The sequence below is a fragment of the Mycobacterium parascrofulaceum ATCC BAA-614 genome (assembly GCF_000164135.1).
Taxonomy (GTDB): domain Bacteria; phylum Actinomycetota; class Actinomycetes; order Mycobacteriales; family Mycobacteriaceae; genus Mycobacterium; species Mycobacterium parascrofulaceum.
In genome coordinates this window covers 671,152-717,630 of sequence record NZ_GG770554.1, presented here as the reverse complement: position 1 = coordinate 717,630, position 46,479 = coordinate 671,152, and the positions used below count along the sequence as shown (strand labels likewise).

General features: G+C 69.4%; 31 protein-coding genes and 1 pseudogene. 9 read left to right on the top strand and 23 right to left on the bottom strand.

Annotation, left to right across the window (positions count from 1 at the left end; all coding sequences use genetic code 11):
- Window positions 1-430, top strand: a 430-nt coding sequence (locus HMPREF0591_RS33100; protein ID WP_482804795.1) for a PPW family C-terminal domain-containing PPE protein, incomplete at its 5' end; no start/stop codon positions are given.
- Window positions 431-553: 123 nt separating this feature from the next.
- The gene (gene fadD21 / locus HMPREF0591_RS13420) at window positions 554-2,293 is read left to right on the top strand and encodes a fatty-acid--AMP ligase FAAL21/FadD21 (RefSeq protein WP_007169113.1); all 1,740 of its coding nucleotides are present in this window, start codon (window positions 554-556) and stop codon (window positions 2,291-2,293) included.
- Between the two features lie 42 nt (window positions 2,294-2,335).
- Here fadD21 and HMPREF0591_RS13415 read toward each other — a convergent pair whose 3' ends face one another.
- The 8 genes from HMPREF0591_RS13415 to HMPREF0591_RS13380 all read right to left on the bottom strand — a co-directional run bounded on the left by HMPREF0591_RS13415 (window position 2,336) and on the right by HMPREF0591_RS13380 (window position 12,196).
- Window positions 2,336-3,673, bottom strand: coding sequence for a cation:proton antiporter (locus HMPREF0591_RS13415; RefSeq protein ID WP_007169112.1), 1,338 nt, complete (start codon window positions 3,671-3,673; stop codon window positions 2,336-2,338).
- The gene (locus HMPREF0591_RS13410; RefSeq protein ID WP_040622489.1) at window positions 3,673-4,614 is read right to left on the bottom strand and encodes a hypothetical protein; all 942 of its coding nucleotides are present in this window, start codon (window positions 4,612-4,614) and stop codon (window positions 3,673-3,675) included. Before HMPREF0591_RS13410 ends, HMPREF0591_RS13415 begins: the two co-directional genes overlap by 1 nt.
- Before the next feature lie 121 nt (window positions 4,615-4,735).
- On the bottom strand, window positions 4,736-5,671 hold the full coding sequence (locus tag HMPREF0591_RS13405; protein ID WP_007169110.1) for a sulfotransferase domain-containing protein: 936 nt from the start codon (window positions 5,669-5,671) through the stop codon (window positions 4,736-4,738).
- A gap of 737 nt (window positions 5,672-6,408) precedes the next feature.
- On the bottom strand, window positions 6,409-6,726 hold the full coding sequence (locus HMPREF0591_RS13400; RefSeq protein ID WP_007169109.1) for a DUF6955 family protein: 318 nt from the start codon (window positions 6,724-6,726) through the stop codon (window positions 6,409-6,411).
- Entirely contained in the window at window positions 6,723-7,982 is a 1,260-nt protein-coding gene (gene sat, locus HMPREF0591_RS13395) for a sulfate adenylyltransferase (RefSeq protein ID WP_007169108.1), read from the bottom strand. The genes HMPREF0591_RS13400 and sat overlap by 4 nt, the downstream gene beginning before the upstream one ends.
- Before the next feature lie 78 nt (window positions 7,983-8,060).
- Window positions 8,061-8,753 (bottom strand): adenylyl-sulfate kinase, encoded by a 693-nt coding sequence (gene cysC / locus HMPREF0591_RS13390; RefSeq protein ID WP_007169107.1) that lies wholly within the window; start codon window positions 8,751-8,753, stop codon window positions 8,061-8,063.
- Between the two features lie 108 nt (window positions 8,754-8,861).
- The gene (locus HMPREF0591_RS13385; RefSeq protein WP_007169106.1) at window positions 8,862-10,289 is read right to left on the bottom strand and encodes an MFS transporter; all 1,428 of its coding nucleotides are present in this window, start codon (window positions 10,287-10,289) and stop codon (window positions 8,862-8,864) included.
- Between the two features lie 422 nt (window positions 10,290-10,711).
- Window positions 10,712-12,196, bottom strand: coding sequence for an MFS transporter (locus tag HMPREF0591_RS13380; protein WP_040622488.1), 1,485 nt, complete (start codon window positions 12,194-12,196; stop codon window positions 10,712-10,714).
- A 1,066-nt stretch (window positions 12,197-13,262) separates the two neighbouring features.
- Here HMPREF0591_RS13380 and HMPREF0591_RS13375 point away from each other — a divergent pair.
- The gene (locus HMPREF0591_RS13375; protein WP_007169101.1) at window positions 13,263-14,471 is read left to right on the top strand and encodes a PPE family protein; all 1,209 of its coding nucleotides are present in this window, start codon (window positions 13,263-13,265) and stop codon (window positions 14,469-14,471) included.
- Between the two features lie 95 nt (window positions 14,472-14,566).
- Window positions 14,567-15,739 carry a PPE family protein gene (locus HMPREF0591_RS13370; RefSeq protein WP_007169100.1) on the top strand — a complete coding sequence of 391 codons (1,173 nt, stop codon included), beginning with the start codon at window positions 14,567-14,569 and terminating at the stop codon, window positions 15,737-15,739.
- 18 nt (window positions 15,740-15,757) lie between these two features.
- Here the strand turns inward: HMPREF0591_RS13370 and pks2 are convergent, their stop codons facing one another.
- The 4 genes from pks2 to fdxA form a co-directional block, all read right to left on the bottom strand.
- Window positions 15,758-22,087 (bottom strand): sulfolipid-1 biosynthesis phthioceranic/hydroxyphthioceranic acid synthase, encoded by a 6,330-nt coding sequence (pks2, locus tag HMPREF0591_RS13365; RefSeq protein WP_040622487.1) that lies wholly within the window; start codon window positions 22,085-22,087, stop codon window positions 15,758-15,760.
- 225 nt (window positions 22,088-22,312) lie between these two features.
- Window positions 22,313-24,676, bottom strand: a complete 2,364-nt coding sequence (locus tag HMPREF0591_RS13360) for an APC family permease (protein WP_040622796.1) — start codon at window positions 24,674-24,676, stop codon at window positions 22,313-22,315.
- An 88-nt stretch (window positions 24,677-24,764) separates the two neighbouring features.
- Window positions 24,765-25,850, bottom strand: a complete 1,086-nt coding sequence (dapC, locus tag HMPREF0591_RS13355) for a succinyldiaminopimelate transaminase (RefSeq protein ID WP_050790057.1) — start codon at window positions 25,848-25,850, stop codon at window positions 24,765-24,767.
- A gap of 53 nt (window positions 25,851-25,903) precedes the next feature.
- Window positions 25,904-26,230 (bottom strand): ferredoxin, encoded by a 327-nt coding sequence (gene fdxA / locus HMPREF0591_RS13350; protein ID WP_040622791.1) that lies wholly within the window; start codon window positions 26,228-26,230, stop codon window positions 25,904-25,906.
- A 374-nt stretch (window positions 26,231-26,604) separates the two neighbouring features.
- On the opposite strand from fdxA, the gene HMPREF0591_RS13345 reads away from it, so the two are divergent.
- Window positions 26,605-26,937, top strand: a complete 333-nt coding sequence (locus tag HMPREF0591_RS13345) for a hemophore-related protein (protein WP_007169095.1) — start codon at window positions 26,605-26,607, stop codon at window positions 26,935-26,937.
- 136 nt (window positions 26,938-27,073) lie between these two features.
- Here HMPREF0591_RS13345 and HMPREF0591_RS13340 read toward each other — a convergent pair whose 3' ends face one another.
- The 3 genes from HMPREF0591_RS13340 to mshB all read right to left on the bottom strand — a co-directional run bounded on the left by HMPREF0591_RS13340 (window position 27,074) and on the right by mshB (window position 31,288).
- Window positions 27,074-29,713: a bifunctional FO biosynthesis protein CofGH gene (locus HMPREF0591_RS13340; RefSeq protein ID WP_007169094.1), complete on the bottom strand. Its 2,640-nt coding sequence runs from the start codon at window positions 29,711-29,713 to the stop codon at window positions 27,074-27,076.
- A gap of 105 nt (window positions 29,714-29,818) precedes the next feature.
- On the bottom strand, window positions 29,819-30,280 hold the full coding sequence (locus HMPREF0591_RS13335) for a hypothetical protein (RefSeq protein ID WP_007169093.1): 462 nt from the start codon (window positions 30,278-30,280) through the stop codon (window positions 29,819-29,821).
- 93 nt (window positions 30,281-30,373) lie between these two features.
- Window positions 30,374-31,288, bottom strand: coding sequence for an N-acetyl-1-D-myo-inositol-2-amino-2-deoxy-alpha-D-glucopyranoside deacetylase (mshB, locus tag HMPREF0591_RS13330; protein ID WP_007169092.1), 915 nt, complete (start codon window positions 31,286-31,288; stop codon window positions 30,374-30,376).
- A gap of 79 nt (window positions 31,289-31,367) precedes the next feature.
- Here mshB and HMPREF0591_RS13325 point away from each other — a divergent pair, with 79 nt between their 5' ends.
- The gene (locus HMPREF0591_RS13325; protein ID WP_040622482.1) at window positions 31,368-31,985 is read left to right on the top strand and encodes a TetR/AcrR family transcriptional regulator; all 618 of its coding nucleotides are present in this window, start codon (window positions 31,368-31,370) and stop codon (window positions 31,983-31,985) included.
- 10 nt (window positions 31,986-31,995) lie between these two features.
- Here HMPREF0591_RS13325 and HMPREF0591_RS13320 read toward each other — a convergent pair whose 3' ends face one another.
- The 7 genes from HMPREF0591_RS13320 to HMPREF0591_RS13290 all read right to left on the bottom strand — a co-directional run bounded on the left by HMPREF0591_RS13320 (window position 31,996) and on the right by HMPREF0591_RS13290 (window position 43,434).
- Complete coding sequence (locus HMPREF0591_RS13320; protein WP_167310151.1) at window positions 31,996-33,885, bottom strand: ABC transporter family substrate-binding protein; 1,890 nt, start codon at window positions 33,883-33,885, stop codon at window positions 31,996-31,998.
- Between the two features lie 45 nt (window positions 33,886-33,930).
- Window positions 33,931-35,820 carry a translational GTPase TypA gene (typA, locus tag HMPREF0591_RS13315; protein ID WP_007169089.1) on the bottom strand — a complete coding sequence of 630 codons (1,890 nt, stop codon included), beginning with the start codon at window positions 35,818-35,820 and terminating at the stop codon, window positions 33,931-33,933.
- Window positions 35,821-35,880: 60 nt separating this feature from the next.
- On the bottom strand, window positions 35,881-36,612 hold the full coding sequence (narI, locus tag HMPREF0591_RS13310) for a respiratory nitrate reductase subunit gamma (protein ID WP_040622480.1): 732 nt from the start codon (window positions 36,610-36,612) through the stop codon (window positions 35,881-35,883).
- Window positions 36,605-37,270 (bottom strand): nitrate reductase molybdenum cofactor assembly chaperone, encoded by a 666-nt coding sequence (narJ, locus tag HMPREF0591_RS13305; RefSeq protein ID WP_007169087.1) that lies wholly within the window; start codon window positions 37,268-37,270, stop codon window positions 36,605-36,607. The genes narI and narJ overlap by 8 nt, the downstream gene beginning before the upstream one ends.
- Complete coding sequence (gene narH / locus HMPREF0591_RS13300) at window positions 37,267-38,889, bottom strand: nitrate reductase subunit beta (protein ID WP_007169086.1); 1,623 nt, start codon at window positions 38,887-38,889, stop codon at window positions 37,267-37,269. Before narH ends, narJ begins: the two co-directional genes overlap by 4 nt.
- 25 nt (window positions 38,890-38,914) lie before the next feature.
- Window positions 38,915-42,622 carry a nitrate reductase subunit alpha gene (locus HMPREF0591_RS13295; protein ID WP_007169085.1) on the bottom strand — a complete coding sequence of 1,236 codons (3,708 nt, stop codon included), beginning with the start codon at window positions 42,620-42,622 and terminating at the stop codon, window positions 38,915-38,917.
- Window positions 42,623-43,029: 407 nt separating this feature from the next.
- The gene (locus tag HMPREF0591_RS13290) at window positions 43,030-43,434 is read right to left on the bottom strand and encodes a (deoxy)nucleoside triphosphate pyrophosphohydrolase (RefSeq protein WP_007169084.1); all 405 of its coding nucleotides are present in this window, start codon (window positions 43,432-43,434) and stop codon (window positions 43,030-43,032) included.
- Between the two features lie 24 nt (window positions 43,435-43,458).
- On the opposite strand from HMPREF0591_RS13290, the gene HMPREF0591_RS13285 reads away from it, so the two are divergent.
- Window positions 43,459-43,743, top strand: coding sequence for a 4a-hydroxytetrahydrobiopterin dehydratase (locus tag HMPREF0591_RS13285; protein WP_007169083.1), 285 nt, complete (start codon window positions 43,459-43,461; stop codon window positions 43,741-43,743).
- Here the strand turns inward: HMPREF0591_RS13285 and HMPREF0591_RS13280 are convergent.
- Window positions 43,740-45,092: a mannosyltransferase gene (locus HMPREF0591_RS13280; RefSeq protein ID WP_425270189.1), complete on the bottom strand. Its 1,353-nt coding sequence runs from the start codon at window positions 45,090-45,092 to the stop codon at window positions 43,740-43,742. The genes HMPREF0591_RS13285 and HMPREF0591_RS13280 overlap by 4 nt on opposite strands.
- A gap of 181 nt (window positions 45,093-45,273) precedes the next feature.
- On the opposite strand from HMPREF0591_RS13280, the gene HMPREF0591_RS13275 reads away from it, so the two are divergent.
- On the top strand, window positions 45,274-45,951 hold the full coding sequence (locus HMPREF0591_RS13275; protein ID WP_007169081.1) for a hypothetical protein: 678 nt from the start codon (window positions 45,274-45,276) through the stop codon (window positions 45,949-45,951).
- 49 nt (window positions 45,952-46,000) lie between these two features.
- Window positions 46,001-46,479 (top strand): annotated as a pseudogene (locus HMPREF0591_RS13270) (Rv1157c family protein); the annotation flags it as partial.

The following is a 46,479-nucleotide window of genomic DNA, read 5'->3' as shown; positions in this document are numbered from 1 at the left end:
GGCGCCCGCACCGGCCCCGACCAGCGGCCCGCCGCCCACGCCGTCGGGACCGCCGGTGGCGACGATGCAGGGTCTCGCCTACCTCGTCGGCGGCGTGCCGGCCGATGTTCGCCGGGCGGCGAGCACCGGCGCGCGTGCGACAAGGGCGCCGGAACTCGAGCACGCCGACGCTCCCGTGGTGGCGCAGCCTGCGGAAGAGCGTGCGCAGGGGCGGCGTCAGCGGTCGAAGACCGAGCGACTCGGCCGCCGCTACGAGTACCTGGACGCCGAGCCGACAGCCTCGGCCCGCGGTGCGGAAGCCCTGGGGTTCGCCGGGACGGCACCGGCGAAGTCCGCCACCACACCGGCGGGGTTGACCGCACTCGCCGACGACGCATTCGGCGGCACGCGGGCGCCGATGCTGCCAAGCACGTGGGACGCCGAGCCCTGATTCACGCTGCCCGACAGCCACATTCGTGCGGCCGCGCCCGATCACCCCGGTATCGGCCATCGGCGCCAGCCGAATGCGGGCGGCCACGATGCGGAACCGCGGCCAGGCGGTAACCTAACGGCCATGCAGAACGCGTCCGTGGTGTCGCTGCTGCGGGAACGCGCCGGCCTGCAGCCCGACGATGTCGCGTTCCGGTACACCGACTACGAGCACGATTGGGCGGGCGTCACCGAGACGCTGACGTGGGCCCAGCTCTACCGGCGCACCCTGAACGTCGCGCACGAGGTCAAGCGGCACGGCGCGGTCGGGGACCGGGCCGTCATCCTGGCCCCCCAGGGCCTGCCCTACATCGAGGCGTTCCTGGGGGCAATGCAGGCGGGGCTGATCGCCGTGCCGCTGTCGGTGCCGGCGGCGGGCTCGCACGACGAACGGGTCGGCGCCGTGTTGGCCGACACCGCACCGACCGTCGTCCTCACCACGTCCGCCGCCGCCGCAACCGTCACCGACTACCTCGAGCAACCGGCACCGGCGTCCAACCCGGCCGTCATCGAAGTGGACGCGCTGGACCTGGACGGCGCCGGCGCGCCGAGCATCCGGATCAGCGGCGCCCCCGACACGGCCTACCTGCAGTACACCTCCGGATCGACGCGGCTTCCCGCCGGAGTCATGATCTCGCACCGCAACCTGCAGGTGAACTTCCAGCAGCTGATGGCCGACTATTTCGCCGAGACCAACGGCGTGCCGCCGCGCGACACGTCCGTCGTCTCGTGGCTGCCCTTCTACCACGACATGGGGTTCGTCCTCGGCGTCATCGCGCCGATCCTGGGCGGCTACCGCGGCGACCTGACGAGCCCGGTCGCCTTCCTGCAGCGGCCGGCGCGCTGGATCCACGCGATGGCGAACGGCAGCCCGGTGATGTCGGCGGCGCCGAACTTCGCCTTCGAACTGGCCGTCCGCAAGACATCGGATGCCGACCTGCAAGACGTCGATCTGGGCCAGGTGCTGGGCGTCATCAGCGGCGCCGAGCGCATCCATCCGGCGACGCTGGACCGGTTCTGTAAACGGTTCGCACCGTACAACTTCCGTGAGCACATGATGCGCCCTTCCTACGGCCTGGCCGAGGCAACCGTCTACGTCGCCAGCCGCACCGCGAGCCGCGCCCCGGAGGTCGTTCACTTCGAACCCGAGAAGCTGTCCGAGGGCGCCGCGCAACGGTGTCCGGCGCAGGGCGGCTCGCCGCTCCTCAGTTACGGCACGCCGAGGTCGCCGGCGGTGCGAATCGTGGATCCGGACACCGGCAGGGAATGCCCGGCGGGCACGGTCGGGGAAATCTGGGTCCACGGCGACAACGTGGCGGGCGGCTACTGGCAGAAGCCAGAGGAGACCGAGCGCACCTTCGGCGGCGTCCTCGCCGAGCCGTCACCGGGCACGCCCGAGCGAGGATGGCTGCGCACCGGGGATCTCGGGTTCGTCTCCGAGGGCGAGATGTTCATCGTGGGGCGGATGAAGGATCTGCTCATCGTGTACGGGCGCAACCACTATCCCGAGGACATCGAATCGACCGTCCAGGGGATCACCGGGGGCCGGGTCGCGGCGATCTCCGTCCCGGTGGACGAGACCGAGAAACTGGTCACCATCATCGAATTGAAGAAGCGGGGCGATTCCGACGAGGAGGTGCTTCGCCTGCTCGACGTGGTCAAAAACGATGTCACCGCGGCGATTTCGAGCTCGCACGGCCTGAACGTCGCCGATCTCGTGCTGGTGCCGCCGGGGTCGATCCCCACCACGACGAGCGGCAAGATCCGGCGGGCCGCCTGTGTCGAGCATTACCGCCGGCAGCAGTTCACCCGGCTGGACGCCTGAGCGGCCAAGCCGCGACCCGCGCCGGGGCGCCCCTACGCCCCGTCACGACGCCGTACCGATCGCGTCCTCGGACGCGGCCGCGACAGGTTCTGCCGCTGGCGCCCCCTCCCCCGCGACGGGCGAATCCTCCTCGACGACATCGGATTTGAGCAATGGCCAGCCCCTGCGCAGCACGTAGTCGAGCCAGGCGCCCGCCAGCTGGGACGTGAGCACGGCCGCGACCACCAGGGTGGTGTAGAACTTCGAGCTGATGATGCCGGCATCGAAAGCGACGCTGGCCAGCACGATTCCGGGGCCGCCCCGGGCGTTGGTGGTGATCCCGAGGTTGATCAACTCGAGGCCCCGGAATCCCGCGAACCTCCCCGCGAGTGCCACCGACAACATTTTCACGACGCAGGTGCCGGCGATGAAGATGACGATCATCGGCAGGGAGACGCCCCGGATGAGGTCCAGCTTGAGGCCGACGATCGCGAAGTAGACCGGGATGAAGAACGCGAAGGAAACCTTGCTGATCGCGTCGATCGAGTCGGCGAAGATCGCGCGTTCGTTGTCCACGAGCGCGAAGCCCGCGAGGAAAGCCGCGAAGACGAGGTTGACATCGAGCGCCCCGGCGACCGCGCAGTAAGCCAGCAGGATCGCGATGGCATAACCGGTCGGCGAGTGTTGCGCGAGGACGTTCCAGCGCGCCTTGTTGAAGGCCTTGATCACGCGCGGCACCACCGTCAGGCCGAGCGCGAAATAGGCCACCGTGATCAGCAGGTGCAGGCCCATCTGCCACGGATGCAGGTGCGATTTCGCGGCGATCGACGTCGCGATCGCCAGCGCCAACCACAACACGATGTCCTCGAGCACCGCGACCCCGAGGATCAGCCGCGCGAAACGCGTGTCGAGGATCTTGAGGTCGGCGAAGATCTTGGAAACCACCGGCACGGACGTGACGGCGACGCCGACCGCCAGGATGATGATGAGCGATACCCGGTTGCCGTGCGGTCCGGCCAGGCTCGGACGGATCAGCTGGGGCCCGAAGGCCAGCCCCAGCAGGAACGGGATGCCGGTGCCCACGATCACCAGCCAACTCACCGTCCGACGTTCACCCTTGCCGAACAGTTGCTGCACCTCCGCTCCGGACACGAACATCAGCAGCAGTAAGCCGAGCCAGTAGACGAAGCTCAGGATGTGGGTGTTGTGCCTGGCGGTGCCGACGACGTGCTCGACGAAGTGCAGCCGGCCGAGCAGCGCGGGTCCGAGCACGATACCGGCGAGGATTTCCCCGACGACTTTCGGCTGACCGAGCTTCAGAAACAGATACCCCAGCAGCTGGGCGAGCCCGACGAGCGCGAACAGCACGCAGATAACCGCCGTCAGTTGAGAATTCGGCACTACGCCCTCCTGATGCTATTGGGAACACTCCGGCCGGCGCGGCCGTGGCCGGTGCCCCAGCGTTGATGGAACTGATAAGCGAGCGTCAATGCTCCGGACCCGATAGCCACGGAAATCGGGAAGTTGATAGTGGGCGAACCGATGACCAGGGGCAGCAGCCCGACCGCCAGTGCGGGCGGCATGCGCAGCCGCAGGAGACGCAGGGCGGCGATGCCCAACGCCATTGCGCAGGCGGCCGCGATGGCGCCGCGGCCGAACAGGCTGACCGCGCCCCATCCCGCGACCGCATTGAGGACGCACACCCCGGGCAGCGCCAACGGCTTGCCCGCCCACGGACACGTCGACGGATGGGCGAACATCTCGTAGGCGATGACGATCAGCGGCGGGAAGAGGATCAGCCGCAGGCCCGCCGTGGTGGCGCACAACGCCATCACCGTCAAGAACGCGAAAAACGGCATTACCCAGGCCGTTCCGGCAGGCGGCGACTCGAGAACGTCGTCAACGCTCGGCGTCGAGATGCCGGGCTCCGGGTACTTACGCCGGCAATGCCGTTGCCACGGCAGCAGAATCGCCACGAGGACGATCAGGCTCAGCGCGATGGAAGCCGGATAGAGCCAGGTCTTGATTCCCAGGAAGAGCGGTAGCGCCCCGGCCGCGATCCCCGGGCCGACAGTGGATTTGAGCAGTGCCAGTAGAAGCACGCAGGATGTGACGATCAGCAGGATCGCCGCGACGCCGAACGGGAGCATCCGCGTGACCAGGACACCGATGACCGCCCCCGCCACCGGCGTGACCAGGAGCCGCCCGGGCTGGCCGGCCCACTTCCCCCACGGCCTCGTCAAGACGTCGTAGGACAGCGCGGCCAACCCGGGAAACAACAGGTAGTGGCAGCCGTGCAGGTCCGCCGCCAGCACGATGTATGCCAGAGCGACTGCCGCCATGAGGAGGCGATCCCGAAGTGCCAGGCCTCGATCAGCCATAGACCCTGTGTCCTGTCGTGGCGCCGCGGGACTCCGCGTCACCACGAAGTCCCGCGCCACCGTGACGTCGTTTCCGGTGAACTCAGCCGGCCGGGAGGGTTTCGCCCTTTTCCAGCCAATGGGCGCACTCGGGGCCGAGCTTCTCGAGGGCGACCCGGTCGAAGCGCTCGACCTGCTCCGGGGTCAGCTCCTGGCGGTGGTCGCGCTTGAGCCCCTTGTGGAAAAAGGCCTTGGCGCTCGACATGTGCGATCCGCCGAAGGGCGCCATCTTCTCCGCCCGCTCGCTCATGTAGTCGAAGGAGCAGTGCTCCACGATGAGGTCCATTCGCAGCGACGCCGGGTCGATGGAGAAGAACCGGGCGAGCCGGGCGATCTGGCCCCGGAGATCCCTCTTCAGCTCCCCGTAGTGCAGCAGCAGCACGTTCGGCTCATTGCGCAGCGCCCACCACGTCTTCATGATGTCGAGCAGGTCGCAGCACTGGTACCCGTTGGTGTCCAGCCACAGGTCGAAGAACTCCTGCATGTCCTCGGGGATCACCAACGGCTTTGGGTCCCCGGACCACTCGGCGTGGATCTTGTTGATCGTCTCCATGGTCGCCGGATTGAAGTTGTACAGATAGTTGTGGAAGCTGATGCCCAGGTCTTTGCCGTTGCGCCCGACGAACACGTAGCGGGCCTCCGGGGCGATCGGCAGCGCATCGGCGGGCAGATGCGATTTCATGACGCGCCGCATTCCGGCTTCCCGCTGCTCCTTGAGCACCTTGAGCATCCCGGCGTGGTCGCCCCAGCTGGAATCCAGCCACGGCGAGGTGTCCGAGAGCCCGCCATCGGGTTCCTCACCGTTGTGCAGAATCTGCTGGACGATCCGCTGGGTCCAGGTGGTGCCGGCTTTGAACGGGTCCGCGACGACGATGTCGCTTTCGACGAAGCCGCCCTGGGCCAGGAAGTCTTCCCAGACCCTGGAATCCGAGAGGTAGTCCCGCAGGACTCTGGTAGGAGCGAGAAGTTGGTTTTCCACCGTCGATGTGCCTTCCGTAAGAACAGTTGCGAGAAACGTGATTCACACGCTCTGGCGAGCAACGCGACCCGGCTGATCGGTTCGGTAAAGGACACCTCCGCAAAACCCCGGGTCTTCATCACCCGAGAGTTCGGCAGGCGGCGTTGCTATCCAGTTGGTCGAACGGGCCACGAGCGGTCCCACCGAAGCGGGGCGAACTGACCTCGAGTCTCCTAGTCACGACCGCGTAGCGAGCCCGCTTGTCGTCCGCGCCTATTTAAACTCGTGATGATTCAAATTATGTGGTGAGCAGCTGGCAACTTCCTGTGCTGCGGTTGGACGCTTCCTGTCCTTTTGGCAGCAAACAGATCCACGCCGCGGGAGCGCGCCGTCGCCGCCCAGTTACGGGCGCGACGTCGTCCCGGCGCGTAAAAGAACGACCCGGCCGACACGCCATCCGTCGGGCCCTGGGCCGGGCGAACCGGCGATCCCGCTCCGCGTCGTTGAATGTGCCAAAAATGTGAAAACTAAACGCCCTTTCGGCCCTACCCGGGCCGACCACGGGGCGGCGCACCCCGGCCCCGCAGGGCGCCATGCGGCGGCTATGCGGACACTGGGCGGGCTGCCGGCGCGCCGCCGCGACCGAGCGCGCCAGCAAAAGGTCCATACCGTCACCGAAAGGCACCGACCGGTGACTGGGCTATCCCAATCACCGGTCGGTGCTCGCTAGCTTCTGGTACTCTTCCGCGGCCGCGACGTCAGGCTTGCGCCTCCTCGAGGAAGCGGCCCATCACGTCGGGCCCGGTGGAATGCATGTCGATCGACAGTTCGAGCAGCCTGTCCTTCGCCTTCTTCGGCAGCAACTCGATCGACTTGGTCGTGGCGGAGTCGTACTTGGCCCCGGGGAAGCGCTGCAGCACGACATCCTTCTGCTCTTCGGTCGTGTAGATCTCCAGCAGCCTCATGCCGGCGAAGGCTTCCTTTGCCGCGTCGGCCATGCCGGCCTGTTGCAACGCCTCGAGCCTCTCCTCGTTGATCCAGACGTTGACCTTGATCATCTTCTCCGTGGTGCTCATGACTCCTCCAATGCGTTCAGCGTGAAGACCGGGCGTCGGGTCTTGAGGTATTCCTCGGTCACGAAGGGTGAGCCCTCCCCGTACTTGGCGGCGGATTCCATCACGACCTCGAACACTTCGTGCCGCATCACCTTCTGCGTCGGCTTGACCTCGTCGGTCAGGATGCTTCTGATCAGGCTGCCGCTGAAGCTCTGCGACTGCGAGTCGTGGCCGCACAGGGCCGAGTTGGTGACCTCCTGACACTCCGGGCAGTACCAGTTCTCCCTGAGGAACACCGGTTTGATGCCGAGCTCGGTCCTGTGCTGCTTGAGCAGATTCTGGGCGTCGTAGGGATGGTAGAAGTCACCCACGCCCGCGTGGTCGCGCCCGAACATGTGATGGGTGCAGCCGAGGTTCGTCCGCAGGATCGCGTGGAAGATCGCCTCCCGGGGACCCGCATACCGCATGTCCCACAGCGTGAAGGACACCATGTGGACGTTGTCGCGGAAGTATCCGTTGGTCCGAAGCGCGTTCTGCGCCAACAGGATCGCCTCGTCGATGTAGTCGCCGACCCGCTTCTGGCCGATGATGGCGTTCACCAGCACGCCGGTGTTGAGATTGTCGACGGGCATGTCCTCGTTTGCGGCCAGCCAGGCCTGCTTCATCAGCGCTTCGTGGCCGGTGTGGGGCACGTTCCTGGTTTGGTGGGCGACCGCGTGCTTCCAGTCCCGCTCGGCCAGCGCCTCCATGTGCTGTTTGGGAGTGAGCCAGAAGCTCTTGAACGGCTCGTTGAAGATCGGCTCGTTGATCAGCGTGATGTCGCCGCCGATGAACCGGTTCTGGTAGGCCAGCGTCTTCTTCACGCCGGGGTGCCGCGGATCCGAAGTGCCGTAGGTCTTCTCGGCCATCCGCGCGAGGTCATACTCGTAGATCTCGGAGATCTCGAAGATGGCCATGGGCGCGTCGAGGTATTCGAGGACGACGCGGTCGCCCTCCCTGATGTTCAGCCTCGCGATTTCGTCGGCGGACATATCGAAGACGATCGGGATGCTCCACAGCGTTCCGTCCGGGAGCTGCATGTTGTCCAGCGTCCCGTCGACCTCCTGCCGCCCCATGAACCCCGTCAGGGGGGTGAAGAAGCCGTAGGAGAGGCTGATCACCTCGTGCGCGGTGGCTTTCGAGATGGGAACCCGCGGCATGCCCTTGATCTGGCCCGCGGCATTATCGGTGGATATCCGTTCCACAATGGGATTTCCGTTGTGGCCCTTGTAGTTCATGATGACCTCTTTTTCTTGTCCGTGTGATCGGCGGTTCGTGGTTGGGCGCGCCGGGCTGACACCGGCCAGCGCGGCTTGTCAGACTTCGACCATTCCTTCCCGGGGATTTTGGCTGCGGTCGAGCGCGGGAATCACTCCCGCCCGCTCGAGGTGGAGAACCACCTCGTCGGCCAGGGTCTCCGCCGGCTTCTCGCCGCCTTCGAGCCGCAACTCCGGCCGTGCCGGCGCCTCGTAGGGGTCATCGATCCCGGTGAAACCCTTGATCTCGCCGGCCCGGGCCTTCTTGTAGAGCCCCTTGGGGTCGCGCTGTTCGCAGACCTCGATGGGGGTGTCGATGAAGATCTCCTGGAAATCCCCATCGCTCAGCGTGGCGCGCACCGCGTCGCGGTCACGGCGGTAGGGGCTGATGAAGGCCGTCAAGGCGATGACGCCGGCCTCGCAGAACAGCTTGGACACCGCGCCGATTCGGCGGATGTTCTCTTCACGATCCTGGGCGGAGAAGCCCAGGCCGAACCGTTGCGCGAACTCGCTCCCGTGCCGTTCTTCGAGGATCCCCGGCCCGGCGTTCAGCCCATAGCGCACGTTGTCCCCGTCCAGCAGGAAGCTCCGCACCCCGCGCTCGTACAGCTTTTGCTCGACGAGGTTCGCGACCGTGCTCTTGCCGCTGCCGCTCAGCCCGGTGAACCAGATGACGCATCCGCGATGGCCGTTGAGTTTCTCGCGCTCATCGCGACTGATGTTGTGCTCGTGCCAGGTGATGTTGTTGGACATTTCCTTCTAGCTCCTCGTGGGATGTGGACATGGGATGTGAACATGGGATGTGAACATGGGATGTGAACAGACCGTGGGTATTTCATCGATGCCCGATCGCGCATGGCGTCACGTTTTGACCGTCTCCCCCGCCGTGGTTTCCCGCGACGCCGCCGAGATCGACGCGTGCCGGCTCTGTGGCCGCACGTAGCGGGCCCACACCAGCAGTGCCGCCACGACGTAACACGCCAGGAAGATGCAGAATGCCGGGGTTTCGGTGCCTTCGGTGTCATAGGACTGCCGCAGTGTCAGGTCGATTCCCACCCCGCCCAGCGCGCCGAAGGCCCCGGCGAAACCGATCAGCGCCCCCGACCGGACCCGGGCCCAATGGTGGCGTTCGCCGTTGCCGAGACCAAGCGCGCGACCGCGCTCCTCGAAGACCGACGGGATCAGCTTGTACACCGCCCCTTTGGCCGCGCCGCAGAAGATGAACAGCGCGATGAAGCCGACGATGTAGCCCACCATCGTCGGCCCCGTCACGTCGGCGCTCCGCTCCTCGGCGGCGTCCGCTTGCATGCTGACCCCGACCAGCAACGCGCCGGCAACGATGGCGGCGACGAAGACGGTCAGCGTGACCCGGCCGCCGCCGAAGCGGTCGCTCACCTTGCCGCCGACTATGCGCGCCAGCGATCCGAGCAGCGGGCCGATGAAGGCGATCTCGGCGGCGTGCAGCGCCGCCTGGCTGTGGCTTTCCCCGGCCGCCGTGAAGTTGTGCGCCAACACCTGGCCGAAGGCGAACGCGAAACCGAGGAACGACCCCGACGCGCACATGTAGCAGAACGAGATGGCCCAGGAGTCGGGCACCGACATGATCGCGCGCAGGTTGTGCAGCGACAGGCCCGTGCGGTGCGCGACGACGTTGTCCATGAACAGCGCCGCGCCGATGCCGCCGATCGCGAGCAGCACCAGGTAGATCGCGCAGACCCAGTACGGCGCCTCATGCCCGGCGGTGGCCAGCACCACCAGTCCGACGGCCTGAATGCCGGCGGAACCGAGGTTGGCCATCCCGCCGATGAGGCCGAGCGTCACTCCCTTGAGGCGTTGCGGGAACAGGCCGTCGACTTTGGCCAGCGACGCCGAGTAGTTGCCGCCGCCCAGGCCGGTCAGCGCCGCGCACACCAGGTATGGCCACAAGGGCAAGCCGGGATGGGCCAGCAGCACGATCGCGCCGGCGGTCGGGATGAGCAGCACGGCCGCCGAGATCATCGTCCAGTTGCGCCCGCCGAACCAATTGGCGGCCATCGCGTAGGGGATGCGGGCCAGCCCGCCCACCAGGGAGGCTACGGCGCCGATCAACAGCTTGTCGCCGGTGGAGAAGCCGTAAACCGATTGCGGCATGAACAGCACCATCACCGACCACAGGTACCAAATCGAGAAGGCGACATGGACGTTCACGACCTGCCAGAACAGGTTCCGGCGGGCGATGACGCGGTTTCCGTTGTCCCAGGCCGCGGCGTCCTCTGGGTCCCAGACCGCGATGCGATGCGAACGCGCCACGCGATATCCACCTTTCGCCGACGATGCTGTCGCGCCCCTGACCCCGCCGCCCTGAGAACCCAGGGAGTCCGGCCCGGCCAGGTTCGTCAACAACTCAGTGCTTGCCAACCCGGACAGCGCGCGCCCGTTGGGCTTTGGGCGCAGAGCCGGCCGTTTCCAGGTATCTGCGAAACCCGAACGGCCACTCGTCGTCCTCCACGTCACGTACGACTGCATGCCTTGCCAGCCGGCGGTGCTGAACCTTCCGCAGGAACCGTCGGCCACCGACATTGACAGCCAATCGCGGCTTATCCCACGCCTCCTTCGTCGAGTAAAACGCCGGTGCGCCCACTTTACAACTTAAGATGGTCAACTTACAGGAGATTTACAGCCAAAGCTTCGCCGTCGCCCCCGCGGGTCGACTCAACGACCCGGATTCGGCCTCACGGACGCGCCACCCGCGCGTCGGCGGAATGGGCACGGTGCATCCGCGCCACCACCAGCGACGTCGCAGCCGACCCCTGCGGGAGGGCGCCTTCCTGCCCGGGCGGCACCGGCCCCGGCGCGGGCATGGTCCGTGGTCGCCCGTACCGCACCCAGGCCAGCAGGGCGGCCGCGACGTAGCACGCGAGGAAGATCCAATACGCGGGCGTCTCGGTACCGGCGCTGTCGTAGGACTGGCGCAGGGCCAGGTTGATTCCCACGCCGCCGAGCGCGCCGAACGCCCCGGCGAAACCGATCAAGGTTCCGGATCGGACCCGCGCCCACTGCCGGCGTTCGGTGTCGCCGAGATTCAGTTCCCGGCTGCGCTCGTCGAAGACCGAAGGGATCAGCTTGTACACCGAGCCCTTGCCCGCGCCGGAAAAGACGAACAGCGCGATGAAGCCGACGATGTAGCCCACCATGGTGAACACCGTCACCGGCTTGCCCGCGCCGCGGGTCATGTCGTCGTGGGTGCTGACCGCGACCAGAAACCCGCCGCCCACGATCATGCACACCAACAACGCCACACTGACGCGGCCACCGCCGAAGCGGTCGCTGAGCTTGCCGCCGGCCACCCGCGCCACCGATCCCAACAGCGGTCCCGCGAAGGCGACCTCGGCCGCGTGCAGCGCCGCCTGGGCGTGGCTTTGCCCACCCAAGAAAAAGTTGTGCTGGAGCACCTGGCCGAAGGCGAAGGCGAAGCCGAGAAACGAACCGGAGCAACACAGATAAAGGAACGCGATGCCCCAGGAGTCGGGGACCCGCAACACCTCTTTGAGGTGGCTCATGTCGATGCGGTAGTGCAGGTTGTCCATGAACAGCGCCGCGCCGAGGCCGGCGACGGCCAGCAGCACCAGGTATACCGCGCACACCCAGTACGGCGCCTCGTGTCCCGCCGTGGCCAGCACGAACAGGCCCACGGCCTGGATGACCGCCGAGCCGAGATTCGCGATCCCGCCCGTCAGGCCCAGTGCGAAGCCCTTGAGCCGCTGCGGGAAGAACGCCTCGGCGGTGGACAGCGAGGCCGAATAGTTGGCGCCGCCCAATCCGGTCAGGGCGGCGCAGATCAGGTACGGCCACAACGGCAGCCCCGGATGGTTCAGCAGCACAATGGTTCCCGCGGTGGGAATCAGCAGTATGGCCGACGAGAACATCGCCCAGTTGCGCCCGCCGAATCGGGCACCCGCCATCGCGTAGGGGATGCGCGCGACCGCCCCGACCAACGACGCCGTGGCCCCCATCAGCAGCTTGTCGCCGGTCGAGAAACCGTACGTCGACACCGGCATGAACAGCACCATCACCGACCAGAGGTACCAGATGGAGAAGGCGACGTGCGCGGTGGCGATCGACCAGATCAGGTTGCGACGGGCGATGGCGCTGTTGCCGACGTCCCACGCGGCGACATCCTCTGGGTCCCAGTCCGGGATGCGTTGGGTACGCGTCATGCGTGAGTTACCTTTCACCGGTCACGTCGGCCGCCATCGCGCTCCTTGGCGGCCGGTTCCATTGGGGCGATTGCTGATTCAGCATCGGGTGATCGAGATCGATCCGCTGTCAGCCCTCTTCGCGTTGTCCTCACGTGCGCGAGGCCGTTCGGCCGCGAACGCCCGCGGTCGGCCGGCCGCGCGTCGAATCAACATTCGATGGAACCCTCGGCGTCAGCGGTGACGCACAAATGCAGCGGTTCCATCAACGTCGCGCGCCGCCGCCCACCGGTACGTCCCGGGTGGGTACGCGGTATGGCCAACCGACCGACAGTCAAATCGAAATGCGCGCGTTCGACAACTCGAATCACGCGTTTACAGGACATTTCCAGCCAACCTCACCGATATGTCCAGATATGAACCGCCCCAACGAATTTATACAGTCGCCTCCGTGAAAAAAGCCCGCCGCTTTGACATATCGATGGGACGCGCGAGGCTAATCCGGGCACGCGAGGCCGGCGCAGGTAAGACGCCCCCCCGGGCGGGTCAGCGGCCACCTTTGCCGGCTGCGGGGACCACCTCCCCGGCACCGCTCACCAGAGGGTTTGCTGTCGGGGTCAGCCCTTGCCGCGGCGGCGACCGATCGAAGCCGCGACACTTTGAGCGAATCCCGCGGACGGCCGTCGCCACCCGCGCGACGCGCATATCTGGACGTACCGGTGAAGTTAGCTGGAAATCTCCTGTACATCAACGATTTCGCGTTGCCGAATGCGCGCAATTCGGTTTAACTGCGAAATAGGTAAACCACGTTGCTAATGCGGTAGCTCCGCAATTGGCAAGGCGCGATGGCGCCGGGGACCGCCATAATTCGCACGTCATCGCCGACGGCCGACGGCCCCCCGGAACAATGCAGTCCATTTGTGCGGCAGCCGCGAGGCGAAGGACAACTGGCCATTCATTTGGTCATGCCCGGGCCCGCGCCCGCCGTATCGGCCGAGTTCTCTGGGATCCCGCGATCTCGGCCGATCCGCCGGGCCGGACGTGCCGCGGATTCGCTGCCCGCGACCGGCTGACGAAGGGGGACCACATGCTCGACTACGGGGCACTGCCGCCCGAAATCAATTCGGGCCGAATGTATTCGGGTCCCGGATCCGGACCGATGCTGGCGGCGGCCGCGGCGTGGGACGTCTTGGCCAACGGGCTGGAATCGGCGGCGCGCGGGTACACCGCGGCGCTGGCGCAATTGCAAGGCGAAAGTTGGTCTGGCGGTGCGTCAACGGCGATGGCCGGTGCGGCGGCGCCCTACCTGGCGTGGGTGACCGACGCGGGCGTGCAGGCCGAAGAGGCCGCCAGCCAGGCCCGGGCGGCCGCGGCGGCCTTCGAGGCCGCCTTCGGCGCCACCGTGCCGCCCGCACTCGTGGCTGCCAACCGCGCCCAGCTGCGGGCGCTGGTGGCGACGAACGTGTTCGGGCAGAACACCGCGATGATCGGGGCGACCGAGTCCGCGTACGAACAGATGTGGGCGCAAGACGCCGCCGCGATGTACGGGTACGCCGGGTCCTCGTCGGCCGCGACGACGCTGCGGCAGTTCACCCAGCCGCCGCAGACCACCAACGCCGGCGCGCAATCCGCGCAGGCCGCCGCAGTCGGCCAGGCCACCGGCACCTCAGCCGCCGGGAGCGCCCAGCGCACCCTGTCCCAACTGACATCGGCTGTGCCGCAGCAGTTGCAGACCCTTGCGTCGGGGGGCGCGGCGGGCTCCTCGGCGGCTCCCACCTCGGCGGGATCCTCGGTGCTGACCGCATTCAGCAATTTCAATACCCTTACCGGCCCGGCGGGCTTGGCCTCCAACTTCAGTCGTACCAGCACCTCGGCGATGAGCGGCTACACCGGGATATACCGGTCTTCCATCCAAGCCGGCAAAGATGCCGCCAGGGCGGCGGCCACCCCCGCCATCAGCAGCGAGGCGGCGGCCTTGAGTTCGGCCGGCGCGCGCCCTGCGGTGCTGGCGAGCACGGGCAATGCGACGGCGGTGGGGAGGCTGTCCGTTCCGCAGACCTGGGCCACGACGAATCCGGCGGCCGTCACGGTTGCCGATGCGCACTGGCTGTCGGACACCGAGCTCGACGGTGGGCCGTCGTGGCACGAAGGACCGCCGACCAACATGTTCAACGGGGTGCCGGCAACGAGCGCCGGGGCGTCGTCTTCCGGGCTGTTGTCACGTCCCTCGGTCAACAACGTGTTGCGGGTGGCGCCACGCCAATTCAAGATGCCGCGCCCTTCGGTGGGCGGCTAGCGGCGATTCGCGCCCGTCAGCGCACACAGCACCGCAGATTGTTCGTTGCGCGAGGCCCGCGCGACGGTTGACACCCGGCCAGGAAAGGGACTTGGATGTTTGATTTCGGGGCGCTGCCGCCCGAAATCAACTCGGCGAGAATGTATTCCGGGCCGGGTGCGGGGCCGCTGATGGCGGCCGCGGCGGCCTGGGACGCCCTGGCCGCAGAGCTGGAGTCATACGCGATCGGATACTCCTCGGTTGTCGCCGACTTGAGCCAAAGCTGGTCGGGCGGTGCGGCCATGGCGATGGCGGCCGCCGCCGCACCGTATGTGGCGTGGGCCTCGGCGACGATGACGCTCGCCGAGCAGGCGGCAGCCCAGGCCCGCGCGGCGGCGGGCGCGTACGAGGCGGCATTCGCCGCGACGGTGCCTCCCGCGGTGGTCGCCGCCAACCGCGCGCGGCTGGCGATTCTGGTCGCCACCAACTTCTTCGGCCAGAACACGCCGGCGATCGCGGCGACCGAACTCGAATACGCCGAGATGTGGGCCCAGGACGCCGCCGCGATGTACGGGTACGCCGCGTCCGCTTCCGCCGCGACCGCGCTGACGCCGTTCGCCCCGCCGCCGCGGACCACGAGCGACGCCGGGCAATCCGGTCAGGCCGCCGCGGTCGCCCAAGCGACGGGCACCTCGACCGCCGGGCATGCCCAGACGACGGTGGCAGGGCTGGCGCCCGCCATTTCGCAACAGCTGCAGACACTTTCGGCGGCGGGCGCTTCGAGCCCGGGCACCTCGCCAGCGTCCACCTCGGCGGAGTCGTCGGTACTCACCGCATTCAGTGACTTCAACACCCTGACCGGACCGGCGAATCTCGGCGCGGCCTTCAGCCGTACGGAAACGTCGGGCATGAGCGGCGGGACGGGCCTCTACCGCTCCGACATCCAATCCGGCTCCGCCGGTGCCCCCGTTCCCCGGGTCACCACGGTCGGGGCTCAGACGGCGGGCTCGGCGGGGCTGCGCGGTCCGGTGCTGGCCGACGCGGGCAGGGCGGTGCCGATCGGCAGACTGTCGGTGCCGCAGAACTGGGTGACGGCCAGCCCCGCCGGCGACCCGGCGCCGTTGCGGGAAGCGGGTTTTCGGGCGGCACCGCCGTCCGAGGCCCACTCGCCCGCGAGCACGTTGGGCGGCGTACCGCCCGTGCGGCCGGGGCGGGGAGTCACCGGGGTGCCCGTCCTGCGCAACGGGCGGCGCGCTTTCAAGATGCCCCGTCCGACGTTCGGCGGCTGACCGACTCCCCCGCCCCGGTCACGACGCGGATGGCGCGACCTCCGAGGCGGCCAGCTCGTCGCACAGATGGTCCGCCAAATCGCGAACCGTGGTGATCTTGGTGGGGCTGACGCGCACGCCGGTTTCGGTTTCGATGCGGGTTCGCAACTCCAGGTTGCCCAGCGAGTCCAGCCCGTAGTCGGACAACGGACGGTCGGGATCTATTGTGCGCCGCAGCAATAGGCTGATCTGGCCGGAGACCAGCCGTCGGATGGCGCTCGGCCATTCGTCGCGGGGCAGCGCCCCCAGTTCGGCCAGGAACTTGCCCGTGTCGGGCCTGCCCTGGCCCATCGATCCGAACGCCTCGGCGAAGCGGCTGCGTTGCGCGAACGAGGTGAGCCAGGGCGTTCCGATGATCGGCGCATAGCCGGAGTAGGGGCGGTCATAGCGCAACAGCGACTCGAAGGCGTGGTAGCCCTCCGCCGGCGTGATCGCGGTGCCGGCGTCTTCCGCCAGGGCGGTGGCGCGGCCGACTTCCGACCATGCGCCCCAGGCGATCGCGCAACCCGGCAGCCCCTGTGTGCGCCGCCAGAAGGCGAACGCGTCCAGCCAACTGTTGGCCGCCGCGTACGCGCCCTGCCCCGGGGAGCCGACCAGGGCGGCGGCCGAGGAGAACGAGCAGAACCAGTCCAGCGGCCGCCCGCCCGTTCCCTCTTGCAGGACACGGTGCAGATTCCAGGCCCCGTAAACCTTCGGCGCCCAGCACCGGTCGATGAGTTCGTCGCTGACGTTGGTCAGCGTGGCGTCCTCGACGACCGCCGCCGCGTGCAACACCCCGCGCACCGGCAGCCCCGTAGCCGCCGCGCACGCCACCAGGCGTTCGGCCGTGGCCGGCTCGGCGATGTCGCCGCACTCGACCGCGATGTCGGCCCCGGCCGCCCGGAGGCGTTCAATGGCAAGGCGCGCTTGGTCGTTCGGCGCCGAGCGGGAGTTCAGCACGATCCGCCCGGCACCTCGGGCCGCCATCTCACCGGCCAAGAACAGCCCCAGCCCGCCGATGCCCCCGGTGACGATGTAGGCGCCGTCGGGGCGGAACGGGCGGACGTCCTCCGGGGAGACCGCGGCCACGCTGCGTCCCGCGCGCGGCACGTCGAGCACCACCTTCCCGGTGTGCCCGGCCGCGCCGACCAGGCGGACGGCGGCGGCCGCGTCGTGGATCGGGTAGTGCGTGGTCCGCGGCATCGGCAACTCGCCGTCGGCCGTCCGTTGGTACACGGTGGTCAACAGGCGGCGGACCGTCTGCGGGTGGCTGAACGTCAACAGGCCCAGGTCGACCGCGAACAGAGACAGGTTGCGGCGGAACGGAAACAGCCCGAGCTGGCTGTCGCGGTAGATGTCCCGCTTGCCCAACTCGATGAACCGCCCGCCGAAGGCCAGCAACTCGATTCCGGCGCGCTGGGCGGCGCCCGGCAGCGAGTTGAGCACCACGTCGACGCCGTATCCGCCGGTGTCACGGCGGATCTCGTCGGCGAACGCCGCGCTGCGCGAGTCGTAGACGTGCTCTATCCCCATGTCGCGCAGCAATTGCCGGCGCTGCGGGCTGCCGGCGGTCGCGAAGATCTGGCAGCCCACGGCGCGGGCGATCGCGATGGCCGCCTGTCCGACGCCGCCGGTGCCGGAGTGGATGAGCACCTTGTCGGTCGGCGCGATGCGGGCCAGGTCGTGCAGGCCGTACCAGGCGGTCGCCGAGGCGGTGGGCACCGCGGCGGCGTCTTCCAGCGCCATGCCGGCCGGGAGGGTGACCGCGTGCCGGGCGTCGGCGATGACGAAGGTACCCCAGCAGCCGTTGCGGGACATGCCGCCGACGCGATCGCCGACCTCGTGCTCGGTGACATCCGGCCCGACGGCCGTCACCACGCCGGCGAAGTCGCCCCCCAGCTGCTGCTGGTAGCCCTCGAAGGTGGGATAACGACCGAAGGCGACCAGGACGTCGGCGAAGTTGACGGTGGACGCGGCGACCGCGACCTCGATCTCCCCCGGCCCGGGCGGGACGCGGTCGAACGCGACGAACTCCAGCGATTCCAGGTCGCCGGGCGCGCGGACCTGCAGGCGCATGCCGTCCCGGTCGTGGTCGACGAACGTGGTCCTCCGTTCGGCCGGCCGCAGCGGGCCGGGCCGCAGCCGCGCGGTGTACCACTGGCCGTGCCGCCACCCGGTCTCGTCCTCCTCCGACCCGCTTGTCAGCTGCGCCGCAATGCTTTCCGGTGCGGTGACCCCGTCGACGTCGACCTGGGTGACGCTCAGGTGCGGGTGCTCGGAATCGATCACCCGCAGCAGCCCGCGCAGCCCGGTCTGCTCCAGGTTGGCCACGTCCCCCGCAACCACGCTCGCGGCGTTCCTGGTCACCACGAAAAGCCGGGGCGATTCACCTGGCAGCTCGGAGAGCTCCCGGGCGATCGTCACGAGGTGGGACACGTAGTCGCGACCGCGCCGCGCCTCGTCGGCCCCGCCGACCCGCTGCCCGGTCACCACGACGACACCCGTCAGGCCCTTGAGCGGTCCGTGCCCATTCGAGGCGGCCGGGCCCTGGCCGCCCAGCAGCGTGCGCAGCCGGGCGGTCCCCGCCGACCCGAGCGGCACCGACACCGTGGTGCATTGCCCGCCATCGGCATTCAGCGCCTCGCTCAGTTGCGCCGTCAGCGGATCCGTCGCCTCGCACGCGCTGAGCAGCAGCCACGAGCCGGGCTCCGCCCGCGACGGGTCCGGCAGTTGGCGCGGCTCCCACTCGATGGTCAACAACCGCTCGTTGAGCAGCCTGTGGGCCCGCTCGTGCTCGGAGACCCCGCCGGCCAGCCGCAGCCCCTCGACGGTCAGCAGCACGGTGCCCGACTGGTCCAGCACGTCGAGGTCCGCCTCGCACTCGCCGGGGCGAGACGACGTCACCCGCGCGAGGCAGTATTGCGCGTTCCGCGTCGAGCAATAGGTGCGCAACCGCCGCACACCCACCGGCAGCAGCAGGCCGCCGGCGCTCGCCCGCTGCACCTCGGGATGGACGACCACCGACTGGAAGCACGCGTCCAGCAGGGCCGGATGGATCGCGTAGCCCGACTGCTGCGAGCGGATCGCCCCGGGAAGCGCGACCTCGGCGAGCACCGTGCCGACGCCCCCGTCGGCGACGAGTGCCGCCGCCAAACCCGAAAAGGCCGGGCCGTACTGAATCCCGGCCGCATCGAAGGCTTTTCGCAGTTCCGCCCCGTCCATGCCGGACGGGTGATTGCCGATCAGCGTCGACATGTCATGGGCCGGCGGCTGCCGCAGCTCCGCCTCGTCGGCTCCGCCGAGCGCCCGCAGTACGGCGGCCGCGCGGCGCACGCGCTCGCCCTCTTCGTGGGTGTCCACCGTGAACTCGAGGACGCCGGGCGCGGCGACCGTCGCCGCGCACGACGCCCGCGTCCGGTCGTCCAGCAACAACGTCTGCTCGAACGTGACGTCGCGGACCTCGCACCGTTCGCCGACGGCCGCACGCGCCGCGGCGAGCGCCATCTCGCAATAGGCGGCGCCGGGAAATGCTGCCACGCCGTGGATTTGGTGGTCGCCGAGCCACGGGTGCGCCTCGGTGCCGACGTCGCCCTGCCAGACGTGCCGCTCGGGCTCCTCGTGCAGGTGCACGTGCGCACCGAGCAGTGGATGGACGGGGAGGATTGAGGCGCCGTGCGCGTGCTCCTTGTCCTCGCGGCTGAGCAGCAGCCTGCGGTGCGTCCACGTCGGGAGCGGGGCGTCCACCAAGCGCCCGCTGGGGTACAGCACCGAGAAATCGACCGCGGCGCCGGCGCTGTGCACGTCGGCGACGAAGCCGCGCAGGCCGACCGGCAGCTCCTGCTCCCTGCGCATGGCGGCCAGCGCCGCGATGGGCATGTCGAGGCTGCCGGCGTTCTGCTCGACCGCATGGGTGAGCAGCGGATGCGGCGCCAGCTCCCCGAAGACCCGGAAGCCGTCCTTGAGGGCGGCCTGCACCGCCGCGGCGAATCGCACGGTGTAGCGCAGGTTTTCGGCCCAGTAGTCGCCGGTGAACGACGGCCGCTCGCGGGGATCCCACAGCGTCGCCGAGTAGTAGGGAACCTCCGGCTCGCGCGGCTCGAGGCCGGCCAGCGCGTCGACCAGCTCGTCGAGGATCGGCTCCACCTGCGGCGAATGCGAGGCCACGTCCACCGCCACCTCGCGCGCCAGCACGTCCTGCTCTTGCCAGGACGTGACCAGGTCGCGGATCGTCTGTGTGTCGCCGCCGACGACCGTCGACGTCGGTGAGGCGACGACGGACAGGACGACATCGGAAACCCCGCGGATGGACAGCTCCGACAACACCTGCTGGCCGGGCAGTTCCACCGAGGCCATCGCGCCGCTGCCGGCGATCCGGGCCATCAGCCGGGAGCGGCGGCAGATGACGCGCACCCCGTCTCGCAGCGACAGCCCGCCCGCGACGACCGCCGCCGCGGATTCACCGAGGGAATGCCCGATGACGGCGCCGGGACGCACGCCGTACGACCTCATCGCCGCGGCCAGCGCGACCTGCATCGCGAAGATCGTGGGCTGCACCCGGTCGATGCCGGTCACCACCTCCGGCGCGGACATGGCCTCGGTCACCGAGAATCCCGACTCTTCGGCGATCAGCGGCTCCAGCTCGGCGATGGTCGCCGCGAACATCGGTTCCCTGGCCAGCAGTTCGGCGCCCATCCGCGGCCACTGCGACCCCTGTCCGGAGAACACCCACACCGGCCCCAGGTCGTCCTGGCCGACGGCGGGCTCGTACGGGACGTCGGTGGTGGCCACGTCGCGCAGGACCGCGCTCAGCTCGCCGAAGTCGCCGGCCGAGACCACCGTCCGCACCGGCCGGTGTGCCCGGCGGCGCGCCAGGGTGTAGCCGAGGTCGTGCAGGCCCGCGGTGCCGGCGCCGCCGGTGTGCTCGTCGACCCAGTCGGCGAGCCGGGCGGCCGTCACGCGCAGCTGCTCCGCGGACGTGGCCGACACCGGGAACAACAACGCCCCGTCGCCGTTCGTCGGGTCGGGCACGCCGGCCGGCGCGGGCGCCTGCTCCAGGACGGCGTGCACATTGGTGCCCGACATTCCGTAGGACGACACCGCGGCGCGGCGCGGGTGCCGGCCGTCGGTCGGCCAGGGCGTGTTGGCCTGCGGCACAAACAGTTCGGTCTTGATCCGGGTCATCTCGTCGGGCAGCCGGGTGAAGTGCAGGTTTTGCGGCACCACGCCGTGCTGCAGCGCGAGGATCGCCTTCATCAACCCCAGCGGTCCGGAGGTGGACTGCGTGTGGCCGAAATTCGTCTTCACCGACCCGAGAGCGCAGGGCCCACCGGTGCCGTACACGGCGGCCAGGCTCGAGTATTCGATCGGGTCCCCCACCGGCGTGCCGGTGCCGTGCGCCTCGACGAAGCCGACCGTGGTGGGGTCGACGCCGGCCGTGTCGAGGGCTTTCCGGTACACGGCCACCTGGGCGGTTTCCGACGGCGCGGCGATGTTCACGGTGCGGCCGTCCTGGTTGGCCGCGGTGCCGCGGACGACGGCCAGGACGCGATCGCCGTCGCGTTGCGCGTCGTCGAGCCGCTTGAGCAGCAGCACGACGCAGCCCTCGCCGGACACGAAGCCGTCGGCGCCGGCGTCGAAGGCGTGGCAGCGACCGGTCGGCGACAACATGCCCTGCAGCGACCCGGAGACCGACTTGCGCGGTTCGAGTGTCACGACCACGCCGCCGGCCAGGGCGACGTCGCTTTCCCCGCTGTACAGGCTGCCGCAGGCCTGGTGGACGGCCATCAGGCCGGACGAGCACGCGGTGTCCACGGTCACCGCCGGGCCGTGCAGACCCAGGGTGTAGGCGATCCGGCCGGACGCGAAGCTGTTGCTGGTTCCGGTGAACCCGTACGGGCCTTCGGCGGCACCGCAGTCGGCGGACAGCAGTTCGTAGTCGCCGTGGGTGAGCCCGACGAAGACGCCGGTCTGCGAGTGGGACAGGTCCGCGGGATCGAGGCCCGCGTGCTCGATGGCGTCCCATGACGTTTCCAGCAGCAAGCGGTGTTGCGGGTCGATCGCGGTGGCCTCGCGCTCGGTCATCCCGAAGAAGTCGCAGTCGAAGCCCGCGACGTCGTCCAGGAAGGCGCCCCACCGCGTGACCGACCGGCCGGGCACGCCGGGTTCGGGGTCGTAGTAGAGGTCCGCGTCCCAGCGGTCGGCGGGGATCTCGCCCACGAGGTCATCGCCGCGCAACAATGCGTCCCAGAGCCGTTGCGGAGAATCGATCCCACCGGGAAGTCGGCAGGCCATACCGATCACAGCAACGGGTGTGGCGGTTGCGACACGCAATGCACAGTCCCCTGTTCTCCCCCAACGGCGTTGGGCAATCGTGCGGTGCCAGCTTACCGACCCAACCTGCGTTCGCCACATCGGCGTTCCGGGCGTGGCGGAAACCGCTCGTCGCGCCATCCCCACACGCGCGAAAATCGTTTGCCCGCAATCCAATTCGGACGGGACACGGCCCGCCGCGGCCGGGTGGCGTCACGACCGGTCGCGCCGTTCGGCGGCGCCACGTTACCTCCCGCCGCCCCCTTCGGGTTCGCCGGAGTCGACGGCCTTCGCGGGGTCCTCGATCACGTGATAGAGCGGATCGACCATCGATACGGGCCGGTTGCCGGTCTGGCGGGCCTTCCCGGTGAGCCGCAGCAGCTGGCCCGGCTGAATGTCGGCGCCCCCGTGGCCGGGACGGAAGGTGACGGTAATTTCCCCGCTGTTGTCCCCGACGACGACCTGTCGAAAGGTGCGACCGCGGTCGGTGACGTCCTCGACCTGGTTGACCCGGCCCTCGACGGTGGCCCGCTGCCCCGAGATCAGCCCCGCCACCAGAATCACCGATGCCGGCCGCTCGGGGTGCTCGTAGGCGTCCACCTTCTCGTCCTCGCCCCGCGACACCCACGCCTCGAACTTCTCGACCTCCTGTGCGATCCGCTGCTCGAACGTGTCGGGATAGGCCTCCTTGATTCGCGACTCCACGTCATAGGGCACGATCGTGGCCGCCGCATCCGGGATCAGGCTCACCGCGCGGGAGATCTTGTCCGCCGTGCGATCGTGCAACAGCCGGCCCAGCAGCCGCGCAAACGTCCGGCGCGGCAGCAGCACCGTCACGTTGGTGTGCGGTTGTTCGTCGCGCGCCTTGGCCACCAGGAGTTGCGCGGCCCGGCTGATCCGCCGGTCCGGGCAGTCCACCACCCGCAGCGGCGTGTCCAGACCGAAGTGATCCCAGCGCTTGCGCAGTTGCGCGGCGTGGGCCGGGTCGACCATGAAATGCACGGCGGTCAGTTCGTCGGCACGCAGTCCCCGGCCGTAGCGCAGCGCCTCGATCACCGCCAGGTCCACCGAGTCGACGAGGACGAACACCCGGTGCCGCGCATATTTCACCAACTCCGGCCGGTCGGTCCGGAACATTTCGAGGATGGCCGCCTCGGCGCGGTATTCCCGGTTGAGCCGCATCAGCATGAACACCAGCAGCGGGAAGACGACGACCACCAGCCACGCGCCCTCGGTGAATTTCGCCACCGCGAAGATGCCCACCACGATCGTCGAGAGGACCGCCGCGGAGAAGTTGATCGCCAGGCGGCGCCGCCATCCCGGATCGCGGTGCATCAGATGATGTTTGGTCATGCCGTAGCCGGCCATCGAGAACCCGGTGAACACGCCGATCGCGTAGAACGGGACCAGCGCGTTGACCGAGCCACCGGTCACGATCAGCAGCAGCACCGACAGCGCGGTCAGGGTGATGATGCCGTTCGAAAAGACCAGGCGGTGACCGCGTTTGGTGAGTTGGCGCGGCAGGAACCGGTCCTCGGCGACGAAACTGGCCAGCGCGGGGAACCCGTTGAAGCTGGTATTCGCACCGGTGAACAAGATGGCGGCGGTCGCGGCCTGGACCAGGATGTAGCAGACGTTGCCGACGACGCCGTTGCCGAAGACGGCGCGGCCGATCTGCGACAGCACCGACGGGTACTCGGTGAGGTACGGCGTGGCGTGCGTGACGTGCGCCAGGTAAGCGACGCCGGCCAGCAGCAGGCCGAGGATGGTGGCCATGGCGGTGAGCACGCGGCGTGCGTTGCGGCCCTGAGGCTTTCGGAAGTAGTCGACCGTGTTCGAGATGGCCTCGACTCCCGTCAACGACGAGCCGCCGTTGGCGAACGCACGCAGCAGCACCAGGATCGTGGCACCCAGGACCAAGCCGTTGCCCTGGTGAACCGGCACGGTTCCGGGCATCCGCGCGGGATCGTAGACCGGCAGGTTGCCTGCGAACGCGCGGATCAGGCCCACCACGATCGTCAGTCCGACCATGGCGATGAAGGAATAGGTGGCCACCGCGAACGGTATGCCCGCCTCCTTCAAGCCGCGCAGGTTCGCGTAGCAGATGGCAAGCACCACACCGACCGTCAGCTCGAGGCTGTACGGCCCGAGCGCGGGAATGGCGGACACCACCGCGACGGTCCCGGCCGCCGACTGCACCGCGACGGTGACCACGTAGTCGATCAACAGTGCCGCGGCGGCGATCTGCGCCACCCGCGGGCCGAAATTGTCGCGCGCGACGATGTAGGACCCGCCGGCCCGTGTGTAGGCCATCACCACCTGCCGGTAGGAGGCGGCGACCAGCACCAGGATGAGCAGGATGACACCGGTGATGGGCAGCAAGAGCGCGAAGGCGGCCAACCCCGCCTGCGGCAGCAGCTCGATCAGGATCTGCTCGGGGCCGTAGGCGACCGACGAGACCGCGTCCGGCGAAAGCGCGCCCAGGGCAACCGGATTCGACAATTTCTCGGACGCGATGTCCTCGGTGATCAGGGGCTTGCCCAGGAATACCCGCTTGACGATGTCCCCGACCGAAAGAGGGATGCGCAGCTTGCCGGCCGACGTCGTCACGACCACCGTCCTTAACCTGAGCGGGCGGAACACCTCCGATGCATTGTGCACGGTCGCCGCCGTGCCGGCGGTAGGCGGTGCGGGTCGGCTAGGCGAGCCGCCGCACGGCGGCGGCGATCCGCTCGTCGGTGGCGGTCAACGCGACGCGCACGTGCCGCGCGCCGCGCGGGCCGTAGAAGTGGCCGGGCGCCACCAGGATGCCGCGCCCGGCCAGCCATGCGACGCTGTCCTCGCACGGCTCGTCGCGGGTGGCCCACAGATACAGGCCCGCCTCGGAATGGTCGACGGTGAATCCGGCCGCGCGCAGCGCCGGCAGCAACGCGGACCGCCGACGTTCGTACCGCTCCCGTTGCGCCCGCTCGTGGGCGTCGTCGTCCAGGGCGGCGACCATGGCCCCCTGCACCGGCGTCGGCACCATCATCCCGGCGTGTTTGCGCACCGCCAGCAACTCGGCCACCAGCTCGGGATCGCCGGCGACGAATCCGGCCCGGTAACCGGCCAACGACGAGCTCTTGGACAGCGAGTGGATCGCCAGCAGTCCGCGATGGTCGCCCTCGCAGACCGACGGATGCAGGATCGACAGCGGCTGGGCCTCCCAGCCCAGCCCCAGATAGCACTCGTCGGAGGCCACCACACTGCCGCGCTCGCGCGCCCAGCCGACCACTTTCCGCAAGTGGTCGACGCCCAGCACGCGGCCGGTCGGGTTGCTCGGCGAGTTCAGGTAAATCAGCGCAGGCGATTGCGGACCCAGCTGGGTCAGCGAATCCGCGCGCAGCACCGCCGCACCGGCCAGCCTCGCCCCGACGTCGTACGTCGGGTACGCCAACTCGGGCACCACGATCACGTCCCCGGGCCCCAGCCCGAGCAGGGTCGGCAGCCACGCGATGAGCTCCTTGCTGCCGATCACCGGCAGCACGTCGGCCTCGGCCAGCCCGGTGACGCCGAAGCGGCGGGCCAGCGCGGCGACCGCGGCCTCGCGCAGCCGCGGGGTGCCGGCGGTGGCGGGATACCCGGACGCCGAACCGGCGGCCGCCAGCGCGGCGGAGATGACCGGCGCGACCGGGTCCACCGGGGTGCCGACGGACAGGTCCACGATCCCGTCGGGGTGGGAGCCGGCCAGCGTCTTCGCGTCGGCCAGGGTGTCCCAGGGGAACTCCGGCAGGGATTCCGACACCCGCCCGCGTGAGGCGTGCGGCCCCACCCCGGGCTTGTGCAGCACCGGCCCGCTCAGTCGCCCTCGCCCTGCGGCGGCAGGTCCTTCACCACCTGCGGGTCGTTCTCGGTCAAGCCGACCTTCGCGGCGCCGCCCGGCGAGCCCAGCTCGGTGAAGAAGTCGGCGTTGATCTGCGTGTACTGGCTCCACTGGTCGGGCACATCGTCTTCGTAGTAGATCGCTTCGACGGGGCAGACCGGCTCGCACGCCCCGCAGTCGACGCACTCGTCGGGGTGGATGTACAGCATCCGCGCGCCCTCGTAGATGCAGTCGACCGGGCACTCCTCGATGCATGCCTTGTCTTTGATGTCGACACAGGGCTCGGCGATCGTGTAGGTCACAGACGTCTCCTCCATGTACTGCTTCGGTGTGGGCTGCTCTTCGGCTCGCGCCCGGTGCACCCGGCCGCTCCAGACAAAGCTTTCGGTTACTGATACTAGACGTTGCACATACACGTCAACCACTTGGCACGCCCGTTGCAGCGACGATTTAAGACTGCCAGTCTCGCACCCCGCGGCCGGGGGCCGTTTCGCCGAGGGCGAACAACCACCATAGCGCGGTGACCTGCGGAAAGTCGCGCTTCGGCGGGGCCCCGCGATAACCATTGAGACGGGACGACCCACGTGGGGCCTGGTAATCTCAAACGGGAGACGGCAACCGCTGGGCAGATGTCGTCGCCTTGATAGCGGTGCATTAACGGGGAAGGTGTCCACACATGAGGCTGTCGTTGACCAAACTGACCATTGCGGCGGGTAGCGCGGCGGTGGCGTTGACCGCCGCCGCCGGGGTCGCATCCGCGAACCCGAACGACGCGATCATCAACACCACGTGCAACTACGGGCAGGTGATCGCCGCGCTCAACGCGACCGATCCCGCGGCCGCCGCGAAGCTGAACAGCTCGCCGATGGCGCAGTCCTACATCCGCAGCTTCCTGGCCTCGCCGCCCCCCAAGCGCCAGGAGATGGCCCAGCAGATCCAGGCCATGCCGTCGGCGATGAAGTACTACGACGACATCAACCAGGTCGCCGTCACCTGCAACAACTTCTGAGCCGGGCCACCGGTTCAGTAGCCGCCGAGCCGGCCGCGCGCGGCGCGGCCGCATCGGTTTCGATGGGTGACGGGGCCTTCGGTCCCTCGTCGATTCCTCGGTTCACGGCGTCGGGTGTACCCGCCGCGCAGGACCGCTAGGCCGCCCGCGGGGCGTACGTGGTGGTGCGCTGGCGCGCGGGGCGCCCGATCCCTTCCGCGATGGCGGTCAGCTCTTCGACGGTCTTGGCCGACCCGTGCTCCGAGCCGGCCATCCGCGAGATGGTCTCCTCCATCAGCGTGCCGCCCAGATCGTTGGCGCCGCCGTTGAGCATCACCTGGGTGCGCTCGACGCCCAGCTTGACCCAGCTGGTCTGAATCTGGGCGATGCGGCCGTGCAACATGATTCGCGCCAACGCGTGCACGGCGCGGTTGTCGCGGTGGGTGGGCCCGGGGCGGGCCGCGCCGGCCAGATACAACGGCGAGCTCTGGTGCACGAAGGGCAGCGGCACGAACTCGGTGAACCCGCCGGTGCGGTCCTGGATTCCGCGCAGCACGTTGAGGTGCGCGACCCAGTGCCGTGGGCTGTCGACGTGCCCGTACATCATCGTCGACGACGACCGCAGCCCCACCTCGTGTGCGGTGGTCACGATGTCGATCCACTCCGATGTCGGCAGCTTGCCCTTGGTCAGCACCCAGCGCACTTCGTCGTCCAGGATCTCGGCGGCCGTGCCCGGGATGGTGTCCAGCCCGGCCTCGCGCAGGCCGATCAGCCACTCGCGCACGCTCAGCCCGCTCTTGGTCACGCCGTTGGCGATCTCCATCGGCGAGAAGGCGTGCACGTGCATCGACGGCACCCGCGCCTTGACGGCGCGGACCAGGTCGGCGTAACCGGTGACCGGCAACTCCGGGTCGATCCCGCCCTGCATGCACACCTCGGTGGCGCCTTCGACGTGCGCCTCCCACGCACGGTCGGCCACCTCCTCGGTGGACAGCGAATACGCGTCGGCGTCGCCCTTGCGCTGCGCGAACGCGCAGAACCGGCAACCGGTGTAACAGATGTTGGTGAAGTTGATGTTGCGGTTGACCACGAACGTCACGTCGTCGCCGACGGCGTCGCGCCGCAGCGCATCCGCCAGCGCGGCAACGGCTTCCAGCGCGGGCCCTTCGGCGGTCGCCAGCGCCAGATACTCGCCGTCGGTGCAGCCGGCGGGATCGCGCTCGGCCGCCCGCAGCGCGGCCAGCACATCGGTGTCCAGGCGTTCGGGCGCTTTGGCGCCTTGCGCGGCCAGCTCGTGCACCCGCGCGCGGATCGATTCCCAGTCACCGAAGGCGCTGTCCAGGTCGCTGCGAGCCTCGGTGGCGCGACCCTCGGTGTCGATGGCCGCGTTGAGGTCGACCCGCCCCGCGGACGCGACGTCGTCGGGCTCCTGCCACGGCAGGCCCACCGGATTGACGTCGCGGGCCAGGCCGGTCGCCGGATCGGCCAGCGCCAGCACATGTCCGCGCACCCGCGGGTCGATCCACGCCGTCCCAGCCTGCACGTACCGGGGCTGGGCGGTCAAGCGCTGAACCAGTTCGTATCCGGCCTCGGCGGTCACGTCGGCCAGCTCGTCGAGCGCGGGCCACGGCCGCTCCGGGTTGACATGGTCGGGCGTCAAGGGCGACACCCCGCCCCAGTCGTCGACCCCGGCAGCCACCAGCGCCAGGCACTCGTCGCGGGACACCAGATTGGGCGGCGCCTGGACGCGCATGCCCGGCCCGAGCACCAACCGCGCCACGGCCACGGTCGCCAGGTAGTCCTCGATGCCCGTGTCCGGCACGGCCGCCATCGCGGTGTGTTCCTTGGCGCGGAAATTCTGCACGATCACCTCTTGGACGTGCCCGAATTCCTTGTGCGACTTGCGAATCGCGTGCAGCGTCTCGGCACGCTCGGCCAGCGTCTCGCCGATGCCGACCAGCAGACCCGTCGTGAACGGAATCGACAGCCTTCCCGCGTCGGTGAGCGTGCGCAGCCGCACCGCGGGGTCTTTGTCCGGGCTGCCGTAGTGCGCAAGGCCTTTCGTCTCGAACAGCCGCCGCGACGTCGTCTCGAGCATCATGCCCATCGACGGCGCGACCGGCTTGAGCCGGGCCATCTCCGACCAACTCATCACGCCGGGGTTCAGGTGCGGTAGCAGCCCCGTCTCCTCGAGCACCCGGATCGCCATGGCCCGCACGTAGGACAGCGTGGAATCGTAGCCCCGCTCGCCGAGCCACCGGCCGGCTTCCGGCCATCGCTCCTCGGGTCGGTCGCCGAGGGTGAAAAGCGCTTCCTTGCAACCGAGTTCGGCTCCGCGGCGGGCGATGTCGAGGATCTCGTCGGGCTCGAGGTACATGCCCGCGCCGCTCGCGCGCAGTTTGCCGGGCACCGTGACGAAGGTGCAGTAATGGCACGTATCGCGGCACAGCCGGGTGACGGGGATGAACACCTTGCGCGAATAGGTGATCGGCAGCCCGCCGGCAGGGCCGCGCCGGCCCGCCGACGTCAAACCCGCGTCGCGCACCCGCGCGGCGCTGGCGCACAGATCCGCGAGGTCGTCGCCCCGCGCGGTCATCGCGACGGCCGCCTCATCGACATTGAGCGCCACACCGTCTCGTGCGCGGCGCAACACCCGCCGCAACGCCGAGGCGCTGGTCCTCGGTGAGGACGTGGTCGGAACCACAGGATCAGGAAGAGCGGTACGCTCCTCGCCCGGAGTCAGCGGCACCTTCGTGTAACTTCCCCACGATCGAATTTCATCCGCGCGTCCCAACATGTGAAATTTTCGGACCCATGCGGCCCCGTCTGCGCAACAGTCAACAGTAGCGGCAGGGTCGCACCGGCGAGCGGGGACGTCCCGGCCCGGCCCGCCGCACGAACGTCAGGGCCGGCGCCCGCGCCGCCACAGCACCCAGAACGGCGGCGCGACGCCCAGCACGATCAACAACAAAGCCCCGTAGGCCATGACGCCGCGGCCGCCCAGAATGACGTCGTCGGCGGGGCCGCCCATGCTGATCATCGCCACCGCGAGCAGCCACGTCCACAACGGCAGCGCGGCGAGCCGCGTCGACGTGGTCCACCGCCCGGCGGCCCAGACCAGGGCGGCGTTGACCAATCCCGAGATCAATCCGCTGATGGGAAACGGGGTGGCACCGATATAGGAAGGCAGCAGCAGGGCCCCGGCAAGCGCGGAGAGTACCCCGTCGACGGCCAGCAGCGACAAGACAACGAAACGTATCGCGGGGTCGGTCGCGCCGCTGTCCTCCAGCGATGCGGCGCGCGGCTCGGTTTCGATCAGGTCGGAACGCTGTCGATGTTGGACAGTATCGAGCCGATAACCCACTGCAGGCTGTCGAGCCGGTCCTGCCAGTGCTGCTGATTAGGGTCCAGGTCGGGGTCCATGCGAAATCCTTCCGTGGCTGCCTGATTGGCAAGCCTACCCCGTGCCGGCGGCGGTGAAATCAAGCCCCGCAAGCAGATCTGTTTCCCACCCGCGCTCGTCGCGCTCCCCCGCCGCGCCGGCGACCAGGACGTAGTGCTCCTCCGCCAGGATCGGCAGCGCCATGTTGTTCGACAGCGCGCAGGCCCGGCCGGTGGGCCCGACGACCACCTGGGTGGCGTGGGCGGCCAGCGCCGCCCGCTTCGCCGCCCACGCCTGAGGGCCGGCCTCGACGACGGCGTCGATCTTGTCGTCGGGGTAGCCGAAGTCGAACTCCTCTCGTGGGGGGATCGCCCACTCGGGCAGCAAGTCGCCGCGGTCCAGCGCCCGCCAGCCCGCCTCGAAGGCGCTGTCGGCCATGACGGCCCAGTAGAACTTCGGCACCTGCCACGGCTCGCCGGGGAAGTCGCCGGAGCCGGCCCCCGTACCGGATGCCGCCACGGCGGCCGTCGTGACGGTGTGGGTGTGGACGTGATCGGGGTGGCCGTAACCGCCGCCCGGATCGTAGGTGACGACGACGTGGGGGCGCTGCTCGCGGATGACCGCCACCAGTGCGCCGACGGCCTCGCGCTCGTCGGCGTCGACAAACCGCTGGCGCCGCCGTCCGGGCGTGCCGGGCATGCCCGAGTCGCGCCAGCGCCCCGCGCCGCCGAGATAGTGGGGCGCGCCGGCGCCGAGCGCACGCAACGCCGCGGTGAGCTCGCCGATGCGGTAGCCCCCCAACTGATCCGCGTGGTCGACGGACAGTCCTGCCCAGCGCTCGCCGATGACCTCGCCCTCCTCGCCGAGGGTGCAGGTGACGACGCGGACGTCCGCCCCGCGGGACGCGTAGTGGGCGATGGTGGCGCCGTTGCTGAGGCTCTCGTCATCGGGATGCGCGTGCACGAACAGTAGCCGTGGCGTCTCGGGCATGGACGCACCCTACCCGCAGTCGGGGGCCGCCGGCGGTCTCCTCGCAGCCGGTAGGAACGCATACGGCTACTATCGAGGGATGCCGCAGCTCACCCAGATCGACGCCCGGGCCGGCGGCCGGAGCCGCCGACGCGGTGAGGTCCTCGAACGGGCGCTCTACGAGGCCACGCTGGCCGAGCTGGCGGAGGTCGGCTATGGCGGGCTGACCATGGAGGGGATCGCGGCGCGGGCCCACACCGGCAAGGCCGCCCTGTACCGGCGCTGGGCCACCAAGTGCGAACTGGTGCACGCCGCGCTGGTGCACACCTTGCCGCCCCTCCCCGAGGCGCGCTCCGGCCGGTCGGCCCGCGAGAACCTGCTCACGGTGTTCAGCGCCCACCGCGACGTCTGCGCCGGGAAGACCGCCTTCCCCGGCATGGCCACTGTGTATCAGCTGCTACACGAACCCGAGATGCGTGCCATCTTCGCCGACGCCGTGGTGGCCCCGCGCCTGCAGATCGTCGAATCGATCCTGCAGACCGCCGTCGCGGAGGGCGACCTCGATCCGGAGATGATCACCCCGCTGACCGCCCGCATCGGCCCGGCCTTGATCAACCAGCACTTCCTGCTGACCGGGTCGCCGCCGAACCGCCGGGAGCTGTCGCTGATCGTCGACGCCGTGATCCCGCCGCGCGGGTCGCGGGCGGCCCAGGACTAGCGAGGGCCCGTCAGGGCCCGGTCTTGACCCATTGGCCGGCGTCGCCGACGATGCCGACCGGCACCGCGCCCGTCAGGCTGACGTTCTGCACGCTCGGGCCGGCGGCCACGATCGTGGTGTCCTGCAGGATCGGCAACACGGTGGACATGTTCCACAGTCGCGGCTCGACCGCCGTGACCACGTCGTTGATGTTCTTCGTGCCGTTGAGCGCGGCGTCGATGTTCGACTGGACGCTGCGATCGCAGATCCCGGTGAGGTTCGACGGCGCCTGCACCAGCGCGTTGGGGTCCGCCGGGCGGCTGGGTGGGGCCGACGTCGGCGTGGTGGCCGACGGGTTCGGGCCGGTGGTGGTCGGCCCGCCCGAGGCGGGAGCGGTGGTGCTCGGCCCCGCGGACGTCGGAACCTGCGTCGACTCCAGCGCGGGGCAGCCGTAGCGCGACGCCAGTCGCGTGGCCAGGTTTCCGCCCGCCTGGTGCCAGCCGACGATCGCGTCGACCTGGTTGTTGTTCAGCGCGTCCCGGTAGAGCGTCACCGGGTCCAGCGCCCGCACGCTGGCGGCGATGCCGACGTTGCGCAACTGGTCGGCCGCGGTGTTGGCCACCGCGACGGATGTCGGGTCGTTGGCCGCGACCCCGATGGCCAACGACAGCTGCTGGCCGTCCTTGCTGATCCGGCCGCGGATGACCTCGGGCGGTCCGGGGTTCGCCGGTGTCGGCGCCGGCGATCCCGACCCGTTGCCTTCCACCTTGTAGCCCGCCCCTTCCAGCAACGCCAACGCCGCCGGCGTCGTCATCGCGGGGGGCGCGGTCGGCTCGTAGCCCGGGTCGCTGGGCGCGCGGATCTGGGCCTGGTCCAGCGTGACGGTGTTGTCACTGCCCGCGCCCACGGCGGCCAGCAGGTCGACGTCCAGCAGCCCCAGGATCGCCTTGCGCACCTGCGCGTCGGCCAGCTTGGACTCGTTGGCCCGCAGCGTCAGCTGCATGACCCGGGGCGTCACGATCCGGGCGGTGCGCACGTCGGGGATCGCCGACAGTTGCGCGAAGGCCGCCGACCCGCCGTGCACCTGCGCCACCTGGGTGTCGCCGTTGCGCACCGAATCGGCCAGGGCCGCCGGCGCCCCGGCACGCCGGAAGAGGATGAGCGCGGGCTTGGCCGGCGTCCCCCAGTAGCGGTCGTTGCGGGCCAGCAGGATCTCGTCGCGCTGCGGATCGATGCTCTCGACGCGGAACTGGCCGCCGGTGACCGGCAGCGCGCGAGCCAGCCCGGCCGCGAAACCGCCCGGCACGTCCTTGACGATGTGTGCCGGGAGGATGTTGCTGAACAGCTCTTTCCAGGACGGGTACGGCTGCGCGAAGGTGACCACCGCCTGCTTGCCGCCCTCGAGCGACTGCACGCCGGTAATGAGGTCGTAGCCGGCGGGGTCGACCACGCCGGGCTGGCTGACCATCTGGTGCCACAGGTACCAGAAGTCGTCGGCGGCGATCGGGGCGTTGTCGGTCCATTGCGCTTCGGGCCGGATCTTGTAGGTCACCGTGAACGGGTCCTGGCTGGTGACTTCGGCGGACTCCAACAGGGTCGGGTCCATCTCCCAGCGCGAGCCCGTCGGCGTGGCGGGGTCGGGCACCGGCCGGAACGCGCTGGGCAGGACCAGCGCGCTGATCGCGGCGTTCACCGGGGACAGGTCGGAGAGCAGGTGCGGGTTGAATCCGGCGCCGATCGAGTCGATGCCCATGATGATCTGGGTGGGCCGCGGCGGCGGGGGTGGCGAGTTGTGCGGCGTGTCGGTGCTCTGCGGCGCCGGCGGGGGGTTGACCGTGCACGCCGCCAGCGCCAGTCCGGCCAGCGAGCCGACCACGCCGACCGTCACGAAGAAACGGCGCACGCGTCTCGGCATGCCGATCAGGGTAGCGAGCAGCCGCCCAGCGGCCCGCCCGTGCACGCGCGATTAACCCCGGGCCTTGGCGCGCGACCGGCTCCGGGCCCGGGTCGTGGCGTCCAGCTCGACCTTGCGCACCCGGACGATCTCCGGGGTCACCTCGACGCATTCGTCCTGCGCGCAGAACTCCATGGCCTGTTCCAGGTCGAGCTCGAGCGGCTTGGCCAGCGTCTCGATAACGTCCGCGGTCGACGAGCGCATGTTGGTGAGCTTCTTTTCCCGGGTGACGTTGATGTCGAGATCCTCTGCGCGCGGGTTGATCCCGACGACCATGCCCTCGTAGGTGTCCTGGCCGGGCTCGACGAAGAACTGGCCCCGGTCGGCGAGCTGAATCAGCGCGAAGGGGGTGATGGTGCCGGCGCGGTCGGAGACCAGCGAGCCGGTGTGGCGGGCCCGGATCTCCCCCGCCCACGGGCGGTAGCCGTCGAACACGGCGTTGGCGATCCCGGTGCCGCGGGTGATGGTGAGGAAGTCGGTGCGGAAACCGATCAGGCCGCGGCTGGGCACGATGAAGTCCATCCGGACCCACCCGGCCGCGTGGTTGGTCATCTCCTCCATCCGGCCCTTGCGGGCGGCCATCAGCTGGGTGATCGCGCCGACGAACTCTTCGGGGCAGTCGATCGTCATCGCCTCGAACGGCTCGTGCAACTGACCGTCGATGGTGCGGGTCACCACCTGCGGCTTGCCGACCGTGAGCTCGAAGCCCTCCCGGCGCATCTGTTCGACCAGCACCGCGAGGGCGAGCTCGCCGCGGCCCTGCACCTCCCAGGCGTCGGGCCGGCCGATGTCGACGACGCGGATGCTCACGTTGCCGACCAGCTCCTGGTCGAGGCGGTTGCGGACCATGCGCGCCGTCAGCTTGTGGCCGGACACCTTGCCCGCCAGCGGCGAGGTGTTGGTGCCGATCGTCACCGAGATCGCCGGCTCGTCGACGGTGATCCGCGGCAGCGCGTGCGCGTGGTCGGGGTCGGCCAGCGTGTCGCCGATCATGATCTCGGGCAGCCCGGCCACCGCCACGATGTCACCGGCGACCGCCTCGTCGGTGGCGCTGCGCTCGACGCCCTCGGTCGCGAGCAGTTCGGTGATCTTGGCGCTGGTGATGACGGGCAACCCGTCGACCTCGCGCATCCAGGCGACCTGCTGGCCCTTGCGCAGCTTGCCGTTGTAGATGCGGATCAGCGCGAGGCGGCCGAGGAAGGCCGACGCGTCGAGGTTGGTCACCAGCGCCTGCAGCGGCGCCTCGGGGTCGCCGGACGGCGCGGGGATGTGCTCCATCAGCACGTCGAACAGCGGGTCCAGGTTGTCGCCGGCGGGCACCTCGCCGTCGGCGGGCTGGGTGGTGCTGGCCACCCCGGCGCGGCCGGACGCGTACAGCGTCGGGAGTCCCAGCGCGTGCTCGGCCGCCGCGGCCGCCTCGTCGTCGAGGTCGGAGGCCACGTCCAGCAGCAGGTCGTGGCTGGCCTCCACCACCTCGGCGATGCGGGCGTCCGGCCGGTCGGTCTTGTTGACCACGAGGATCACCGGCAGGTGCGCGGCCAGCGCCTTGCGCAGCACGAACCGCGTCTGCGGCAGCGGCCCCTCGGACGCGTCGACCAGCAGCAGCACCCCGTCCACCATGGACAGCCCGCGCTCGACCTCGCCGCCGAAGTCGGCGTGCCCGGGCGTGTCGATGACGTTGATCACCGTCACGCTCCCGTCCGCGTTGACGCGGTGCACGGCGGTGTTCTTCGCCAGGATGGTGATGCCCTTTTCCTTCTCCAGGTCACCGCTGTCCATGATGCGTTCCTGGGCGTCGTCACCGCGGTGGTGCAGCGCCCCCGACTGCCGCAGCATCGCGTCCACCAGGGTCGTTTTGCCGTGGTCGACGTGGGCGACGATGGCGACGTTGCGAAAAGGCACGTCGGTGATTGTGGCAGCGCGGGGGCGCACAAAGCGAACCGGCAGGCGGGTGCGCGCCGTCTACCAGCCTCTGCGAGGGGGCGCCGCCCCGACCAGCTCGCCCTTGGCCGCCTCGTCACGGCTGCGGTAGACGATATAGGGCCTGAACAGGTAGGCGACCGGAGCGCTGAGCATGTGCACCAGCCGGGTGAACGGCAGCAGCGTGAACAACACCATGCCGATCAGGGCGTGCAGTTGGTAGTCCAGCGGCGCGTTGATCATCACCTCGCCGTGCGGCTGGAAGATCCAGATCCGGCGGAACCACAGGCCGACGGTGTAGCGGTAGTGGAACTCCCCGCCGTGCGGCCCGGTGCCGATCAGGTCGCAGTACAGGCCCACCACGATGGCCAGCACCAGCACCACGTACATCACCTTGTCGCTGCGGGTGGTGGCGATGGACACCGCGGGCCGGGTGAACCGCCGGTAGATCAGCAGGCCGATTCCGACCAGGGTGGCAAACCCCGCCACCGACCCGGCGATGACCGCCTGCAGGTGATAGGCATGGTCGCTCACCTTCAGCAGGTGCGTCACCCGCGGCGGGATGAACAGCCCCATCACGTGTCCGGCGAAGACCGCCAGGATGCCGAAGTGAAACATCGGGCTGGCCACCCGCAGCAGCCGCGACTCGTAGATCTGCGAGGAGCGGGAGGTCCAGCCGAACTTGTCGTAGCGGTAGCGCCACCAGGTGCCGACGATCAAGACCGTCAGCGTGACGTAGGGCGCGATGTCCCAGAACAACACATTGCTAAACACCTGGCGCTCCTTCGCGTCGGGGCGGCACGGTCAGGTTGAAGGGTTGCAGCCCAACGGCTTCCGCGGGCGGCCCGGCCTTGGCCAGGCGCTCCGCGCGGCGCACGTCCTGATCGGTCGCGGCGGGCAGGGTCGCGCACACCGCCGCCACGGTGGGCTCGTAGGCCGACTTCGCGTCGGCAAGCGCGCCCCGCAGCACGTCGATCGGGACGCGGTGTTCGGTCAGCAGCCGCCGCCCGGCCCCGGGGTCGACGGTGGCGGCGAATTCCAGCACGACGGGCAGGTGGTCGGGCGCCTCGGCGCGCGGCGGCTGCACCCCCGATTCCCGGTAGGCGGCAGCGAATTCGACCATCTCCCGGCCGCGGTTACGGGTGTCGCCGGCGGTCCAGTACGTCAGGTACATCGTGCAGTGGCGCCGCATGTCGAACGTCGCGACGTAGTCCATCGCGGCGGCCATGGGTTCGCGAGCGCGCAGCGCGGCCAGCGTCCGCCCGAGCAGCGACGCCGCGGGCCCGCGGATGTGGCTGAGCAACTCCTCGACGGTGTCCAGCCGGCCCGGCAGCTCGTCGTCGGGATAGGCCAGCAGCAGCGACGCCGCCTGCCACACCAGCCGGTCCTGCAGGAGCTCGGCGCGTCCCCGCCGCCCGGCCAGCAGCCTCATCGCTTCTGCTCTTCGGGGAACATCCCGGCGGGCACCTGGCGCCCGTCCCAGTTCAGCAGGTTCACCCGTGCGGACCGGTGACCGTTGGCCGGCGCCTCGCCGCCCGGCCGCTTGAGCGCGTGGAACGACTCGACCGACACGGGCACCGGGTCGCCCGACTCGTACATGCCCGGGCCGCCGTCGCCCGTCAACGAGCAGCCCATCTCCTCGAGGTCGCGGGCCTGCGGGCTGAACGCGGTCGGGATGACGTACCGCTCTTCGTACTTGGCGATGGCCAGCAGCCGGTACATCTCGTAGATCTGCTCTTCGGTCATGCCCACCGAGTGCGGTATGTCCGGCTGGGTCTCCCGCCCGAGGTTGATGTCGCGCATGTAGGAACGCATCGCCGCGAGCCGCCGCAGCACGCCCTCGACCACCGCGGTGTCACCGGCGGTGAACAGTTCAGCGAGGTACTGCATGGGGATGCGCAGCGCGTCCAGCGCGCCGAACAGGTTGCCCAGGTCCTCGCCGTCGTGGCCGTCGCGGCTCACCGCGTCGACCACCGGCGACAGCGGCGGGATGTACCAGACCATCGGCATGGTGCGGTACTCGGGATGGAGGGGCAGCGCGACCTTGTAGTCGTTGATCAGGGCGTACACCGGCGAGCGCTGCGCGGCCTCGATCCACTCGTCGGAGATGCCCTCCGCACGCGCGGCGGTGATCACCTCGGGGTCGTTGGGGTCCAACAGGATTCGGCACTGCGCCTCGTACAGGTCGGTGTCGTTCTCCACCGACGCCGCCTCCAGCACGCGGTCGACGTCGTAGAGCACCAGGCCCAGATACCGCAGCCGGCCCACGCAGGTCTCCGAGCAGATGGTCGGCAGGCCGACCTCCATCCGCGGGTAGCACAGCGTGCACTTCTCGGCCTTACCGGTCTTGTGGTTGAAATACACCTTCTTGTAAGGACATCCGGAGACGCACATCCGCCAGCCGCGGCAGCGGTCCTGGTCGACCAGGACGATGCCGTCCTCGCTGCGCTTGTACATCGCGCCCGACGGGCACGACGCCACGCAGGAGGGGTTGAGGCAGTGCTCGCAGATCCGGGGCAGGTAGAACATGAAGGTCTCTTCGAGCGCGAGTTTGACGTCCTCGCCGACCTTCTTCAGGATCGGGTCGCCGGCCAGGATCTCCGGCGACCCGGACAGGTTGTCGTCCCAGTTCGGTCCCCACGAGATTTTCATCGGTTCGCCGCTGATGAGGCTCCTCGGCGCGGCCGTGGGGAACGTGTCACCCGCGGGGGCGGTGGTCAGGTTCTCGTAGTCGTAGGTCCAGGGCTCGTAGTAGTCGTCGATGATGGGCAGCTGGGGGTTGGCGAAGATGCGCAACAGCTTCTGGATGCGGCCGCCGTCGCGCAACCGCAACCGGCCCTTCTTGTCGCGAATCCAGCCCCCTCGCCACCGCTCCTGGTCCTCGTAGGTGCGCGGATAGCCTTGCCCGGGACGGGTTTCGACGTTGTTGAACCACACGTATTCCGTGCCGGAACGGTTGGTCCACGCCTGCTTGCAGGTGACCGAGCAGGTGTGGCAGCCGATGCACTTGTCGAGGTTCATCACCATCGCCAGCTGCGCCATGACCTTCATGAGGGCCTCGCTTCCCGTACGCGCATCAGTACGTCACATCCTGACTGCGACGGCGCACCACGGTGACCTCGTCGCGCTGGTTGCCGGTCGGTCCCATGTAATTGAAGGCGAACGCGTGCTGGCCGTAGCCGCCGGCGAGGTGGCTCGGCTTGATGCGGACGCGGGTCAGCGCGTTGTGGTTGCCGCCGCGCTTGTTGTTGGTCTCGGTGCGGGGCGTGTCGACCGTGCGTTCCTGTACGTGGTAGACGAACACCACGCCGTCTGGCATGCGGTGGCTGACGATGGCCCGGCACACGTAGATGCCGTTGGTGTTGACCGCCTCCACCCAATCGTTGTCGCGCACTTTGAGTTTGGCCGCGTCGCCGGGGCTCATCCACATCGTCGGCCCGCCCCGGGACAGCGACAGCATGTAGAGGTTGTCCTGGTAGGTGGAGTGGAACGACCACTTCGAGTGTGGGGTCAGATACCGCACCGTCAGACCGATCCCGTCGTCGGTGGGGCCCAGTTCGGGCTGGCCGAACAGCCGCGCCATGTCCAGCGGCGGCCGGAACACCGGCAGGTGCTCGCCGAGTTCCTCCACCCAGTCGTGGGCCAGATAGAAGTGCATCCGGCCGGTCAGCGTGTGGAACGGCTTGAGGTTTTCGATGTTGATGGTGAACGGCGCGTAGCGGCGCCCGCCGGTCTCGCTGCCCGACCATTCGGGGCTGGTGATCACCGGGACCGGCCGCGCTTGGGTGTCGGCGTAGCTGATGCGGCGCTCCTCGCTGCCCTCGGCCAGGTGCGCCAGCCGCTGGCCCGTTCGCTTCTCCAGCTCGCGGAAGCCCTCGACGGCCAGCCGCCCGTTGGTGGTCCCGGACAGCAGCAGCAACACGTCGGCCATCCGCGCGGCGGTGGTGATGGCCGGACGGCCCGCCGCCGCACCGGAATTCATCACGCCGAACCGGGCGGCGAGCTCCTCGACCTCCCGGAACGGATGCACCGTGACGCCCTTGGTGGTCAGCCCGAACGTTTCGACCAGCGGGCCCAGGGTCTGCCACTTGTCGTAGACGGCGCCGTAATCGCGTTCCACCACGGTCAGCTTGGCCATCGTCCGCCCGGGCACCGGGGTGGCGCCGGTGTGCAGCCAGTCTTGTTCCGTGCCGTCGGGATAGGCCATCGCGTCCGGGGTGTCGTGCTGCAGCGCGGTCAGCACCACGTCGCTGCGGGTGCCCAGGTGCCGCTTGGCCAGGGCGCTGAAGGCACGCGCGATAGCGCCGAAAGCCTCGAAGTCCGAACGGGTTTCCCACGGCGGATCGGTCGCGGCGCTGAACGCGTGCACGTACGGGTGCATGTCCGTGCTCGAGATGTCCGCCTTCTCGTACCAGGTCGCCGCCGGCAGCACGATGTCGGAGACCAGCGTCGTCGACGTCATCCGGAAGTCGATCGACATCATCAGGTCGAGCTTGCCCTCCGGGATGTCGCCCTCGCACACCACGTCGGCGGGCGGCACCCCGTCGGCGGGCGGCTGGGCCTGGATGTTGGCGTCGGTCCCCAACAGATGGCGCAGGAAGTACTCGCCGCCCTTGCCCGACGACCCGATCAGGTTTGCCCGCCAAACCGTAAGCACCCGTGGCCAGTTGACCGGGTTGTCCGGATCGGTGACGGAGAGCTTGAGTTTGCGGTCGCGGAGTTGCTCGGCGACGTAGTCGGCGGCATCACGGCCCGCCGCACGCGCCTCGTCGGCGACGTCGAGGCTGGACCGGTCGAACTGGGGGTAGAAGGGGCTCCAGCCCATCGCCGTCGCCGAGGCCAGCAGGTCCATCGTGTGCTTGCCCGCGAACCGGCCGCGGCCCAGCGGGCTGGCGAGCTTGTCGGCCCCGTAGCCGTCGTAGCGCCACTGATCGGTGTGCGCGTACCAGTACGAGGCGCCGGGCACCTGCCGCGGCGGACGCACCCAGTCGGTGGCCATCGCCATCGTCTGAAACCCGGTGAGCGGACGCACTTTTTCCTGGCCGACGTAGTGCGCCCAGCCGCCGCCATTGCGTCCCATCGACCCGGTGAGCATCAGCAGCGCGAGTACCGCCCGGTAGATCGCGTCACCGTGGAACCACTGGCAGATGCCGCTGCCCATGATGATCATCGACCGGCCACCGGATTCCTCCGCGCTGCGGGCGAATTCCTTGGCCACGCGGATGGCCTGTGCGGCCGAAACTCCGGTGATCGCCTCCTGCCACGCGGGGGTGTTCTGCTGGGTCGCGTCGTCGTAGCCGGTGGGCCATTCGCCGGGCAATCCCGGCCGGGCCACCCCGTACTGGGCGAGCATCAGGTCGAAAACCGTGCACACCAGGTGTTCGCCGACGCGGCGCACCGGGACGCCGCGCGCCACCGTGGCGCCCTCGCCGTTGATCGTGTCGAAGCTGGGCAGGTGCACCAGCGCGGTGTCGCCGTCGCCGTTGCGACCGTGACTGTTTCGCACGCTGAGCGCGGGCAGCAGCGCACCGAGGTCGAGGTTCCACTTCCCGACGCCGTCCTCGCCGTAGCGGAACCCCAGCGAGCCGTGCGGCACCACCACCGAGTCGGTGGTCTCGTCCAGCACCGCGGGCTTGAGGGCTGAATTTTCTTCGGTCTCGTAGCCTCTGCCCAGGTCGGCCGCCGTGAGGTTCTTTCCCGGCACCAGCATGTCGCCGCGCTCTTCGAGCTTGATCAGGAACGGCAGGTCGGTGTAGCGGCGCGCGAAGTCGGTGAAAAACGGAACCTCTTTCTGCACATAGCATTCCGAGAGGATGACGTGACCCATCGCCATGGCCAGCGCCCCGTCGGTGCCCGCCGCGCAGGGCATCCACTCATCGGCGAACTTGGTGTTGTCGGCGTAGTCGGGGCTGACGGTCACCACCTTGGTGCCGCGGTAGCGCGCCTCGGCCATCCAGTGCGCATCCGGCGTCCGGGTGATCGGGACGTTGGAGCCCCACATCATCAGGTACGCGGCATCCCACCAATCCCCGGACTCGGGCACATCGGTCTGGTCGCCGAACACCTGCGGGGAGGCCACCGGCAGGTCCGCGTACCAGTCGTAGAACGACGTCATGGGCGCGCCGATCAGCTCGAAGAACCGCGAGCCCGCCGCGTAGGAGACCATGGACATCGCCGGGATCGGCGAGAACCCGGCGACCCGGTCGGAACCGTAGGTCTTGATGGTGTGCACGTGGGCGGCGGCGATCAGTTCGGTGGCCTCGGCCCAGGTGATCCGGACCAGCCCGCCCTTGCCGCGGGCGTGTTGATAGCGGCGCCGCCGCTCCGGGTCCGCCTGGATGTCGGCCCACGCCAGCACCGGATCCCCGAGCCGGCCCTTGGCTTCCCGGTACATCTCGACCAGCACGCCCCGGGCGTAGGGATAGCGGACGCGGGTCGGCGAGTAGCTGTACCAGGAGAAGGACGCGCCCCGGGGGCACCCGCGCGGCTCGTATTCCGGCCGGTCCGGGCCCACCGAGGGATAGTCGGTCTGCTGGGTTTCCCACGTGATGATCCCGTCCTTGACGTAGATCTTCCACGAGCAGGAACCGGTGCAGTTGACGCCGTGCGTGGAGCGGACCACCTTGTCGTGGCTCCACCGGTCGCGATAGAACACGTCGGCCTCGCGGCCGCCCTTACGTGTGACCGTGCGCAGGTCGGCCGAGATTTCGCCGGGCGTGAAGAAGCGCCCGCTGCGCTCCAGCAACTCCTCGAGCGCTCCACCGACGTGTGGCGTGACAGTCAACAGGTACCCCTTCTACTCCGTAGCGTCGCGCGTCGTAGCCGGGCCGTCGCGTCGACCCCAAATGCGTTGTGTCGGGCTGCGCAGGCCCACCGATTCGGCCGCCCGCGCCAACCCGGATCGGCAACGCCATCGATGTCGGCGGCCCGCGCGCTGGGGAGCGATCGAGCACCAGCATAGGCCGCGGGAGACAGGCCCATCACCTCCGTCGCGCGCGGCCTGTTAACGAGGAATCGTCTGGTCAACATGCGTTTTGTTGATCTGTGAGGTGCCCGGGGCGGGCGACGGATCGCTTACCGCATGCACCTCGAGGTCAAGTCGTTTATTACAAGTTCCGTTGTTATATCCCAAGTTCACATGGGTGACCTTCTACGGCGCTGAACGTCAGCTGCGGAAAGGCTGTGGACTTGTTATGAGCTTCCGCGGGACAGCGTCCGCACCAGGTCAGCGACCCAGCCGCGGTCGGCGGGCACCCAGTCGACGTCGGGCAGCTCGGCCGCCGTCACCCAGCGCAGCGCGCGGTGGTCGTGCGCGCTCGGTTCGCCGTCGAGCAAGTCCACGCGGTACGCCCGCAGCGTGATGCCGTCCAGCGCGATGTCGGCGCCCAGGCGGTCGCCCACCGCCACGTCGCCATCGGCCAGGCCGAGCTCCTCGGCCAGCTCCCGGGCCAGCGCGTCGCGCTCGGTTTCACCCGCGGCGACCTTGCCGCCCGGCAACTCCCAGCGGCCGGCCAACTCGGGCGGCCGCAGGCGCTGCGCCACCAGTACCGCGGCGCCGCGGATGACCGCGCCCGCAACGACGATCTGGGTCGGCATGGCCAGACGGTATACGGTCGAAACATGGCTGTGTTAACGGATGAGCAGGTGGACGCCGCACTGCCCGATCTCAACGGATGGGAGCGTGTCGACGGCGCGCTGCGCCGGTCGATCAAGTTTCCGAGTTTTCTGGCCGGCATCGACGCGGTGCGCCGGGTGGGCGAACACGCGGAGAGCAAAGACCATCACCCGGATATCGATATTCGTTGGCGGACGGTGACTTTCGCCTTGGTGACGCATTCCGAGGGCGGGATCACCGAGAAGGACGTCGCCATGGCGCGCGACATCGACGGGATCGTCGAAAGCTAGTCCTCGGCCGCGGCGCGGTCCTCGGCGGCGGCGCGGTCCTCGACCGTCACGCCAGCGTGACGGTCGGCGCCCGCAGTCACGCCAGCGTGTCCCCCGCGAGCGGGTGGTGCCCCCAATTCGCGGGATCGGCGGCCGGCGGCCGCGATCCAGCCCAGGGTGGCCACCGCCGCCACGATGTAGACCAGGCCGGCCCAGGCCAGATACCACGGCCGGCTGATCTGCCAAATGGTCGGCTGCGCGAAGAGCAGCAGCCACGGCACGCCGACGATGGTGAGCGCCAGCCAGCCCCAGCCCACGATCCGCGCGCCGGGGCGCTGGCGCAGCGGGCCGTGAATCGCCCAGATCATCAGCGGCACCAGCCACACCCAGTGGTGGGTCCAGGAGATCGGGGACAGCAGCAGCCCGAACAGCTCGACCACCAGCAACCTGCCCAGCCGATCCCAGCTGTCCAGCGCACGCCACGCCAGGACGGCCAGCACCGCGGTGACGGCGATGGCGGCCAGCACCCCCGGGCCGAAGCCGGCGTCGTGACCGAGGATCCGGGAAATGCCGCCCCGCCAGGACTGATTGATCGACGTGGCGATGGGTCCCACGCGGTGGGCGTCGCCGAGCAGCTTCGTGAAGTAGTAGCGGGCCTGGTCGCCGACCACCAGGGCCGACACGCCGATGGTGGCGAGGAAGACCACGAAGGAGAAAGCCGCCGCGGCCCAGCGCCGCACGCCGACCAGGTAGACGCCGGCGATCGCGGGCGTCAGCTTGATCCCGGCCGCCGCGCCGACCAGCAACCCCGACAGCCACCACCGCGCGGTCAGCGCCGCCCACAGCACCGCCAGCATCAGCAGCACGTTGACCTGCCCGTAGTCGAATGTGCTGCGCAGCGGCTCGATCCAGATCGTGACCGCCGTCCAGGCCATCGCGACGCGGCGGCCGTCGGCGCCGGGCGCGATGCCGATCAAGCGCTGGCTGATCCGGATCGCGCCGTAGAGCGCGGCCATCGTCGCGATCTGCCACCCGAAGGCGACGACGTCGAAGGGCAGCAGGGTCAGCGGGTAGAAGACGACCGCCGCGAAGGGCGGATAGGTGAACGGGAGCGGGAAGTCGGGCGTCTGATCGGCGTAGACGTAGCTGTACAGCGTGCCGGGATGGTCGATCGCGGTGGCGCCGCCGAGGTAGACGTGCAGGTCGACGAAGTTCGCCCCGTGCGGGGTCAGATACGTCCACGCGAGACGCGCGGCGACGCTGGCGACCAGCAGCGCGGGCGCCGCCGCCCGAAGCGAACTCGCGAACCGCCGGCGCGGGGCGGGCGCCGGCGCGGCCGAGGTGGTGTCTATCAACACGACTTTAGCGATCGCGCGGTCCCGCGCGGCACGGACGGACCGCGTGACCGCATTGAGCCTGGTCGCGGGGCGTTTGGTCACCGGAGCCACTCGTATCAGTAACGATCAAATAAATGCCACACGTGTCACTTGAGTCCCACCAGTATCAACGTAACTTCGGCGGCGGACCCGTTTTCCACAACCAGGGAGAGTCATGCCAACCATCTGGACTTACATGCGTGCAGCGGCCGTCGTCGTCGGTTCGTCCGCAGCCCTACTCACGGGCGGTATCGCCCACGCCGACCCCGTGCCGGCTCCGCCGATTCCGAACATTCCGCAGCAGCTGATCAGTTCGGCGGCCAACGCGCCCCAAATCCTGCAGAACCTCGCAACCGCCCTGGGCGCGACCCCGCCGGCCGCGCCGGCCGCCCCGGGCATCACTTTCCCGGGAGTTCCTTCGGCCGCCACGACGTCACCGGCGACGTCCGCGGGCATCCCCTCGATTCCCGGGCTGGCGCAGGCGCCGACGCCCTCCGCGCCGTCCACCGCGACGGCCACGCAGGGCCTGCAGGGGTTGATCCCCGGGCTGACACCGCCGGCACCCGCGGCGCCCGCCGCACCGGCGACGTCGTCCATCCCCGGACTGCCGGCCATCCCCGGGCTGTCGACGCCGACCGCCCCCGCCACCCCGCCGGCCCCGCAGATTCCGCAGGCGAAGGTCGACATGCCGGCGTTCCTGCCCAACCTGCCGGTCAACATGCCCGCGCAGATGACCCTGCCGCAGGACCTGCCGGCACTGGCCGGGGCTCCGGCACCCGCCGCCCCCGCGGCACCGGCCGCCCCGGCAACCGGGGCCAACCCGGTCGCGCCGCTGCTCGCCGCCCTGCCCTGATCAGTCCGCCAGACAGCACAGCCACCCCCTACTGACCGGAGGACACACCGTGGCAACCACTTGGAATCTGTCCAAAGGATTGGCCGCTGTCGTGACGGCATCGGCTGCCGCGTTCGGGTTCTGCCCGAGCGCGGCAGCCGACCCGGCGACACCGCAACCGAGCCCCACCCAAGAACTCCCCGGGCTGCCGGCGTTGTCGCAGCTGAGCCCGATCATTCAGCAGGCGGCCACCGATCCCGCCCAGGCCACACAGCTGCTCATGGCCGCAGCGCAAGCTTTCAGCCACAACCAGAACGCGCCCGCCGAGTCCCGGAACGTGGCCACGTCGGTGAACCAGTTCCTCGCGACGCCGGCTGCGGCGGGCGAGCCCGGGGCCGCGCTTCCGGACGCCGCGCCGGTGCCGCACGTCCCGGCGGCGGGTGTCGAACCGGGCGCCCAGTCGCACTTGCCGACCGGCATCGACCCCGCACACGCCGCCGGACCCGGCCGGGTCGCGGCGCCACCGGCCGGCGCCGAACCCGCGCCCCA

Coding starts and splice junctions, on each gene's coding strand:
- fadD21 (WP_007169113.1), top strand. CDS start 554: ATGCAGAACGCGTCCGTGGTGTCGCTGCTGCGGGAACGCGCCGGCCTG.
- HMPREF0591_RS13375 (WP_007169101.1), top strand. CDS start 13,263: ATGCTCGACTACGGGGCACTGCCGCCCGAAATCAATTCGGGCCGAATG.
- HMPREF0591_RS13410 (WP_040622489.1), bottom strand. CDS start 4,614: ATGGCGGCAGTCGCTCTGGCATACATCGTGCTGGCGGCGGACCTGCAC.
- HMPREF0591_RS13325 (WP_040622482.1), top strand. CDS start 31,368: ATGCCGCAGCTCACCCAGATCGACGCCCGGGCCGGCGGCCGGAGCCGC.
- HMPREF0591_RS13400 (WP_007169109.1), bottom strand. CDS start 6,726: ATGAGCACCACGGAGAAGATGATCAAGGTCAACGTCTGGATCAACGAG.
- HMPREF0591_RS13285 (WP_007169083.1), top strand. CDS start 43,459: ATGGCTGTGTTAACGGATGAGCAGGTGGACGCCGCACTGCCCGATCTC.
- narH (WP_007169086.1), bottom strand. CDS start 38,889: ATGAAGGTCATGGCGCAGCTGGCGATGGTGATGAACCTCGACAAGTGC.
- HMPREF0591_RS13380 (WP_040622488.1), bottom strand. CDS start 12,196: ATGACGCGTACCCAACGCATCCCGGACTGGGACCCAGAGGATGTCGCC.
- HMPREF0591_RS13345 (WP_007169095.1), top strand. CDS start 26,605: ATGAGGCTGTCGTTGACCAAACTGACCATTGCGGCGGGTAGCGCGGCG.
- HMPREF0591_RS13370 (WP_007169100.1), top strand. CDS start 14,567: ATGTTTGATTTCGGGGCGCTGCCGCCCGAAATCAACTCGGCGAGAATG.
- HMPREF0591_RS13275 (WP_007169081.1), top strand. CDS start 45,274: ATGCCAACCATCTGGACTTACATGCGTGCAGCGGCCGTCGTCGTCGGT.
- sat (WP_007169108.1), bottom strand. CDS start 7,982: ATGAACTACAAGGGCCACAACGGAAATCCCATTGTGGAACGGATATCC.
- HMPREF0591_RS13290 (WP_007169084.1), bottom strand. CDS start 43,434: ATGCCGACCCAGATCGTCGTTGCGGGCGCGGTCATCCGCGGCGCCGCG.
- HMPREF0591_RS13340 (WP_007169094.1), bottom strand. CDS start 29,713: ATGTTGGGACGCGCGGATGAAATTCGATCGTGGGGAAGTTACACGAAG.
- narJ (WP_007169087.1), bottom strand. CDS start 37,270: ATGAGGCTGCTGGCCGGGCGGCGGGGACGCGCCGAGCTCCTGCAGGAC.
- mshB (WP_007169092.1), bottom strand. CDS start 31,288: ATGCCCGAGACGCCACGGCTACTGTTCGTGCACGCGCATCCCGATGAC.
- cysC (WP_007169107.1), bottom strand. CDS start 8,753: ATGTCCAACAACATCACCTGGCACGAGCACAACATCAGTCGCGATGAG.